Raw genomic sequence first — 56,327 nt, forward strand, 5'->3', positions numbered from 1 at the left:
CATCGCCGGTTTCGCAGCGGCTGTCTTCGGCTTCCTTCGGGCTGACGGCGGCGTGATCGGGCGGCTTACTTGGCGCTCACCACCATCGCTGCACAATTCATCTTCCACTTCGCGGGCATCGCCAATCTGCCCTCGTCCTGGCTTGGGGGATCGAACGGGGTGACCGTGCCGCCGGCCACGCTGGATTGCGGATCGAGCGAAGGCGCGCAGCATTACCTATGCTGTTCGTTGCCGCGATCATGGTGGCCGGCGCCTTCGAATCGTCCGCCTGCGCTTCGGGCGTGCCTTCGTGGCGGTCCGCGACGACGACGTGGCCGCCGGCATCGCCGGGCATCAATGTCGCCGCCACCAAGGCCAACGCCTTCCTGATCGGCGCGCATTCTACGCCGGGGTGGGCGGCGGGCTTCGGGCCTACCTGATCCGCTTCGTCGGCGTGGATCAGTTCACCCTGTTCAACTCGGTGTTCTTCATAGCGATGATTATTGTTGGCGGCATGGGCTCTGTCGTCGGTGCGCTCATCGGGGTCTTCGTGATCCGCGTGATCCAGGGAGATCATCGCAACCGTTGGGCCGAACATTGCCGACAGCGTCACCTTCCTCGGCGGCGACATCGTCTTCGCGGGAATGAACGTGATCCTGGGCGGGGTCATTGCCCTCTTCATGATCCTCGAGCCCAAGGGACTGATGCATCGCTGGACCATCCTGAAGTCGTCTTACCGCATCTGGCCGTTCCCCTATTGACCAGGGCCGGCCCTCAACTGGGAGAAAGAAAATGACAACGTCGTTGAAATCGAGGTGCCGCACTCTTCTTGCGGCCCGGGCGCAATGGCACTGGCCGGCACTGCCGCTGAAGGCGCAGGAGGAAACCCGCTACAACGTGGCGCTCCTGTCGGACTTCTCGGGGCCTTATGCCGACATCATGCCGATCCCCCTCGCGGCGGGGCGCGAGAAGGTGATCGACTGGTGGAACGCCACCCGCGGCGCGCAACTGGGTGTGACGCTGAACTACAAGAACTACGAGACCCGCTATGACGCCGCCCAGGTGGCAAGCCTGGTGGCCCGGCATCAAGTCCGAACTCGAGGCCATCGCGGCCATCGGCCTCGGCGGCCCCGACGTCGCCGCACTGTCCGAGCGCCTGCCCGAGGACAAGATCCCGATGTTCATGGCCACCGCCGCGTACGGCTATGCGTGGAAACCGGACTCCTGGATTTTCAATCCCCGTCCCACCTACTCACACGAGAGTGCGGCTTCCTGAACTGGCTGCGCCGGGAAGCGGGGCGGTGATGGCCCCATCAAGGCGGCGATCATGGCCTCGGAGGCCTCGCCGGCCTACGTGGACATGGCCAGGGCCTGGAGAAATACGCCGAAGAGCACCCCGACGAGATCGAACTGGTTGAGGTGATCTATACGGAAGTGCAGCCGACCGATCTGACGGCGCAGATGCGCCTGGCACGCTCGGGCGCCGACGCCCTGATCATCCAGACCAACACTTCGATCGTAGTTGCCGCAAAGCGCGGCCTGCAGGCCAATGGCGCCGATGTGCCGATCATGATGAGTTCGCACAATGGCCTTCCCGCCTCGGGCAAAGCCCTGGGCGGCCTCGAACAGCTTGAAGGCGACTACGAAGCCTACGGCATGGCCATCGCGGCCGACGAGGATACGCCGCCCCGCCAGTTCTACCAGACCCTGTCCGACAGTTACGGCCTGAAGGCGCCTTGGAACGTAGTGACTGCCATGGGCATCTCCCAAGGGCTTTTGCCGTTACGGTGATCGAACATGCGATAGAAGCCAACGGTCCGGAGGGCCTGACCGGCGAGAAGGTGCGCGAGGCGCTTTTCGCAGAACCGATCACTACAGAAGAAACCCACGGTTTCCTTCCCACGCTGTCCTTCACGCCTGAGGCACCCTTCCCCCTGAAGGGACTTCAGGTCAACGTCGGCAGCGTGCGCGACGGCAAGATCGTGGTCGACGCCACCGGTGCCGCCATCCCCAACGTCGAGAAGTGGTGAGACCTGCCGGGCACCGCCCGCTCGTGGTGCCCGGCCCTATCCTAAGAACGGGGCAAGCGGCCGATGCTGGAACTTCACAATGTAGAGGTTACCTATTCCGATGTCATCCTTGCGCTGAAGGGCGTTTCCCTGAGCCTTCGGGAAGGGCAGTGCGTCGCGCTCCTTGGCGGCAACGGCGCCGGCAAGAGCACGACCCTCAAGGCAATCTCGGGCACGCTGAAATCCGAAGACGGAAAGGTGTCGGCCGGAGCAATCACCCTCGAGGGCACTCCGATCCATAACCTGGAAGCTTCGGAGGTTGTGCGGCGCGGCCTCATCCACGTGATGGAAGGCCGCCGCGTGCTGCGCCACATGACAGCGGAGCAGAACCTGATTGTCGGGGGACACATGGTGCCTGACCGGGCCGAGCTGAAGCGACGGCTCGATCACGTCTACATGCTGATGCCGCGCCTCGCTGACCTGAAGTCCCGCACGGCGGGCTTCATGTCGGGCGGCGAACAGCAGCTCCTTCTGATCGGCCGCGCGATGATGGCCCGGCCTAAGATCATCGCCATCGATGAGCCTTCGCTCGGCCTCGCTCCGCTGATGATCCGCGACGTCTACGAGGTGCTGAGCCGGCTGAAGGAGGAGGGCACGACCTTCTTTTTGGTTGAGCAGAACAGCGCCGCGGGGCTGGGATTGGCCGATTACGCCTATGTGCTGGAGAACGGCCGGGTGGTTCTCGACGGGCGCGCCGATAAGCTGGCCCAGAACGAGGACGTGAAGGAATTCTACCTCGGCGTGACCGCCTCAGGCGAACGCAAGAGTTATCGCGAGGTCAAGCACTACCGCCGGCGCAAGCGCTGGCTCGGATGATGAACAGGGGGAGGCATGAAACACATTCTCGACCTCAAGGGACGGACAGCGCTGGTGACCGGCGGTGGACAAGGCGTGGGGCGCCAGGTCGCCCTCTATCTGGCGCAGTTCGGCGCCGGCGCCGTTGTGATCAACGATTTCCACGCCGACCGCGCCGAAGCGGTGGCATCCGAGGTAGCGGCGCTCGGTGCGAAGGCGCTGCCCCTGGCCTTCGACGTCTCCGATTTCGAGGCCGTCGGCGGCGCGTTCGCCAGGGCGCGTGAGGCGCTGGGCGGGGTCGACATCCTGGTGAACAACGCCGGCAATGCAGGCCCGACCTCGCGCCTCGACGATTTGGTTCCTTTCTGGGAATCCGGTCCCGACGAGTGGCGACGCTGGTTGGCCACCAACTTAGACGGCGTGCTCAACTGCACCCGCCACGCCATGCCCGGCATGATCAAGGGCGGTTACGGTCGGATTGTCACCGTGATCTCGGACGCCGGCCGCGTCGGCGAACCGCACCTGGCTGTCTATTCCGGTGCCAAGGCCGGCGCTGCGGGCTTCATGCGCGCCATCGCCAAAGCCGGCGGCCGCTTCGGGATCACCGCCAACTGCGTTGCCCTCGGCGGCACACGGACCCCCGCGGTGACCGATCTGATCCCCGACGAAGCCGCTGAGAAAAAGGTCCTTTCGCAATACCTGATCCGTCGCCTCGGTGAACCGGAGGATCCGGCGGGCCTGATCCTCTTCCTCTGCTCGGACGCGGCGAGCTGGATCACCGGCCAGACCTATCCGGTCAACGGGGGATACTCGTTTGCGGTCTGACCTAGGGAAGGCGGGCCACTATCCGCGGCCCCGCCCCAGAACGCCGTCGGTATCGGCCCCAAGCTCCGGAGCCGGGCTACTTGGGCTGCTCTCGAACCCGTCGAACTTCAGAGGCTGAACCAGATGTGTCTCGCTCCCCCCGTCCGGCAGCGCCAGGGTCCGCAGCAGTCCGCGGGCGCGAACATGCGGATCGGCAAGGGTCTCGGTCAGGCTGTTGACCGGGCCCCAGGGCACGCCGGCCTTGTCGAACAGGAGGCCCCACGCGTCGCGCGCCCGGGTGACGATCACCGCGGCGATATCCTCGCGCAGCGCATCTTTTCGCGCTGCGCGGTCGCGGCCCTTCAGGCCGGCAAGCTTCGGCCTGCCGATCACCTCGCAGAAGGGGCGCCAGAACCAATCCTCATGCGCGATCGAAAGCGTTATGAGCTTGCCGTCGCCGCAGGTGAAGACGCCATAGGCCGGCTCGGCGATGAAGTTGCCCAGGGGAGTGCCGTTGGCCTCGGGTACCAGGAAGGCGGTGAGCATCGAAACCACGGCATCCGACATCGAAACGTCCACGTAGCGCCCCCGCCCCGTCCGCCGGGCCGAGATCGTGGCCGAGAGGACCGCGATGGCCGCGAACAGTGCCGCGCCTATATCGGCCAGGGGAACTCGCGGCACTTCGCCTGGCAGGCCCGCGTTGGCCTGCCCGGCCAGAAGCCCGCCCACGCCCTCGTAGCTCAGATCGTGGCCGGCCCGGTCGCGATAGGGCCCGTCCTGCCCGTATCCCGAGATCGACACGTAGACGAGGCGCGGATTGACCTTGCGCATCTCCTCGAACCCTGCCCCGAGAGCAGCGAGCTTGCCGGGGCGAAACCCCTCAACGATAACGTCCGTCTCCGCGGCCAATTCGCGGAACCGCGCCAGCTCTTGGGGCACCTTAAGGTCCAGGGCCACGCTCTTCTTGCCCCGGTTCAGCGCCTTGAACAGCGGCGCGAACTGCCGCGCCGGGTCGCCCATGCCCGGCCGCTCCACCATGATCACCTCGGCGCCCATGTCCGACAGCAGCATCGTGGCATAGGGGCCCGGAAACTGCTCGGCCAGACTCAGGATCCTCAGCCCTTCGAGCGGTGCGTTGCTCATCGCCGCCTCCCATCCTTGTTCCGCCCGCGTGCGGGCCCCTTATTCCACCGCGCGCGGCGCCGGAGATCAACCCCAAAAATCACCATTTTTTGCAATGTCTTCAGGAGGTTATGTTGACTGAAGATCGAAAGACCGTGTCGGTCGAACGCGTTGGGCAAACCCAGTGGATCACCTTTCGGCGCAGCGAGCAGATGAACGCGATGTCGATGCAGATGCTCGACGAGATGGCCGGGGCGCTTGTCCAGGCGATGACCGACGACGAGGTGCGCGCGGTGGCGCTCACCGGTTCGGGCCGCGCCTTCTGCGCCGGAGCCGATCTCAAGGAGGTGAGCGAGGCCGAGTTGAAGCCGGGCGAGCCGGATCTGCTCGATCGCGTTGATCACGCTTTCGGACTCATCCGCAGCGGCCCCAAGCCGGTGATCGCCGCGGTAAACGGCCTGACCCTGGCGGGCGGCCTGGAAATGGTGATGGCCTGCGATCTGGTGTTCGCAGCCGAAAGCGCAAAGCTCGGCGACGCCCATTCCAACTTCGGCGTCTTCCCCGGAGCCGGCGGCGCCGCCATTCTGCCGCGCCGGATCGGGCTCAACCGCGCAAAGTACCTCTTGTTCTCGGGCGAACACGTATCGGCCCGCGAGATGATGGACTGGGGGCTTGTGAACAAGGTCGTGCCCGATGACGAGCTACGCGACACGGTGCAGGCCTTCACCGATAAGCTTGCCGAGAAGAGCCCCGCCGTGCTGCGGCGGATGAAGGCCGTGGCGAACCGGGCGATGAACGTGGACGAGCCCGCCGCCCTGGCCGAGGAAATGCTGAACCTGCGTGCGCACATGCGCTCGTGGGACATCCGGGAAGGGCTCGCGGCCTTTGCCGAGAAACGCAAACCGCAATTCAGGGGCTACTGAGCCCGGAGGGAAGCTACGATGCAGGATATTTACGTAGTTGGCGTCGGAATGACGCCGTTCGGAAAGTTCCGCGACAAGTCGGTCAAGGACATGGCGCGCGAGGCCGTAAACGCCGCGCTCGAAGACGCCGGGCTTGCGGCCAACCGGATCGAGGGCGCCTTCTTCTCCAACGCCGTCCAAGGCCACATGGAAGGCCAGCACATGATCCGTGGCGAGATCGCGCTACGCGAGATGGGTATCCAGGGTATCCCGGTCGTTAACGTCGAGAATGCCTGTGCCAGCGCCTCGACCGCGTTCAAGCTGGCGATCGACTTCCTCAAGGCGGCCAATGGCGATTGCTGCCTTGCGGTCGGCGCCGAGAAGATGTATTCCGACGATCGGGCGCTGATGTTCTCGGCCTTCGACAGCGGCTGGGATGTTAGCAACGGCGAACAGGTCGCGCAGCGCCTGGCCGATCTGGGCGCTGGGGTCGAGGAACCCGAAGGCTCGAAATCGCCCAAGCCTTACAGCGTGTTCATGGATGTCTATGCCGGCTTCGCGCGGCTGCACATGAAGACCTTCGGCACAACGCAGGAACAATTCGCCGCCGTCGCCGCAAAGAACCATGCGCATTCCGCGCATAACCCGCTGGCCCAGTACCGTGATTCAATGAGCATTGAACAGGTTCTGGCCGCGCCGCCCATTTCCTACCCGCTGACCCTGCCGATGTGCGCCCCGATCTCCGATGGCGCGGCGGCAGCCCTGCTGTGCACCGGCGAGGGACTCAAGCGGCTGGGTCTCGATCCAGCGCGTGCGATCAAGGTCAAGGCGGCGATCCTGCGGTCCGGCACCGACCGTCCGCCCGAGGACTTCAAGAACCACCTGACCCGCCTTGCCGCGCTTCAGGCCTATGAACAGGCCGGACTTGGCCCCGAGGACATGTCCGTTGCCGAGGTGCATGACGCAACCGCCGTCGGCGAAGTTATCCAGATCGAGAACCTCGGGTTTGTCGAATTCGGAGAGGGTGGCCCGGCCAGCCTGCGCGGCGAGACGAAGATCGGCGGGCGCATCCCGGTGAACCCCTCGGGCGGGCTCGAATCCAAGGGCCACCCGGTCGGGGCCACCGGGATCGGGCAGATTTTCGAACTGGTCACGCAGCTGCGCGGGGAGGCCGGCGCGCGTCAGGTCGAGGGCGCGCAGAACGCAATCGCCGAGAACGGTGGCGGATTGCACGGAGTCGAGGAAGCCACCGCCTGCGTCACCATTTTGGGCCGCTAACACAGGTAGACAACAATGGAAAACGTGATCGCCGCCGCTCAGGCAATCTATACCGACGACCAGCGCATGTTGCTGGAGAACTTCCGCAAGATGGCCGAGGCCGAATTCGCCCCGCTGACGGAGAAATACGAAGCTCTGGGCCATCCGCCGGACGCGGACACGCTGAAAGGCTTGTTCGCCAAGGTCGAGGAGTTCGGACTGATCAGCGGCTTGATCCCCGAGGAAGATGGCGGCGCAGGCATGGACCGGATGAGCTACGGTATTCTGTATGAGGAACTGGCGCGCATCTGGCCCGACCTGGCGATCGCCGTTCTGATCCAGGGCCATGCCGCCTTCGCCCTCAGCCTTCTGGGCAGCCCCGAGCAGAAGGAGATTTATCTAAAGCCGCTTCTGCGCAGCGAGCGTATCGCCTGCACCTGCATCTCCGAGCCAGAGGTGGGCTCAAACGTACGCGAGGTGAAGTGTCGGGCCGCGCGCGAGGGCGAGAAAATCTTCATCAGTGGTCAAAAGTTGTGGATCTCGAACGGTGCACAGTCGGATTTCGCCATCGTGGTCTGCAATCTGGACGGCGGTATATCGATGGTGATCGTCGACCGCGACGCCGGCAAGTACGAAAGCCGCGAACTGCGCAAGCTGGGCCTGGTGGGCGCCTCGACTTGCGAACTCTTCTTCGACCGCGCCGAAACCACTTCGGACCGCGTGCTGGGCCAGCCCGGCGGTGGGCTCTTCCAAACACTGAAGTTGTTCGAGAGCGCGCGAGTCTTCGTTGGCCTCACCAGCATCGGGATCGGCCAGGCGGCTCTGGAATGCGCGGTGACCTATGCGAAGGAACGCCACCAGCACGGCAAGCCGATCGCCGGGCATCAGTTGATCCAGGGCTACCTGGCCGACATGGCCACCCAGCTCGACGCTGCTCGGCTTCTCTGCCAGCGCGGGTTGAAGCTTCTTGATCTTGGCGTCCGCTGCGACACTCAGACCTCGATGGCAAAGTGGTACGCCACAGAGATGGCTGTCGAGATCACCGGGAAGGCGGTGCAAATCCACGGCGGTAACGGGATCACCAAGGAATTCCCGGTAGAACGGCACTTCCGGAATGCCAAGGTGATGCCGATCCCCGATGGCACCACGGAAATCCAGAAGCTGGTGATCGGACGCAACCTCACCGGCGTCGGTGCGTTCTGATCCGGTGCCTGACACGGGGCTGCAGCTGCCCCTCAAACGTCATCCCAACGGCGGTCATGAGACCGGCAAATCTCTGGGGTCAGGCAGGCGCTCGGATTGATTATCGGAGCCGACGGTCGGTTCACGCTGCCGAAAAAATGCGGTGCCGTAGCGGATTGCGAAGTCCGCCATCGGTGTTCGCCTCTCGGAGAGACTGTTGGCGGCCCGGAGCCCAGCCGAATAGCGCTTTCGGGTATCGACTATCGCACTGCGGTTTGAGCGGACAAAGTCCAGGGGTTTCAATCCGAGGCTATGTAGCCGTAAGTCGAGAACTCGGCCACTCCAGGCGGGTCCTCATAAGAGCCTCTCGCCGTGGACGGCGAGAACGTCTATCCGGCCGAGATCGAGCGGGTGCTGCTGGCGCTGTAGCGCGACAATCTGGGTGAGAGGCGCATTGCTTCGCCAGAACTGTTCCTGAAGATCGAGCGGTTGCCGTATTAAAGATGTTCCCGGAGCGGTTCTGTTCGGGGACGGGAATGAGACGGATCAGCATGGGCACGCGAGACGAGCTACTGAAAGCCGTTGCAGGACGATATCGTGCCGCGTCGCGAGCCGAGAAGGGGTTGATCCTGACGGAGTTTGCCGAGATATCCGGGTATCATCGCAAGCATGTGGAACGGCTTCTTCGGTGTGACCCTGTCGTGGACCGATCGCAGCCCCGGCCCGGGCGGCGCATTTATGACGACGCCGTGCGAGAGGCTCTGGTCGTTGTCTGGGAAGCAGCTGACCGCATCTGCGGTGTCAATCGGCTCGGAATCGGGACCCTGGATAGGCGCCCAAAAGGGACCCCTTCGTAGGGCTCGACATTCAGCGCTCGCCGGGCGGAGTTGGTCCGGGTTGCGCAGCGCGGCGAGTGCGGATCGTTTGGACGGGATGATCAGGCGCGGTTCTTGAAGCGCCAGGATTCGTTGCCGGTCTCGATGATCTCGCAGTGGTGGGTGAGCCGGTCGAGCAGAGCGGTGGTCATCTTGGCGTCGCCGAAGACGGCGGGCCATTCCCCGAAGGCGAGGTTGGTGGTGACGATGATCGAGGTCCGTTCGTAGAGCCGGCTGATCAGGTGGAAGAGGAGCTGGCCGCCGGCCTGGGCGAAGGGGAGATAGCCCAGTTCGTCGAGCACGACGAAGTCGAGCCGGGTCAGGTAGTCGGTGATGCGCCCCTGCTTGCCGGAGCGGTGCTCGGTCTCGAGCCGGTTGACCAGATCGACGACGTTGAAGAAGCGGCCGCGGGCGCCACTGCGTATGAGGGCGCGGGCGATCGCGATGGCCAGATGCGACTTGCCCGTGCCGGTACCGCCGATGAGCACGGCGTTGCGCTGGTCGGCGACGAAGGCGCCGGTGGCGAGGTCGCGCACGAGCGTCTCGTTGACGGGCGTGCCGGCGAAGTCGAAGTCGTCGATGTCCTTGGCCAGCGGCAGCTTGGCGACGGTGAGCTGGTATTTGATGGAGCGCGCCTGCTTCTCGGCGATCTCGGCCGAGAGCAGGTCGCCGACGACCCTCGGCGGCTCGTGCTGACGCTTGATGGCGGTCGTCATGATCTCATCGTAGGCGCTGCGCATGCCGTAGAGCTTCAGCGTTCCCATCAGGTCCAGAACCTGGGTGCGTTCCATCAGCTTGCCCTCCTGAGGCTGTCGTAGCGGGCGCAGTCCGCCCGCGGCTCGATCGCCAAGCGCAGTGCGTCGGGTGTGAGGATGGTGACGGCCGGCGCCGGATCGCGGCGCCGGGCCAGGATGTTGAGAATGACGGCGCACGAGCAGACGTTCTCGGCAAGCGCCTGCTGGCAGGCGCTCTCGACGGCATCGAGCCCATCCGACAGCACCGCCGTCAGGATCGACACCATCTGACGGTCGCCGTCGTCGGCAGCCTTCAGCCGGCGCCTGACCCGCTCCATCGCCGACGGCAGTTCCCAGCCCTGGAATGGCGCACCGTTGCGCAGCGCGACGGGCTTGCGCGCCAGCACCGGGACGTAGTGCCACGGATCGTAGACGGTCTGGTTGCGGCCGAACGAGCGGGCATGCTCGCCCACGATCGTGCCGTCCTGGCGCACGACGATGCGATCGGCATAGGCCTGGATCTCGACTGGCCGACCGACCGCGGTCGAGAGCACCGAGTACTTGTTGTTGTCGAAGCGCACGGTGCAGGTCTTCGTGACGGAGGCGGGAACCGTGTGGAAGCCGTCGAAAGGGCCGCGATACTCGACCAGCTTGCCGCGCTCCTCCTCGAACACGTCCCAGATGGTGCGCTCCGGCTGGTCGACATGGCGGTGGGCCTTGGCGTAGGCCACGCACTTGTCGAGCAGCCAGGCGTTCAGCTCCTCGTAGCTCCTGAAGCGCAGCCGAGGCGTGAAGAAGCGCTCCCTCACCAGGCCAACCTGGTTCTCGACCTGCCCCTTCTCCCAGCCGGACGCCGGCGTGCAGGCGACGGGCTGGACCAGATAGTGGCTGCACATCTGCAGGAAGCGACGGTTGTATTGCCGCTCCTTGCCGACGAAGACCGTCTCCACCGCCGTCTTCATGTTGTCGTAGATACCGCGCGTGCAGGCGCCGCCGAAGAAGGCGAAGGCCCGGTCGTGAGCGTCGAACACCATCTCCTGCGTCTCGCGCGGATAGGCCCGCACGAACATCATGCGGCTGTGGCAAAGCCGGACGTGGGCGACCTTCACGGTCACCGTCACGCCAGCGAGCAGGACGATCTCGTGGCTCCAGTCGAACTGGTAGGCGTCGCCCGGGGGATAGAACAGCGGCACGTAGGCCTCAGCTGTCGCCCCCCGAACCTTCTCCCGGCTCTTGGCGTAGCGCCGGATCGCGTCGTAGCTGCCTTCGTAGCCCAGCGACCGCAGTTCCTCATAGATGCGGATCAGCGTCAGCCGCTCGCGCTTCTGCTTCGCGTCGTTGCCGTCCAGCAGAGCATCGAGCTGCACCTGCCATGGGCCGATCTTCGGCTTCGGCTGGTGCTGACGCTCATACCGGAACTCAGTTGCATCGGAACGAAGAACCTTGCGGACCACCTTCCGCGATATCCGCAACTCGCGGCAGATCTCCTTGATCGACTTCCCTTGAACCAGCGACAGCCGGCGTATCTTCGCAATCGTCTCCACGACCAACATCCAAAACAACTGCCTCCGATCAAACCGGAGGCAGTGTGAAACACCCGCCGCTACAGGGGGCCCTTTTGGATGCCGATCACCCCTGAAACGGGGTCCTTATTCCACGCCGAAACACATCTGCGGAAAGCGGTTGAAGCCCCTGGTCCCGCTGCTGGTTGCAGCGATGGAGCGGCATGGCCACCTTGCGCTGGACGAGATTGTCCGCACCCGGTTGCTTGCGATCAGCGCGTCCACGATTGACCGGGTTCTCGCCCCGGTCCGGGCCGGCGGGCCGGGCAGCAAACGTGGGTCGACCGCACATTCCTCGGCGGTACGTCGCAGCGTGCCCATCCGGACTTACGCGGACTGGAACGATCCCGCGCCCGGGCATGGAGGCGGATCTCGTTGCCCACAGCGGCCCGTCGGCGAGCGGGAACTTCGTGCAGACGCTGACCCTGACCGACGTGGCGACAGGATGGACGGAATGTGCGCCGCTGCTGTTTCGAGAGCAGCGCCTGCTCGGTGAGGTGATGACCGCATTGCGCCCTGCGCTGCCGTTTCCTCTGCTCGGGTTTGATACGGACAACGACAGCGTCTTCATGAACGAGACCATCAAGGGCTGGTGCGAGGCTGCGCAGGTCGCATTCACCCGCTCGCGGCCGTATCGCAAGAACGACCAGGCTTACGTCGAGCAGAAGAACGGCGCGATCGTGCGTCGGATGGTGGGTTACCGCAGATATGCCGGCATTGTCGCGGCCAGGGAACTGGCGCACCTCTACAGCCGGATGCGGCTCTACGTGAACTTCTTCCAGCCTTCGTTCAAGTTGATGGAGAAGACCCGCGACGGCGCCCGCGTGACGAAGCGGTATCACCCGCCGCTGACACCGTTCCAGCGCGTGCAGGCCCATCCCGCCATAGCGCAGGCGGCCAAGGACGCACTTGCGGCGCAGTTCAGGGGCCTCGATCCGGTGAAGCTGCTCCACGAGATCCGCCAGGCGCAGGCTCGGTTGACCGCGCTGGCCGATGCGACCCCCGCCGCGGATGGCGATGACGCCAAGGCGGACGTCGCAGCCTTCCTCCACGGTCTCCGCAATGCCTGGAAGGACGGCGAGATCAGGCCCACATCCCGGAAAAAGCCGCCAACTCCCCGAGGGCGCCGCCGCCCCGACCCGCTGGCCGAGGTTACCGAGGACCTCAAGGAATGGTTCGAAGAGGATCCCGCCCAGACCGGACGAGAGCTCCTGGGCAGGCTTCAGGCGGCTCATCCGGACACCTTCCCGGATGGCTTGATCCGCACGGTGCAGCGTCGCGTGAAGATATGGAGAAGAGACGTGGCCCGGGCACTGGTGTTCGGCGCGCACGGAAATATGTCGCGCCCCATTCCCCCTGACGCGCTCCGCAATTTGGAGGCTTCACGCGTCAGGGGGCATGGGGAACCGCAAGAAGCTGGCGACCACCACGGTGAGAACGTCCAGGAACAATTGACTGAGGCAACCATATGATCCCTTAGGAACATGGTTCGATGAGGCAATACGCGCTCTCACGTTGATTGCCGCGCCGCATGGCGCATCCGCAGGTGATCGATGCCGCCGTCATAAAGGCCGGGGACCTGCGCTGGGGCGAACGCCCGGTGGCCTTCGTGGCACGGCACGTCGACGGCCCCGATGCCGACGAGCTGATGCGGCTTTGCCGCGATCAACTGGCCGGCTAAACGGCCGCGCGAGATCCGCTTCATCGCTTGCGAAGACTTCCCGCGCTCGACCAGCGGCAAGATCCAGCGCCACGTCCTGGAGACCTGGATCGAGCGCGAGGCCAACTGAGGCCTGCCTCGACTGCGCCTATCCGCTGACACCCGTCCGTCCGAACAGCGCCATCAGCGTACCGGTCATCGTGGCGACCAGCTTCTCCGCCCCGCCCTTCAGCGCATGGGCGCGCGCCTCGCAGATGGTGAGGGTGCGACCCGGTTTGACCACCTCGGCCTGGAAGCGGAAGCACTCGCCGTCGGCTGGGTTGAGGAGGTTGATTTTGAACTCCACGGTCAGCACCGCCGCTTCGGCCGGCATCAGCGAGAAGGCGGCGTAGCCGCAAGCGCTGTCGAGCGCTGTCGAGACGATGCCGGCGTGAACGAAGCCGTGCTGCTGGGTCAGCGCGTCGTGGTGCGCCATCTCCAGAACGATGCGCCCGGGCGACAGGTCGGCAATGGTGATGCCCAGCGTGTGCATCACCTTCTGGCGTCCGAAACTGTCGCGCACGCGTGCGTCGAAATCGGGGTTCTTCGGTTCGAAACCGGGCATGGCCTGTCTGCTCCTCGTCAGGGATCGATGAGCAGTCTTAGGCGGGTTTCGAGTCCCTGATCTTGGAAGAAACGGCCAGAGGGCCGCGCGCAGGCAAGGCGGCGGAGCACGCCCGGTGGGGCGTCGGCGAAGGCGCGGCAGGCGGCCGACATGTGCGACTGGTCGTAGTACCCTGCATCGAGCGCCAGTTCGCTTAACGCCTGATCGCGCGCCGCAAGCCCGTCCAGCAGGGTCCGGAAACGCCGGGTGGCGGCGAGCCGCCGTCGCGACATGCCGGTGGTCGCGCGAACGCAACGCCGTTCACTTCGCGCGCTGGCGGGGGCGGAGTGGCTGCCGGAGAAGGTCAGGTCGCAGGCGAGCTGGTCGAGTGCCGCAACAAGCGGCGCCCAGGCCTCACCGTTCCCCGTCACTGCCAGAAGAGCAAGGGTCAGCGCGTCCAGATTACCTTCGGAGGGGAGAAGGTGGGGCGCGGCGTCGAGGCGCATTCCGGCGATCGCGCCCTCGAAGGGCGCGCGGCGCGGGCTGAAGGCGGGGCGGGGCGGTTCGAGGTCGAGGCGCGGGCGGGGGCCGCGATCGGCTCCGCCGCGCAGCGTCAGGGAAAGCGTAAAGAGATCGGTGGCGAAGTGGCCGGTGCCGGGACCCGACAAGAGGCCGCAATCGCAGTAGACGAAGAAATGGTCGATCTGGGCGGGGGCCCCGGCCGGCGGCGCGAGCTCGAGATAAAGCGGCGCGGGCGCCGCCTTATCCGACGTAGGCATGCCTGTTCCCGGCCACAAAGTCGCGGAAGCGGCGCGCCGGGCGGCCGAGCACCTCGCTGACCGTGGTCTCAATGCCGGCGAGATAGCCCTTGGCTGCGAGCGAGGCCAACTCCACCATGGCGGCGGCGACGTCGGGGTGCATGCCGTTCGCAATCATGCTCGCCTTGGCCTGATTCGGCGGCAAGGAGGCGCATGTCACCGCGCGGCCTGTCGCCTCGCTGAGGAGAGAGGCGATCTCCTCGCCGGTCAACGCCTCCGCGCCCGTCAGGCCATAGGCCTTGCCAGCATGGCCCGCGCCAAGCAGCGCCTCGACCGCCACATCGGCGATGTCACCGGCGTCGACCCACGCCACCGGCCCACCCAGATCGTCATAATAGACGCCATCGGAGACGATGTTTTCAGCCTGCCACAGAAGGTTTTGCATGAAATAGGTGGGCTGAACTAAGGTCCAGTCCATGCCGCTGTCCTTCAGCAGTTCCTGGCTTTCGGAATGCCACATCCCGAAGGTCAGCCGCGCCCTGGGCGAAGCACCGAGTCCGGTGGACATGACCACATGGCGCACGCCCGCCGCCTTGGCCGCGGCGATGGCATTGGCCTTCCAGCGGCGCATGTCCTGATGCGGCGGCGTCACGAGATAGGCCTTCTCCGCCCCTTGGCAGGCGCGTTCCAAAGCGTCGCGGTCGCCGAAATCCGCCACGGCGGCATCGCAACCCTTCGCCACCAACGCCGCAGCCTTCGCAGGCTGGCCGGTGACGGCACGCAGCCTCGCGCCCCTGGTGAGAAGCGCTTCCACCAGTGGCACGCCGGTGGTGCCCGTGGCTCCGAAAACCGTGATCATGGCTTGTCCTTTCTCAGGGCCGCGATGGCCTCCATCGTTTCGGGATTGCTGATCGAGGAGAGGTCGCCCGGATCCTCGTCCAGGAAGGCGGCGCGCACGATCCGGCGCATCGTCTTCATGCTGCGGGTCTTGGGCAGCGCCTCGACGAAATGGATCTCGCTCGGGCGGAAGGGCCTCGAAACCACCTCGCCGACGCGGTCCTTGAGCTGCTCGACGAGCCTGTCATCGGGCGTCACACCGGGCGCCGTGACGCAGATGCAAATCACCGTTGTACCCTTTATGGGGTCGGGGACGGGTATCGCCGCTGCATCCACAACTTTCCCCGTTTCGGTCAGCGCCGCCTCGATCTCCGGTGGCCCGATGCGCTTGCCGGCAATGTTCAGCGTGTCATCGGAACGGCCGAGGATAAACCAGGTGCCGTCCGGATCGCGCCGCGCCCAGTCGCCATGGCGCCAGATGCCGGGAAACGTGGACCAGTAGGTGTCGAGATAGCGCTTTTTGTTGCCCCAGATCGTCGGCGTCAGCCCCATCGGCGGCCGGGTGACGACCAATTCGCCGACCTCGCCCGGCGCAGCCTCGCTGCCGTCCACGCGCAGCACCTTGGCACCGACGCCCAGCGCCTGACCCGAAAAGCCACCCGGCTTCACCTCGTGAAGCTACGGTCGAGGTAAGAATTGCGCCGAAGAGCTCGGTTCCACCCGAAATGTTGAGCGGTACCGCGTGGTGCCGGCAGATATGCTCCAGGTGCCAAAGCCAGGCATCTTCGGTCCAGGGCTCTCCGGTCGAGGCGACGATACGCAGTGCGGAAAGATCGCCCCCCGCAGCGGCGCGGGATCCTGCGTCATGAATTGCCGCACCAGCGTTGGGGCAACGCCCATATGAGTAACTTTGTTCTCGGCGGCCAGCCGCAGTAGGCGGAAGGGATCGCCCGGCATCGAGGGCGCTCCTTCGGCGAGCACCAACGTGGCGCCCGCAAGCAGCACCGAAATCAGCGTGAGGGGCCCCATCACCCAACCCATGTCCGTCATCCAAAGATGCCGATCATCGGGCTTTAGATCGAGACACAGCAGAAAATCGGCCGTGGCCTTGGCCTGTACGCCCAAATTCGTGTGAACCACCCCCTTGGGCTTGCCGGTGGTGCCCGAGGTGTAGGCGATGAGCAGCGGTGCGTCGGTCTCCACCGGATGCGCCGGCCGCGTCGCGTCGGCCTTAGCGACGGTTTCCTGCCAGTCGAGATCGCGGGCCGGATCGGCCACTGGGCCGCCGAAGCGCCGCAGGCTGAACACGGTATGCACCGAGGGCACCTCCGCCAGTGCCTCGGCCAGGGTGGCTTCCATCCAGACCGGCTTGCCCCGCCGGGGCGTCGCATCCGCAGTCAGCACGGCAACGGCACGGGCGTCGTTCAGGCGGGTGACGATGGCATGCGGCGCAAACCCGGAAAATAGCGGGACCGCTACGGCGCCCAGCCGCGCGATGCCCAGAAGCGCGGCCTCGATTTCGGGGATCATCGGCATGTAGATGCCGACGCCCTGGCTGGGCCTCACTCCACGCGCCGAGAGGGCGGAGGCAACGCGCGCGGCTTCCTCGGCAAGCCGGGAATAGCTCCATTGCTGGCGGCTGCCGTCTTCGTCCACCCAGTCGATCGCTGTCTTATCGCCGAGCCCCTTCTCGATGTGCGCGTCGAGACAGGTTTCGGTGAGATTCAGTGCGCCGCCGATTCCCCAGCGGATGTTCTCCGGTCCGTCGCCGATCTCGCGCAGACGGTGCATGCGGGCGGGCGAATCGAATGCGGGTGAGGTCGAGAATCTGCGTCCAGAACCAATCCGGGTCACTGTCTGCGCGTTCGACCAATTCCTCGTAGTTCGCAACGCCACAACGGTCCATGAATGCCGCGAGCGCATTTGTTTCCTTGATGGTTTGGTCGGCCTCGAACATTACGGATCTTCTGACCTAAAAAAGGGGCCGCACTGAATGCGGCCAGGTGGGGAGGAAACCTTGACATCGTTTGGAACCGGAAAGCACCGCCGGGCTGTCAACCGTGCATTGACAGCCCGCCCGATACGGAAATGACCTGTCCGGTTATGAATCCGGCATCGTCCGAGGCGAGGAAACACACAATCCCGGGATAGTCCGTCGGCTGGGCGAGACGTCTCATGGGGATCGCCCGTTTAAGGCCTTCCGCAATCTTCTCTCCGGCTTCGCCCTTGGCGACTTCTGCGAATAGCGGGGTGTCTGTCGGACCGGGCGCGACCGCGTTGAGCTGAATGCCCTTGCGGGCCAGTTCCCGCGCGACGGTCTTGGTAAAGGAAATGATGCCGCCTTTGCAGGCCGAATAGACCGCCTCGCCCGAGGAGCCGACGCGGCCCGCATCCGAACTGATGTTCACGACGCGGCCGGACCCATTCCTTACCATTCCCGGAAGAACAGCATGATGCATGTGAAGAGGGCCGTAGAGGTTGATGTCTATGATCTTCTTCCACAGATCAAGATCGGTCTCGAGGAACGGCTTGATCTCATCCCATCCGGCGTTGTTGACCAGAACGTCGATCGGCCCGCCGGCCTCGAACTCGGCCACTGCGGCGTCCACTGCCTTGCGGTCGGTGATGTCGACGGTGTAAGCACGCGCCTTGCCGCCTGCATCTTCGATCGTTCCGACGGTTTGCCGGGCACCTTCTTCATTGAGGTCGAAAACCGCAACCTCGGCTCCTTCCTCGGCGAAGCGGGTGCAGATCGCCCGCCCGATTCCGCTTCCGCCACCCGTGACGATTACTCTCTTGCCTTTCAGTCCGCGCATTCCCGTTTCTCCTTTTGCCGGTGTCGCAGGCACCGTGGAATGACCGCGCATTCTAACGCTTGTTCGAATTACCTCAACTGATAAACTGATGTCCAGCGTCGAAAGAGAGATCCATGGAAGAAATCCTCCCCCATAGCCCCCGCGACGAGCCATACGGGAAATCGGTGCAGACGCGTCGCGCGATCCTCCTGGCGGCGGCGAAGCTGTTTAGCAAAGAGGGATACAACGCGACCACCATGCGGCGGATCGCCGAGGCGGCGAACCTGGAAGCCGGTAGCATCTACTATCATTTCGGCTCGAAGGATCAGATCCTGGACGAGGTCCTCGATATTGGGGTTAGACAACTCTACGAGCAAATTCGGGGGATCGTCGAACGGTCGGCGGCGGAAGGTGACCCATTCCGGAAAACGTTCGCGCAGCTTGTCGACACTCACCTTTGTTTCCTTTTGAAAGAAAGTGATTTCACTTCAGCGAATATCAGGAACTTCCCTATGCTGTCGGACAAGCGCCGCAGAGCGCATCGTCCCTTGCGAGAGGCCTATGCGCAGCTCTGGCGATCATTCTTGCAGCACCATCAGGACGATCTGCGTGGTGACATCTCGGTCACCCTGGTCAGCCAGTTCATCCTCGGAGCTATGAACTGGACAGCGGAATGGGCATGACAGCGAACGTTATCCGGTCAGTCTGCTGTCGGAACGCTTGTCGAAACTGCTGCTCGACGGCATGTGCACCAAACGTGGCGGAACGGTCAGAAAATCGGTCGAATCTCTTGACCTGACAGATGGACTCGAACCAGCGGGGAAGGCCGAACGAACCCGCCATCAAATCCTTCGCACGGCCGCCCAAATCTTGCGAGAGAGCGGCTACAAGGCCGCTACAATACGACGTGTCGCATCGGAAGCGGGCCTTGAGGCAGGCAGCGTCTACTACCATTTCGGCTCGAAGGAGGAAATTCTCGATGAGGTGCTCGACCTGGGCCTGCATGATCTCTTGAACGGCGTCAGCCATGCGGCCGCCATATGGCCGAACAAGGAAGATCATAGAAACCGGATCGCGACCGCGATCGCGACGCACATGGCATATTTGTTCCGTGCCAGCGAGTTTACCTCCGCCAACATCCGCATCTATGGGATGCTGCCGGAAGGGATCCGCTCGCGCCATCGGCCTGTTCGACACCAATACGCGAAGGTCTGGGATCGGCTGTTGCGCGAGGCGCAGACGGCCGGAGCCTTGCGCTCCGACATAAAGGTGGTTCCGCTACGGCAGGCCATGCTGGGCGCGCTGAATTGGACGGTCGAATGGTTCGATCCCGGCAAGGGCGACCAACGCGGATACTATACGCTTTCAGCTTTCACGGATCTGCTCATCAAAATGCTGCTGGACGGTATTTCGGCCAACGGCTCAGCCCCGAAGATCACATAATCGGGGCGCGAAGAATAGCCTCAGACCAATAGAAAATGATACAACCCTTCGGCCACCGGCCGGGAGTCGTCATCCTGCCAACAGGCCGTCCGCACGCTTGCCATGCGCTTGCCCTTCCGCGTCACTGTGGCTTCGGCCATCAGGGCCCCTTTGACCGCCGGGCGCAAGTAGTCAACCGTCAGATTGATCGGCTTGGGTGGCTGCAGATCGGGACCATGGCTTACGCTGATCGCGGCGACCGCCTCCATGAAGCTCGCGATGATTCCGCCATGGTAGTATTCCATGATCGGATTTCCGATCAGTCGTTCGGCGAAGGGCATCGTCGCGGCCGCATGCGTTTCAGCAAGCTCGGTGATCATGAAGTCGAGAAACTGGAAGAACGGGTACTTTCCTGAGCTGCTGAGTTGCCAGATCCGGCGTCATTTGGAGGACCTGCTTTGCGTCATCGCATCGAAAATGCTGACCTCGCCCCGTGTGAGCGCAAAACTAGCGGCGCCACGGGCCACTTCGGCCTGATCCGGCTCATCGAACCAGATCCTGCCCGAATTGAACGCGATATGCCGGGTCTGCCGAATGCATTCTGCGCGCACCATGACGTCGGCCCGCGATTTCGCCGGGCGCAGATAGTCGACGCGGAGGTCGAGTGTCGCCATGCTGCTGATCCCGTCGATCGCCACGAAATTCGCTAGTCCGAACACGCTGTCCAGAAGGGCCGTCAACACCCCCCCATGCAGCAGGGTTTTGACCTCGTCGGCGCAGAAAGCGGGGTTGAACGGCATCCTGACCAGAACGCCATCAATCGCCACCTTTTCAATCTTCAGGTTCATCTCGGTAATCAGACCACGTCCGCGATGGTTCCACATCCTGGCGATCTGATCTAGTTTCTTCTGGTCCGGATGGGTCAACTGTAAGGCCGATCTGTCAGTCGCCAAAGAATGCAGGTTTTCGTTTCTCGAGGAACGCGGCAAGAGCTTCGTGGTGGTCCTTGGTCTGGTGCATCAGTGCCTGGTAGGCGGCGGCGGTATTCAGGAAATCCGGCAGGTCCATGCGTTCGGCATTGCGCATCAGCCGCTTGGCGACGCGCAGTGCGCGGGGCGGCTTGGCCGCAATTACGGCCGCACGCTCCCGCGCCCGCGCCATGAGATCGCCATGCGGCACCACCTCAAGCACCATTCCTAGCTCCAGCGCCTCCTCGGCCCCGACCATCCGGCCGGTGAATGTCAGTTCGGCCGCTTTCTGGTGCCCGAGCCGCCGCAGGAGGAACCAGCTGCCTGCGTCGCCGGGAATGATTCCGAGGTTCAAAAATACCTCGCCGAATTTCGCCTTCTCCGACGCGATGCGCATGTCGCACATCATCGTCAGGTCGCAGCCCGCGCCCACGGCCGGGCCGTTGACAGCTGCGATCGTAGGTATGTCGAGATTGTAGAGCGCGAGCGGTATCCGCTGAATGCCGGTGATGTAGCTGTCCGCCGCGGCCAGCGGATCTTTGCGGAACACGCTTTCGGGGTCTGACATTTCCTTGACGTCGCCGCCGGCGCAGAAGGCCGGGTCCGCGCCGGTCAGGATCATGACGCTCACCTCGGGATCGCGCTGCGCCTGGTCGAACGCGTCGAGCAGCCCCGCGATCATCTCGTTGCCGGTGACGGGGTTGCGCCTGTCGGGGTCGTTGAGCGTCACCGTTGCGATGCGATCGGCAATCTCGAGCAGGACGACGGATTCACTCATTCTTTCCGTCCCCCCGCTGACGCTCCTGGAACATGTCCGGATGGATCATGTCGCGGGCGTCGTGGCCCATGTGCAGGGTTTCTCCCCCGTCCACATACACATCCTCGCCGGTAATGAAGGAACCGAGCCTGGAGGCGAGAAAAATGATCGTCCCTGCGACGTCTTCCGCCGCCCCCATGCGGTTAAGAACTGACCGGTTTAGCTCGTGCCACTTTTTCGGCGGTATCGGGTAGCGGCCGAGCGCCTCTGTCTTGATCGTACCGGGAGCTACGCAGTTCAGGCGGATGCCGTATTCACCCCATTCGGCGGCGAGCGTCTTCATCAAGCCTGTGACGCCTGCGCGCGCGGCAACGGTATGGGCGAAGCCCGTAAGTGCGGTGCGGGTCGAGATCGCGGTTACGAATACGATCGAGCCGCCGTTCTCGAACATGAAGTGGTCGGCGGCGGCGCGCGTCATCTGCCACGAGCCGATCAGATTGTTGCGGATAACCGCCTCGAACCCTTTGTTGGTGATGTCGCGGGCGGCGGCGATATACTGGCCGCCGGCATTGTTCACAAGCACGTCGAGCCGACCGTAGTGATCTTTGATCTTCAGCATTGCCGACTCGACGCTCTTCTCGTCGCGAGTGTCGCCCGGGACGACGAAGGCTTCGCCCCCCGTCGCGCGGATCATCTCGGCGGTTTCCTGAAGCGGCTCCTCGCGACGGGCGAATAGCGCCAGTCTGGCCCCGCAGGAAGCCATTTCGAGTGCTGTGGCGCGGCCCATGCCGGAGCCCGAGCCAGTCACGAGAGCCACCTGGCCTGCCATGAGGTCGGGGGCGAAACGGCTCTGCACTTGTTTTTGTGCCATGTGCCGGGCCTCAGTTCTTCAGCAGTTCGCCGGAGATGATGAGCTTGCGCACCTCCTGCGTGCCCGCGCCCACCTCGAGAACCCGGCCCGTCCGATAGAGGCGGTTGACCTCGGTGTCGCGCATGTAGCCCGATCCGCCGTGAATCTGCACCGCGCGATCCAGCACGAAGGAGGTCGCTGCCGCAGCCTTGAAGATAGCCGCGGCCGTCAGCTTGTGGATCTCGCCACGCCCCCCTTCGCCTTCTTCCAGCCCCTCGCACATGGCGGCGGTGCGCAGCGACAGGCTGCGAGCGGCCTCGATCTCGGTATACATCTCGGCCAGCATGGCCTGCACCATCTGGAAACTGGCGATCGGCTTGCCGAACTGTTCGCGGATCCTGGCGTAATCGAGCGCCAGCTCCAGAGCCCTTTCGGCCATCCCCACGCAAACCGAAGCGACCATCGCCCGCTCCAGGTCGAGCCCGCTCATCACCACCGAAACGCCGCTGTTCTCGGCCCCGATCATGGCCGAGGCGGGCACGCGGCAATCCTCGAACACCAGCTCGCCCGTGGGCGAGCCACGAAAGCCCATCTTGTCGAGCTTCTGCGCCACCTTGAAGCCGGGATTGTCGGTCTCCACGATGAAAGCCGAGATGCCCTTGGCGCCCTTCGCCTTATCGGTTTTTGCGTAAACCAGGATGACATCCGCGATCGGGCCGTTGGTGATGTAGATCTTCGAGCCGTTGATCACATAATCATTGCCATCGCGCACGGCGCCGGTGGCCATCGAGCCCAGCGCGTCCGAGCCCGCGCCGGGCTCGGTCAGCCCAAGTGCGCCGACCAGCTCGCCCGAGCACAGGCCGGGAACGTATTTCCGCACCTGCTCATCCGAGCCGTTCCTGAGGATGTTGTTGAGGCACAGATTGTCGTGCGCGCCGTGCGAAAGGCCGACTGCCGGGTTCCATTTCGAGATGGTCTCTGAGACCAGGGCCTGGGTAAATTCGTTCTGGCCGCTGCCGCCCAGCTCCTCGGGCGCGGTAATGCCCAGCAGCCCGAGCTCGCCCATCTGCCGAAACAAATCCTCGGGCCACCATTCTTCCGCATCCATCTTCTCTTGCAATGGATGAAGAATCTCGCGCGCAACCCGATCCACGTGATCCACGATCTGCCGTTGTTCGGGCGTCAGCGAATAGTTGGCCTTTATGGCCGCGAGCGCGGCCATGCCTGGCTCGGCCTGGACGTTCATCTTTGATCCTCCCGATGGCTGCGCAACTTGCCTATTGATCAAAATCAAACATATGTTAGAAAACGTTTCAAGTGGTGTCGAGCTGCGTGTGTCTTTTTTTGGGCATGCGCTTGGGAGGAAAGACGGAAGCTTGCCATCGGCGTCCACCCGAATGGACCGGGCGACAGGGAGGTTGCGATGACTGGGCGAACTGTGCGCATCGGCTGCGCCTCGGGGTTCTGGGGCGACACGCCCGAGGCGGTTGGCCAACTGGTGACGAAGGGCGACATCGATTATCTGGTCTTCGACTATCTTGCCGAGATCACGATGTCGCTGCTTGCGCGGGCGCTTAGGCACGCTATAGCGCGACAATCTGGGAGAGACGCCGTATGATGATGCCCCACCACGTTCTCTAATCGCCTTTGTCAACGAGTTCCTTTCTTTCCGCTGATGCAGCGTCTGCCGGGCTCAGGGTTCTCTCCGGGGTCGATCGGAAGGATCGCCCTAGTCTGGCACATGCTCACCAAGGAGAAGGAGTATATGTGGGCTCGGCCAAGCCTGGTCGCTCACAAGGTGCGCGGAATGGAACTGCAGGCGGGGAAGATGCAGAGGAAGGGCAATGCATGTAGGCCAACCTATGCCTACCACGTGAAGGAACTGCGGCATCAGGAGATGAACATCGCCCGAAAGCCGAGGAGAATTACGAGCACTTCGCGGGCGCCTCAATCCGGCAAGGCTTGAATAGGCTGCTCGGCGGCGCTTGCAGCCGATGCACCGCGCTTCTCCACGAGGTCGCCCGCGCATAAAGCGCTTGTCGATCTCATCCGTCGTGTACAAGAATCGGCGTACGTCAAAATGAAAGGCGTAGAAGGGCACGACCTCGCTCCAGGCGCGACGCCAACTCTGGGCGATGGCCGGATAGCGGCGCCCCCAGATACCTTCCTCGAAGGCGCCGAGTGCCGCTTCTCCGGCGACGGCGTCGAACACGATAGATGTTCTTCAGCGCGCCGGCGACCGGCTTGCGATCCTTGCGGGAGACAAAGTCGAGGCTGTGTCGCATCAGATCTGACATAACCTTTTCCCCGGAATCAGTGTCAGCCATTCCTCGCGCGTCCTGCGTCGGATACCTATTCGAACGGCGGATCGGCCAAATCCCGGCGCGACACCAGTCTTACCATAAGCGTAGGCCGTAGCATCCGTGATGCGCCAGTCCGTGCTGGGAACCCGACCATCCTCGCAGGAACCTCCAGCCACCGATGCAAAGACTGGCCGGAAATGGTGCAGCGGGAAACCGCTGCATCCTTCTTGTCGATCACACACCTCGTGGATAAAGATTTGCCGCCCAGTCCAAGGGTGCCAAGGATAGAGAAGCTCGCGCTCAAAACCGGTCCCGTGGGCGTTCCGTCGTCGACTTGTATAACGAGGTGCGCCCGCATGGGGCGATCGGGCGCAATCCGATCTCTTGCTCAATCCCGACGGCGCCACCAGCCCGCCGTTGTGAAATGGCCGGGAAAACTCTCGCTTCCGGCGGTCCAGAGAACGGGACCGGAGCAAAACTTGGGGCGGACTCCAATCTACGGTTGAGGAGAAATCCCTCGGCAGATCACGACCTGTGCCTTACATTCTGTAGACGCCATAATGCGGCGCGCCTGGGCTGACGCCCGCCGCACAGGTCAGCGCGATGCCCAGCATGTTTCGGGTGTCCAGCGGGTCGATGATCCCATCGTCGTAGAGCCGCGATGTAAACCAATAGGCCGAGGTTTCGTTTTCCGCCTTGGCGCGCACGCGGTCGCGCAATTCCTGCACCACCTCGTCGCTGAGATCGGGGTCGGCGCGGCGCATCTGTGCCAGCTTGACATCGCCAAGGGTGCGCGCGGCCTGTTCCGGCCCCATCACTCCCATCTGAGCATTGGGCCATGTCATGAGAAGCCGTGGATCCCATGCCCGCCCGCACATTCCATAATACCCGGCCCCGAACGCGCCAGAGGTCAGCACCGTCAGTTTTGGCACTTCGGAGCCGGCCTGTGCCATCAGCATCTTGGCCCCGTCCTTAGTGATACCGCGTTCCTCGTATTCGCGGCCAATCATGTAGCCGGTGGTGTTCTGCAGGAAAATCAGCGGCGTGCCGGTCTGATTGCAAAGCTGAATGAAATGCGCGGCCTTCAGCGAGCTGTCGTTGAACAGCACGCCGTTGTTGCCGAGAATGCCGACCTTGCAGCCCCAGATGCGGGCATATCCCGTCACCAGCGTGATGCCGCACTTTGGCTGGTATTCGTGAAACCGCGAACCATCGACGATGCGGGCAATGACTTCGCGCATGTCAAACCGCACGCGGTAGTCGGTCGGCACGATGCCATAGATTTCCTTTGGATCGTAGTAGGGCTCTTCGGGGGCCGCCCAGTCGAAGGCGCGGGGTTTGCGCGGAAAGGTGGCGACGATTTCCCGCGCCAGCAGGATTCCGGCCTGTTCGGTATCCACCGGATAATCACCGGTGCCCGAGATCGACGTGTGCATGTCGGCCCCGCCCAGATCGTTAACCGAAACCTCTTCACCGGTGGCGGCCTTGACCAGGGGCGGACCGCCCAGGAAGATCGCGCCGGTGTCGCGCACGATGATGGTATATTCACACAGCCCGGGCACATAGGCCCCGCCGGCGGTGCAATGGCCACAGACGATGGCGACCTGCGGTATGCCTTTCTTCGACAGGATGCACTGGTTGCGGAACACTCGCCCGCCCGGCGCGAAGACGCCTGACATTTCCTCAAGATAGCCGCCCGCGCTGTCGCAGATATGCACGACCGGCAGGTTGTTTTCCAAGGCGAATTCCAGCGCACGCACGATCTTCGGCACCGACATGGGATACCAGGCCCCGCCCTTGTTGGAGCTATCGTCGGCATGGATCACGACTTCGCGTCCGGAAATCACGCCGACACCGGTGATGACGTTGGCCCCCGGTGCCTGACCGTCATAGAGATCATAGGCCGCCAACGTCGAGAATTCCAGAAACGGCGTGCCGGGGTCCAGCAGAAGCTCCAACCGCTGGCGCGCGAGCATCTTGTTCTGACGCTTCAGCCGGTCAAGATCGCGCTGGGGGCGGTCATAGCGGACCTTGTCCTGCAAGTCGTGGAACCGTTTCACCACGTCTTGCATTTTCTCAGAGGCTGCCTTGAACTCGGCTGAGTCCGAGCGGATCTGGGATTGCATTCGGCGCATCAGCTGGCGTCCTTCAGCGGTTCGAAACCAATCAACACCACTTTACCGTCGAAACTATCGCCGGGGGCAAAATGCACCTCGGAAACGACACCATCACGCGGTGCGGTGATGGTGGTTTCCAATTTCATGCTTTCGATCACCATAAGGGTCTGGCCCTCGGTTACGGCATCGCCCGCGGCCACCGAGACGGAGATCACGGCACCCGGCATCGGTGCAATCATCCGGTCCTGCGGGGCACCGCCGTCGGCCTGGCCCAGGGGTTGCGACGGATCGGTGCGCCCGATCTCATAGGCGCGGCCGTCGAGGTGCACGAATGTGGCCTCTTCCCCCACGGCGATCCGCAGCGCGATACTGGTGCCATTCAGATCCAGCGTAAAGGCGCCCTTGCCGGGCGCAGTCGTGAGGGCGCAGGGGATTTCACGATCGCCCAGGTGCAACACATGGAATTGCCCGACCGAGGCCAGCCAGACCGGGATTTCCTCTCCGTGGACTTCAAGAATACGGCGCATCAGTTTCTCCACCCCCCCATCATTCGATAAATCGCGGGCACGCTCTCGACGGCCTGCACAAGGCGCGCGTCGGACAGTGCGGTGGCGGCTAGCAGGATGTCGGTAGAGGAGGCGTCGGGGGCACGTTTCAGCGCGTCTGCTTCCTCGTCCAGAAACCCGGTCGACAGGTCGCCGAACCCGAACCTTGGATGCTCAAGGATCGCATAGAGGTAGCCCAGGTTGGTCGTGACGCCCAGAATGATATAATCTAGCGCCGCGCGGCGGGCGCGCGCGATGGCCTCGGCCCGGTCGCGGCCGTGCACGATCAGCTTGGACAGCATCGGGTCGAAATCGGTGGTGACCTTGCCGCCCTCCAGAATGCCGCTGTCGACCCGCACGCCGGGTCCGGCGGGCTCGTCCATCAACAGGATGTTGCCGATCGCGGGGCGGAAATCGGCATCCGCATCCTCGGCGCAGACGCGCAGTTCGATCGAATGGCCGGTCTGGTGGATGTCGTCCTGCTGCAGTCCCAGCGGCTCGCCGGCTGCAATGCGCAACTGTTCGGCAACCAGATCGAAACCCGTGACCATTTCGGTGACGGGATGTTCGACCTGAAGCCTCGTGTTCATCTCGAGGAAATAGAACCGGCCATCGTTGGCATAGATGAACTCGACCGTGCCGGCGCCGCGATAGTTCACCGCCCGCGCGATGCCCGCTGCGGCCTCGCAGATTTCCTCGCGCTGGCCGGGTCTCAGGGCGGGGGAGGGGGTTTCCTCGATGATCTTCTGGAACCGGCGCTGGATCGAGCATTCGCGCTCCCAGAGATGGACCACGTTTCCCTGACCGTCGCCCATCACTTGCACTTCGATATGGCGCGGGTTTTCGATATAGGTTTCGACAAACAGCCGGCCGTCGCCGAAATAGCGTTCGCCTTCGCGGCGGGCGGTTTCGATCTCTGCCCGCAGACGGGCATCCTCGCGCACGATGCGCATTCCCTTGCCGCCGCCGCCGGCAGAGGGCTTGATCAGCAGCGGATAGCCCACAGCGCGGGCGCGCTCGACGAAATCGCCCGGATTGTCATCCTCGATGGCGGAAGGCGCCACCGGAAAGCCGCGTTCCGCGACGAAATTGCGGGCGCGCACCTTGTCGCCCATCAGGTCGATGACCTCCGCAGTCGGTCCGACAAAGATGATCCCTGCTTCGTCCAGCGCTTTGACGAAGGCCGCGTTCTCGGCCAGAAACCCGTAGCCGGGATGCACGGAGTCGGCGCCGATATGCCGTGCGGCCTGGACGATCTGGCCGATATCCAGATAGGCCGAGACCGGGGTTGGTCCGTCGATGGTCACGACCTGGTCGGCAATTGCGTGTGCCGGTGCGTCCACCTCGGCGGGATGACGCAGCACGGCGGTCTTGATGCCGATGGCGCGGGCGGTGCGCACCACGCGCGCGGCAATCTCTCCTCGGTTCGCCACGAGAAGCCTGGTGATGCTCATATCCGCGGGTCTTTCTGCTTGGCCTTCCCGCCCCCAATGCCGTGTCGGCACGGGGGGGGGGGCGTTGTCATGTTAGCGGATCATTCGATTTCCATACGCTCGGACACGATGGTGAAGTCCTTCTTGTCCGCGTTGGACTGCAGAACGATCGCCGCCGTGGGCGCGTGACGGTTACCTTTACCATAGGTGACGGGCCCCAGCAGGCCATCGGTTTCGAACCCGTCCAGACCTTCCAGTTTTTCAATCACGCAGGCCCGGGTCAGGTCAGCGCCGCATTCGGCCATCGCGTGCTCGAAAATCAGCGCCCCGGCATAGCCCGCCAGCGAGTACCGGTTCAGCGAATTTCGTTCGTCCTCGCTGAGGTATGTGTTGGCCAGTTCCATGAACTTCGCCACACCTGGAACCTCAAGCGAGGTCAGCGCGGGCACATAGTCCGCCGCATAATAGCCGTCACCTGCACTGCCAGCCAACGCCTGAACCGGGGTCAGATGCGCGGAATGGGCGCCGAGGAACGTGATATCCATCCGGTTCTTGGCGGCTTCCTTCAGCATAATCGAGTGTTCGGCAACGACGCCGCCGGATACCAGCACGGTCACGCCTGCGGCCCGTGCCCGTAGCATTTCGGCCGAGAAATCCTTCTGGCCGCGCTTGAATTCCAGCTCCAGAACATTGTTGAGCCCGTATTTCTTGACCCCTTCGAGATAGCCGCAGCGCACGTCGTCGCCAAATTCATCATCCTGAAAGGCGATCGCGTATTTGCCATCTTTCAGACCCAGTTCTTCGACGAGGTAAGTCATGCCGGCGGCAATTTCCTGGCAATAGGTTGGTCCGACCACGAACAACGGGTTCAACGGCGGGTTGAAATGGTGCGAGTTCACCGCCATGTTGTTGAGTGTCGGGATGCCGAGCTCGTTGATCATGGGCATCATAGCCGCCAGCTGCGCGCTGCCGGAGGTGCCGATCAGCCCGAAGATGTCATCGACCTCAACCATCTTCTTCAGCGCCTGAAGCGAGCGTGCCGGGACGTATCCGTCATCCTCGAACACGATTTCGACCTTGCGGCCGTTGATGCCGCCACGGGCATTCACGTCATCCTGCCAGACTTGCAGCGCCAGCCTGTGCGCCTTGCCCAGCAGGCTGGGCGGGCCTGTCAGCGGGTCCACGGCACCCAATACGACCTTGTCGTCGGTGACGCCGGGTTCCGCCATTGCACCGACGGCTCCGGCCACCAGGAGGGTGACTGAAAGCGCCCCTTTCAAAATCCAGTTCATTCTCATTCTCACTTCTCCCCTTTTAGTGGCCCGTCCTCCCGGGCCGTTCGCATCAGTATCTGAATGGCCAGTTGACCCAACGGTTCTTGTATTCGCGGTAGATCCCCATCAGCCCGTCCGGCTCGAATCGCAGGAAGAGCACGATGGTCAGACCGTAAAGGAACCCTTTCAGTTCCAGCGCCGACAGCGACCCGAGCGTCCCGCCTAGCGAGCTGAACGCATAGTTCAGGAGTTCGGCCAGCCCCACGACGAACACTACGCCGATCACCGCCCCGGCGGTGGACCCGAGGCCGCCAACGATGATCATGGACACAGCTTCGATCGAGATGACGAGGCTAAAGCTGTCCACGTTCACGAAACGAATATGATAGACCATCAGCGCCCCGGCCACGCCCGCGTAAGAAGAACTGACGACAAAGGCATAAAGCTTGTATCGCGCCACCGGGACGCCCATCGCGCGCGCTGCGATATCCTGTTCCCGTATCGCCAGAAAGGCACGGCCGATGCGGCTGCGCTTGATGTTGGCCGACCCCAGGACGGCCAGCGTCAGAACCGCCAGGATCAGGTAGTAAAACGACTTATCGGTATCCAGCACCATGCCGAAGATCGCCGGCTTGGGTGTCGAGATGCCAGACGACCCATGCGTGATGCTTTCGGCGCTGAGGATGACATGGGTAATGATGATGGTAAATGCGAGCGTAGTGATCGCCAGATACAGCCCCTTCAGGCGCAGCGATGGTATCCCGACCAACAGCCCGAAAGCCCCCGCCGCCAGAGCGCCCGCCGGAAGGCACAACCACAGCGGCATGTTGTAATCTGCCGAGAGGATGGCCGCAGTATAGCCGCCCACCGCAAGAAACCCGGCCTGACCGAAGGAAATCAGGCCCGTCGTACCGGTCAGAAGGTTCAGGCCAATTACCCCGATCGCGGTAATTAACATACCGTTGACCAGCGACGTCACGTGATTGCTCAACACGAACGGCGCCGCCAGCGACATGATGACCAACGCCCAAGTCCAATAGGCCTGCGTCGGGTTGCGGATCAGCGAGATCAGCTCGCCATAGCTCTCTTGAAAGACACCTGTCCGCATAGCTCACACCCTCTCGATCTCGGGCGTGCCGAACAGCCCGTAGGGGCGGATCATCAGAACTACCAGAATGACGAGGAAGCCGGAAATCTCCTTCAGCCCGCGCCCGATATAGCCTTCGGACATGTTCTCCAGCAGACCGATGAAAACGCCGGAGATCGCCGCACCGAACACCGAGTCCAGGCCGCCGAGAATAACCGCCGGAAAGGCGCGCAGCCCTTGCGTCCACATGTCCGGCCCCAGGCCATAGATCGTTCCCAGCAGCACGCCGGCAATCCCGGCAATGACGGCCGCAATGGCCCAGGCCAGGGCGTAAACATAAGTCACGTTGATCCCCATCAGCAGCGCGGTGGTTTCGCGCGCGGCCGTGGCCCGCATGGCGACGCCCGTGCGCGAAAACCGCAGGAAGACCCACATGCCGATCACGCAAAGCGCAAGCAGACCGATAGCATAGAGCTGCGACGTATACAGGAAAACAAGGCCGATCTCGACGCCACTGTCACCGATGTCGGTGGGCAGAACCAGCGGGTCGGCCCCCCAGATCATCACCACTAGGGCGCGTATCATCACCGCCAGCCCGATGGTGACCATCACGGTTGAAAAGACGTCTTGCCCCAGCATCGGGCGGATGAAAATCCGCTCGATCAACAGGCCGACAACCGCCGAAAGCACGACGCAAACCGCCAGCAACCCCCAGAACGGCAGGGTCCAGGAACGTGCTATCGCGAAAGCCATGTATGATATCAGCATCATGACTTCGCCCTGGGCAAAATTGACGACGCTGGTCGCCTTGAAGATCAGAGCATAGCCCATTCCGATCAGGCCATAGATCACGCCGATGGCAATCCCCGAAACGCAGAGCAAAATGAAATAGTCCATGCTGTTCCCCCTAGGCGTAGATTTCCGCCATCTCGGCTTCGAACCTTGTCTCGATGACGTTGCGCCGCACCTTCTGGGTGGCCGTCAGTTCGCCGTCGTCATGGTCGAGCTGCTTTTTCAGAAGCACGAATTTTCGAATGTTTTCCACGCGTGCGAAGGCGTCATTCACCCGTGCCACCTCCTTGGCGATGAGTTCCCTGACCTCATCCAGGCTGGAAAGGTGGCTGAACGTGGTATAAGCGAGGCCTTGCGCCTGAGCCCACTTGCCGACGGTATCGTAGTCAATCTGGAGCAATGCCCCGAGGAAGTTACGCCCCTCGCCGACCACGATCGCCTCAGAGATGTAGATCGAATCCTTCAGGGCGTTTTCAATTTCAGACGGTGTGATGTTCTTGCCGCCCGACGTGATGATGATGGATTTCTTCCGGTCGACGATGACAATTTCGCCGTTATCCAGCTGTTCAACCACATCGCCGGTCTGCAACCAGCCATCAATGATGGTTTCGGCCGTGGCCTTTTCATTGTCGAGATAGCCCAGAAAGACGCTGGGGTGCTTGATCTCCAGCTCGCCATCTTCGGCTATCCTGTATTGCAGGCCCGGCGCAGGAACACCCGCTGCCCCGACCGTTGCCTTGTCGGCATTCTGGAAGAACGCCAGACCCCCCGATTCGGTCATGCCATAGACCTGATAGAGCGGCACGCCGATCACCCGGAAAAACCGGACGACCTCGGGCGAGATGGATGCGCCGCCGACGAAGCTGCAATGCACCTTGTCGATCCCCATGAAACGCTTGAGCGGGTTGAAAACCAGGATCTTGGCTACAAAATGCTTGACGCGCTCGACCGGGTTCAGTTGTTGGCCGGCCTCGATCTTGCGGAAATGCGCCTGTCCCAGGTCCAGCCCCCAGTTGTAAATCCGCCGGGCCATGGGCCGCGCATCCTGAATTCGGATCGACGCGCGGTACTGGAGCTTTTCCCAGATGCGCGGGACGCCCAGAAACACCTGTGGTGCAATTTCGCGTAGGTTGACCTGTACCGTGTCGATGGATTCGGCAAAATTCACGGCGCCGCCGATCATCAGGCTGAGAATGGTGGAGAATACACGTTCGGCCACATGGCAAAGCGGCAGGTAGCAGACCACCGAATACCGATTGCGTGTCAGATTGAACTGATCTATCAGCGGATAAGACGCCACAAGCAGGTTGCGGTGCGACAACACCGCGCCTTTCGGCGGGCCAGTGGTGCCTGACGTATAGACCACAACCGCCGGATCGTCGGGCTTGCCCGCATTGACGCAATCGAGGAAGAAATCGGCGTCCTCGATGTGGCCCGAGGCATGATCCAGCCCTTCCTGCACCACTTCGTCAAACGATTTGAGCCGCGTGCGGTCATAACTGCGCATCCCCTTCATGTCGACGCACACGATCAGCTTGAGGTTGGGAAAGGCACCTTCGTTCGCTTCGGCATCCAGCACCTTGTCGACCTGTTCCTGATCCCCGCAAACGATGATGCTGCTCTTGGAATGCCTCAGGATATAGTTGAGTTCGCGCCAGGGATTGGTCGGATAGACCCCGACGGTCATGCCACCCAGCGCCTGCGCAGCGATGTCGGAATACAGCCATTCCGGCGTGTCTTCGCTGGCGATGGCCAGACGATCGCCGCGCCCGAACCCCCTGATGTGGAGGCCCAGGGCGAAGCCCCGCACTTTGGCAAAATATTCGGCCCAGGTGACCCGGTTCCAGATCCCGAGGTCCTTTTCCCGGATCGCCAGTTCATCAGGAATAGTAACGGCCCAGTGCAGCAACAGTTGCGGAAGGGTGATATTGCCGTCCCCAAAGCGCTGGTTCAGATCGTCCATCAACCCGCCCCCAATGCTTCTTCCAGTTTGTGCCCGAGATAGGCTTCGATCACACGCGGATCGGCCCGGATTTCATCCGGCGTGCCATAGGCGATGCGCTCGCCGAAATTCATCACGCCGATATGGTCGGAAATATCCGTGACAATACCAATGTCGTGCTCGATCATCATCACCGTGATATCCAGCTCCTCCCGGAGATCGAGGATAAAGCGGGCGATGTCCTCGGTCTCCTCGGCGTTCATGCCCGAAACCATCTCATCGAGTAGCAAGAGTTTGGGTTCGGTAGCCAGGGCACGGCCCAGTTCGACCCTTTTCTGCAACCCGTAGGCCAGAGCGCCAACCGGCATGTCGCGGACATGCTGGATTTCGAGAAAGTCTATGATCTCCTCGACCCGTTTGCGGTGCGCCCGCTCCTGCGCCCGCGTGGTTGGCCCGAAGATCAACCCTCCCAGAACGCTTGTATTAATGTGGCTGTGGCGCCCCACAAGAATGTTATCAACAACGCTGGCATGCTTGAACACCGCCAGGTTCTGGAAGGTGCGCCCCATTCCAAGGGAGGCAATCTTGTGCGGCGCTGTACGTGTGATGTCCTTGCCATCCAACGTGATCGTGCCCGACGTGACCGGAAGAACCCGGCTGATCATGTTGAACATGGTGGTCTTGCCGGCGCCGTTCGGACCGATCAGGCTGAAGATCTCGCCCTTGAGGACCGGAAAGCTGACATCGTTGACTGCCGTCACACCGCCAAATTTCTTGACCAGATTGTCGACCTGCAAAAGCACGCTCATGACAGCCACCTCTTGCGTCTCTTGTAGTGTTTCACGTCCCGCATGTTGCGCCGATGGCCAGATTCGGAGAAGCCCAGGTAGAATTCCTTGACGTCCTCGTTGCTCATCAGTTTCTGCGGCGTGCCATCCATCACCACTCGGCCGTTTTCGATGATATATCCGTAGCTTGCAATCGACAGCGCCAATTCGGCGTTCTGTTCCACCAGCAAGATCGAGACGTTGCTTTCCTTAACCAGACTGGTCACCGCGGCGAAGATTTCGGTGATGATCTGCGGGGCCAGGCCCAGGCTGGGCTCGTCTAGCATCAGCAGGCGCGGTCGCGACATCAGGGCGCGGCTGATCGCCACCATCTGCTGTTCCCCGCCCGACAGATAGCCGGCAATCGTGCCACGCTTCTCCTTGACGCGCGGGAAGATCGAGAAGACATAGTCCAGCGCCTCGGCCGCGGCCGCCCGGCTTCGGGTGATGCCGCCCATCATCAGGTTTTCCTCGACGGTCAGCGGCTCGAACAACTGGCGCCCCTCGGGCACCATGACGATGCCGTCGCGCACGATTTCGTCGGGCTTGCGGCCAATCAGGTTTTTGCCGTCAAAGCTGATCGTGCCGCCGATGATGTCGCCTTCTTCCGGGGCATAAAGCGCCGGCTATTCCCTTGAGGATTGTCGACTTGCCCGCCCCGTTCGACCCAAGAAGCGTGACGATCTGTCCCTGATCCACACTCAGCGATGCATCGCGCACGGCCTCGATCACGTTGTCGTAGACGATCTGGACGTTGTTAAGCGTCAGCATCTGCCATCTCCGCAAGCCCGTCGCGCGCGGCCAGATCGGCCGGCACAGGTATTTGGATATCGAGGAGCATCTGTGCGAAGCCCTTGCCCTGCGGGTCGATCCTGACCGATGCGATGCCGCCGCCGCCGAGCGAGTCGTGCAGCAGGAAGTTCAGCGCATGAATGCCGGGCAGTTCGAACCGCTCGACCGGGCCATTGCAGAGATGCTCAAAGTAGTCCTTCACGGTCTCTTCGGTCAGCGCCGAGCGGATATAGGGCAAATACTCGGGCTTGCGGGCGAGAATACCGATATTGGCGATGTCCCCCTTGTCGCCCGAGCGGCCCCAGGCCAGTTCGACCAGGCGCACCATCACCGCGCCGGGACCGGCCTCGCGGCCTTCCACCGCTGCCGCGGAGGAAGCATCAAGTCGCACCGCCTCGGTCGCAACGGTGACGGGCAAGTCTTTGCCGTCGACCTCGACCGCGATCGGGGTATCGGCCTTGTCCTGCAGGAAGGAGAAGAGACGGACCACCGGCTGCACCTTTGGCCGACCGGCGAAGAAACCCGTCAGCCCCTGCGCGGAGGAGACCGCCATCGGCGCGATCTCTCCGGCGAAGATGTTCAGCGCATCGCGGTCATCATGGGTCACGCCGATCTTCAGTACCACCTCGCGGGTCTGGGCGCGGGCGTTGGCGCCATAGGCGGCCTCGGCGCCCAGCACCTCCACGCTGACCTGCCGGAAATCACCGAGGTTGCGCCCGCGGAAAATGCGGCGGCAGCGGGTCAGAATGGCCTCGGCCACACGTTCGGCCTTGGCAGGCGCGTCGATCGCGGCCAGCGTCAGCGTGGTGATCGCCCGCCAGCCGTCGGCATGGGTGGCCGACACCTTGTAGCTGTCGGTGCGTCCCAGCCCCCGCGCGCCCTTCACCATCACCCGGTCGGGCCCCACCTGCTCCAGTGTCACCTGCGACCAGTCGCAGATCACATCGGGCAGGACGTAGCGCTGCGGATCGCCGATTTCGTAGAGCATCTGCTCGCCGACCGAGGCCGGCACCACCAGCCCGCCCGTGCCGAGCGTCTTGGTCATGACAAAGCTGCCGTCTTCCGACACTTCGACGATCGGCATCCCCATATCGTCCCAGCCCGGCACATCCTGCCAATCGGTGAAGTTGCCGCCCGTGCCCTGCGGGCCGCATTCGATCAGGTGGCCGGCCAGCGAGCCCTGGCTGAGCTTGTCCCAATCGTCGTCTTTCCAGCCGAACTCATGCATCAGCGGCCCAAGCGCCACAGCACTGTCAGCGCAGCGGCCGGTCACCACGATCTCGGCACCCGCATCGAGGGCGGCCGCAATCGGCCGCGCGCCGAGATAGGCGTTCATGCTCATCGGCTTGGCCGGGAAAGGCGCGCCCGAAAACAACTCGGTCGCGCCGCGGGAGCGGATCTCGTCCGCGCGGCCCAGCAGATCATCACCCAGCACGACGCCGATCGAAATGTCGATGCCCGCCGCCTCAGCCGCCTTGGCCAGCGCCTCGCGGCAGCCGCGCGGATTGACCCCGCCGGCATTCGCGACAACCTTGATCCCCTTGCGCTTGAGCTCTGGCAAAAAAGGCGCAACTGCCTGGACAAAGTCCGGCGCATAACCCGCTTCCGGCGACTTCGTCCGCGCCCGCGCAAGCAGCGACATCGTGATCTCGGCAAGATAGTCGAAGACCAGATAATCGATGTCGCCCTTCGTCACCAGTTGGCCAACCGCCTCGGGCGTGTCGCCCCAGAACCCCGAGGCGCAGCCGATGCGCACAGTTCGCCCAGTCATCGCAACCTCCCTGTCGCCCGGTCCATTCGGGTGGACGCCGATGGCAAGCTTCCGTCTTTCCTCCCAAGCGCATGCCCCAAAAAAAGACACACGCAGCTCGACACCACTTGAAACGTTTTCTAACATATGTTTGATTTTGATCAATAGGCAAGTTGCGCAGCCATCGGGAGGATCAAAGATGAACGTCCAGGCCGAGCCAGGCATGGCCGCGCTCGCGGCCATAAAGGCCAACTATTCGCTGACGCCCGAACAACGGCAGATCGTGGATCACGTGGATCGGGTTGCGCGCGAGATTCTTCATCCATTGCAAGAGAAGATGGATGCGGAAGAATGGTGGCCCGAGGATTTGTTTCGGCAGATGGGCGAGCTCGGGCTGCTGGGCATTACCGCGCCCGAGGAGCTGGGCGGCAGCGGCCAGAACGAATTTACCCAGGCCCTGGTCTCAGAGACCATCTCGAAATGGAACCCGGCAGTCGGCCTTTCGCACGGCGCGCACGACAATCTGTGCCTCAACAACATCCTCAGGAACGGCTCGGATGAGCAGGTGCGGAAATACGTTCCCGGCCTGTGCTCGGGCGAGCTGGTCGGCGCACTTGGGCTGACCGAGCCCGGCGCGGGCTCGGACGCGCTGGGCTCGATGGCCACCGGCGCCGTGCGCGATGGCAATGATTATGTGATCAACGGCTCGAAGATCTACATCACCAACGGCCCGATCGCGGATGTCATCCTGGTTTACGCAAAAACCGATAAGGCGAAGGGCGCCAAGGGCATCTCGGCTTTCATCGTGGAGACCGACAATCCCGGCTTCAAGGTGGCGCAGAAGCTCGACAAGATGGGCTTTCGTGGCTCGCCCACGGGCGAGCTGGTGTTCGAGGATTGCCGCGTGCCCGCCTCGGCCATGATCGGGGCCGAGAACAGCGGCGTTTCGGTGGTGATGAGCGGGCTCGACCTGGAGCGGGCGATGGTCGCTTCGGTTTGCGTGGGGATGGCCGAAAGGGCTCTGGAGCTGGCGCTCGATTACGCCAGGATCCGCGAACAGTTCGGCAAGCCGATCGCCAGTTTCCAGATGGTGCAGTCGAAGCTCGCGGAAATCTATATCGAGGTCGAAACCGCCCGCGCCTTCGGCTATCGCGCGCTCGCGGCTTGCGTCGGCCTGCCCAAGGGCGCCGGCGGACGCGGCGAGATCCACAAGCTCACCGCTGCCGCCTGCCTTTACGCTGGCGAAGCTTTCAACAAGGCCGTGACCGAAGCGTGCCATATCCATGGCGGCTCGGGCTACATGCAGGATACCGAGATCAACCGGCTCTACCGCGCCAACAAGCTGCTGGAAATCGGTGCAGGCACCAGCGAGGTGCGAAAAATTATCATTGCCGAAGAACTTCTGCGCGCCTAAGCGAGGACACCAGCTATGAACGAGCGATTGCGCAACGTCCCCGACCTGCCGACCCATTACCTGACAGAAGAGCAGCAGGCGCTGGCCGATCAGGCCAGCAAGTTCTTCTTTTCCGAGTTTCATCACCTGAACGCCGAAATGGACGACACCGACGACCTGTCGCCCTCCATCTTTCCCAAGCTGGGCGAGATGGGCTATTTGGGCCTCAACGTAGCGCCTGAATTCGGCGGTGCGGGGCTCGATTTCACCTCGGCCTGCATCATCACCGAGGAATTGTCCCGCGCCTCGGCGGCGATCGGTCTGAGCCACGTGGCCCATGACAATCTTTGCGTCAACAACATCTACCGCAACGCCAATGACGATCTGCGGCGGAAGCTTACCTGCCAGGCCTCTGCGACGGCTCGCTGATCGGCGCCCTGGGCCTGACGGAACCGGGCGCGGGATCGGATGCGCTCGGTTCGATGCGGACGACCGCCCGGAAGGACGGCGACCACTACGTGCTCAACGGCTCCAAGATCTTCATCACCAACGGCCCGATCGCCGATATCGTGCTGGTCTATGCCAAGACCTCGCCCGAGAAGGGCGCCAAGGGAATTTCCGCCTTCATCGTCGAGACCGACACACCGGGCTTCAAGGTGGCGCAGAAGCTCAACAAGATGGGGTTCCGCGGCTCGCCCACGGGCGAGTTGGTGTTCGAGGATTGCAGGGTGCCCGCGAAGAACATGGTAGGTAAGCCTGACGGCGGCGTCGCGGTTACCATGTCGGGGCTGGACCTTGAACGCGCCATCGTCTGCTTCAACGCGATGGGCATCGCGCGCCGGGCATTGGAGATATCCATCGACTATGCCAAGACGCGCCAGCAGTTCGGCAAGCCGATCGCCAGTTTCCAGATGGTGCAGGCCATGCTGGCCGAGATGTATACCGAGATCGAGGCCGCTCGCAGCCTGTCGCTGCGCACCGCCGCCATGTGCGAGGGGCTTGAAGAAGGCGAAGGCGGGCGCGGCGAGATCCACAAGCTGACGGCCGCGGCAATCTTCAAGGCTGCGGCAGCGACCTCCTTCGTGCTGGATCGCGCTGTGCAGATTCACGGCGGATCGGGCTACATGCGCGACACCGAGGTCAACCGCCTCTATCGGACGGGGCGGGTGCTCGAGGTGGGTGCGGGCACGCAGGAGGTGCGCAAGCTCATCATCTCCGGCGAACTTCTGAAGAACATATAGGGAGTGGTCGTGGTGCAGGCAGCGAAAAAGCTGTGCGGAGGCTGACCGACGACGAAGGAAATGCGAGAGCGGGGTGACGGAAATGGTGAATTTCTACCGTCAACCGGGTCGGCGACAGCGGTTTCTTCTTCCGGTGGACATGTCGGAGTGGGTTTCCGAAACGGACATGGTTCACCTCCTGCTGGATGTGATCGAGTTGATGGACCTGGCGGCGCTCGAGGGACGGTCGTGAACCGCCCAAACCGTTAGCAGGCGACTTGAACCGAAGGCTGGGGGCCATTCGGCAACGGGCTCAAGAAGGAGAAATAACCGATGTCAGATTCACTTGTGCTGCTGGATACCAAGGACCGGGTTGCGACGATCACCATCAACAACGCGGAAAAGCGCAATCCGTTGAATTTGCCGACCGTCGAGGCGCTGATTGACGCCTTAGAGGCGGCGGACGCCGATGACGAGGTGCTTGTCATCGTTCTGACCGGGGCTGGCGACCGCGCCTTCTGCGCAGGGGGCGATCTGAAGGCGGGCGCTGATGGCGGTCCGTTCACCGGCGACATCTCGCAGCCCGGACATTTCGTCATCGGCCTGTTTTCCCTGATGGAAAAATGCAACAAGCCGATCATCGGACGCATCAACGGGCATGCGATGGGCGGCGGATCGGGGCTGGTCTGCGCCTGCGATATTGCCGTCATGGCCAGCACCGCCAAGATCGCCACGCCCGAGGTCAAGATTGGGCTGTTTCCGATGATGATCATGCCGCAGATGATGAGGGTGATCCCGCGTCGTCGGCTCTTGGAAATGTATATCACCGGCGAACCCTGGACCGCCGAACAGGCGCTGGAATACGGTATCGTCAACTATGTGACCGAACCGGACGCGCTGGACGCCAAGGTGAACGAACTGACCAGCCTCATCACGACGCGCTCGCCCTCGGCCGTCCGGCTGGGGAAGTATTCCTATCACGCGATGCAGGACATGACGATCGAGCAGCAGTTCCGCTTTGCCGAAACGATGCTGCCGCGCATCGCAATGACCCAAGATGCGCGCGAGGGCTTTTCCGCTTTCATCGAGAAGCGCGTGCCAGACTGGACCGGGAGGTAGGGGGGATGATGACTGGGCGAACTGTGCGCATCGGCTGCGCCTCGGGGTTCTGGGGCGACACGCCCGAGGCGGTTGGCCAACTGGTGACGAAGGGCGACATCGATTATCTGGTCTTCGACTATCTTGCCGAGATCACGATGTCGCTGCTTGCGCGGGCGCGGACGAAGTCGCCGGAAGCGGGTTATGCGCCGGACTTTGTCCAGGCAGTTGCGCCTTTTTTGCCAGAGCTCAAGCGCAAGGGGATAAAGGTTGTCGCGAATGCCGGCGGGGTCAATCCGCGCGGCTGCCGCGAGGCGCTGGCCAAGGCGGCTGAGGCGGCGGGCATCGACATTTCGATCGGCGTCGTGCTGGGTGATGATCTGCTGGGCCGCGCGGACGAGATCCGCTCCCGCGGCGCGACCGAGTTGTTTTCGGGCGCGCCTTTCCCGGCCAAGCCGATGAGCATGAACGCCTATCTCGGCGCGCGGCCGATTGCGGCCGCCCTCGATGCGGGTGCCGAGATCGTGGTGACCGGCCGCTGCGCTGACAGTGCTGTGGCGCTTGGGCCGCTGATGCATGAGTTCGGCTGGAAAGACGACGATTGGGACAAGCTCAGCCAGGGCTCGCTGGCCGGCCACCTGATCGAATGCGGCCCGCAGGGCACGGGCGGCAACTTCACCGATTGGCAGGATGTGCCGGGCTGGGACGATATGGGGATGCCGATCGTCGAAGTGTCGGAAGACGGCAGCTTTGTCATGACCAAGACGCTCGGCACGGGCGGGCTGGTGGTGCCGGCCTCGGTCGGCGAGCAGATGCTCTACGAAATCGGCGATCCGCAGCGCTACGTCCTGCCCGATGTGATCTGCGACTGGTCGCAGGTGACACTGGAGCAGGTGGGGCCCGACCGGGTGATGGTGAAGGGCGCGCGGGGGCTGGGACGCACCGACAGCTACAAGGTGTCGGCCACCCATGCCGACGGCTGGCGGGCGATCACCACGCTGACGCTGGCCGCGATCGACGCGCCTGCCAAGGCCGAACGTGTGGCCGAGGCCATTCTGACCCGCTGCCGCCGCATTTTCCGCGGGCGCAACCTCGGTGATTTCCGGCAGGTCAGCGTGGAGGTGCTGGGCGCCGAGGCCGCCTATGGCGCCAACGCCCGCGCCCAGACCCGCGAGGTGGTACTGAAGATCGGCGTGACCCATGATGACCGCGATGCGCTGAACATCTTCGCCGGAGAGATCGCGCCGATGGCGGTCTCCTCCGCGCAGGGGCTGACGGGTTTCTTCGCCGGTCGGCCAAAGGTGCAGCCGGTGGTCCGTCTCTTCTCCTTCCTGCAGGACAAGGCCGATACCCCGATCGCGGTCGAGGTCGACGGCAAAGACTTGCCCGTCACCGTTGCGACCGAGGCGGTGCGACTTGATGCTTCCTCCGCGGCAGCGGTGGAAGGCCGCGAGGCCGGTCCCGGCGCGGTGATGGTGCGCCTGGTCGAACTGGCCTGGGGCCGCTCGGGCGACAAGGGGGACATCGCCAATATCGGTATTCTCGCCCGCAAGCCCGAGTATTTGCCCTATATCCGCTCGGCGCTGACCGAAGAGACCGTGAAGGACTACTTTGAGCATCTCTGCAATGGCCCGGTCGAGCGGTTCGAACTGCCCGGCATTCATGCGCTGAACTTCCTGCTGCACGACTCGCTCGGCGGCGGCGGCATCGCATCGGTCAGGATCGACCCGCAGGGCAAGGGCTTCGCACAGATGCTCCTCGATATCCAAATACCTGTGCCGGCCGATCTGGCCGCGCGCGACGGGCTGAACGCCTCGACCCCAGCTGAGATGACAAGCCCATGACCATTTCAAAACTTCTGGTCGCCAATCGCGGCGAGATCGCGGCGCGCGTCCTGCGCACCGCCAAGGAACGCGGCCTCGCGACCGCCGTGCTGCGCCATGCATCCGAGCAGGAGGGGCCAGCCCATGCCATCGCGGATGAGGTTGTGACCATCGATGGGCCCACGCCCGTGGCCGCCTATCTCGACATCCCGCAGATTGTCGAGGTTGCAAAACGGATCGGCGCGGATGCGGTGCATCCCGGCTACGGTTTTCTGTCGGAAAACGCGGGCTTCGTGGCCGCGCTGGAAAAAACGGGAGTGACCTTCGTCGGCCCGACCTCCGATGTCATCGACCTGATGGGCGACAAGGTACGCGCACGGGCCTTTGTCGAAGAGCGCGGATTTCCCGTCGCCCCGTCGGCCATCGAGGATGACGGCCCCGCGACCTTTATCGAACGCGCCCGTGCCGTGGGCTATCCACTGCTGATCAAGCCTTCGGCAGGCGGCGGCGGCAAAGGAATGCGCGTGGTGCGCGAGGATGCCGCGCTGGAGGCGGAGATCGAGGCCGCACGGCGCGAGGGCAAGCGCTATTTCGGAGATGGCCGGCTGTTTGTCGAACGGTATATCGAACGCCCGCGCCATATCGAGGTGCAGGTGATGGGGGACGGGAAGGGCAATGTGGTCCACTTCTGGGAGCGCGAATGCTCGATCCAGCGCCGATTCCAGAAGATCATAGAGGAAACGCCGTCTCCGGCGCTTTCGCCCGAACAACGCCTGGACATCTGCGAAACCGCCGCCGGGATTGCCCGCGCCGTCAACTACCGCGGTGCCGGGACGGTCGAGTTCATCTATGCTCAGGACGGTGCCTTCTATTTCCTGGAAATGAACACCCGCCTTCAGGTCGAACATCCCGTGACCGAGATGGTGACGGGCTTCGACCTGGTCGCCGAGCAGCTACGCATTGCGGCGGGAGAGGGGCTGAGCGCCGCCCAAGCCGACATTCCGCAGACGGGCCACTCGATCGAGCTGCGCATCTGCGCCGAGGATGCAACGGCCGATTTCCGCCCCTCGATCGGGAATATCCTGCTGCTGGACGAACCACGGGGCGAGGGGGTTCGCGTCGACAGCGGCATCCTGGACGGCGGTAAGGTGACGACCGATTTCGACCCGATGCTGTCCAAGCTGATCGTGCATGGATCGGATCGTGCGCAGGCCATCGCCCGTGCGCGTCACGCGGTGCAAAACTACGTGATCCTCGGTGTAACGACCAACACCGGCTATCTGGATGCGATCCTGGCCCATCCCGATTTCGCGTCGGGCGACGTCTCGACCGGTTTCCTGGCCGAGCAGGCGGATGCATTGACCGCGCCGGGCGAGAATGTGGACGACCTGCTGATGGTGGTTGCCGCCCTGTCGGACGAAAGGCTGGTGGCCGAAGTGATGCAGATATCGGATATGCACCGCAAGATGGGTGGTTGGAGAAACTGATGCGGAGGATATTTCAGATCGGCGGCGAAGAGACCGAATGCTGGCTCGCCCATGACGGCAGCCGGTTTATGCTGAATACCCCTGAGGGCGTGTTGCCCTGCCGATTGGACCCGACGACTTCGCCGGGCGGTTTTGTCTTGCGGGCGAGGGGCCTTGTCCGCGACGTCCGTCTAGCCGCTGGCCCCGAGGCGACATTTGTGCACATGGACGGTCGGTACCTACGAAGTCGGGCGGGTCGATCCCGCCGAGCGTCTTGCCGGAAGCGATGGCGGCGCGAGCGACGATCGGCTTGTGGCGCCGATGCCGGGGGTCGTCGTCTCGGTGGCGGTCAAACCGGGAGACATCGTTGCCGCGGGCCAGCCGCTTCTGGTCATCGAAAGCATGAAGCTTGAAACCACCCTTGCCGCGCCGCGCGACGGTGTGGTTGCCGAAATCCCGTTTGCCGCGGGCGACAGTTTCGGGCTGAAGGACGTCCTTGCCCAGCTGGCTCCGGAGGAGGACTGACCATGCGCCGGATCGAAAGCCAGATCGACACGAACGCCCCCGACTACAAGGCAAACTTCGCCGCCATGTCCGCACGGCTGAAGGAGTTTCACGCCCGCCAGCACGCGGCGCGTTTCGAGCGGCCCCAACGGGACAACGACCGCCTGGCACGCCAGAACAAACTGGGCGTGCGCGAGCGGCTGAAGCTGTTGCTGGACCCCGGCACGCCGTTCCTGGAGTTTTCCACCCTCGCCGCATGTCGCGAATATGACGGGGCGGTGCCCGGTGCCGCCGTGGTGACGGGCATCGGTATCGTACAAGGGCGCGAAGTCGCCATTCATGCCAACGATGCCAGCGTCAAGGGCGGGGCCTGGTATCCGCTGACCGTGAAGAAGATCGTGCGGCTTCTGGATGTCGCGCTGGAGAACCGCCTGCCGGTCATCCACATCTGCGACAGCGCCGGCGGCTTCCTGCCGCTCCAACACGGCGTGTTCCCGGACAGGTATCTGGGCGGCCGGGTGTTTCGCAACCAGGTCAAGCTGAGCCAGGCCAACATCCCCCAGATCGCAGTGGTCGGGGGGCATTGCACCGCAGGCGGCGCCTATGTGCCAACGCTGAGCGATTACAACATCATCATCGAGGGCACAGGCGCCATCTTTCTGGGCGGTCCGCCGCTGGTCAAGGCGGCCACCGGCGAAGAAGTCGGCGTTCAGGAACTTGGCGGGGCAGTCATGCACACCTCGGTCTCGGGCACGGGCGATTATCGCGCTGCAACCGAACAGCACGCCTTTTCTCTGGCACGCGAGATTGTCAGCCAGTGGAAGCGGATGCCCAAGACGATCATCGAGACTGCGGCTTGCGAAGAGCCGTACTACGATCCGAAGGAGCTCTATGGGATCATCCCCAAGGATCGGAAAACCCAGTTCGACATGCGTGAGGTGCTGGCGCGGATCGTGGACGGCTCACGCTTTCACGAATACCAGCCCGATTACGGCACCACGCTTGTCTGCGGCTTTGCCTATATCTGGGGCTACAAGGTGGGAATCCTGGCCAACAACGGGGTGTTGTTCAACGACAGCTCGCTTAAGGCTGCGCATTTCATGCAACTTTGCAACCAGAACCGCACGCCGCTGGTCTTCTTCCAGAACATCACCGGCTACATGGTGGGCCGCGAGTATGAAGAGCGCGGTATCGCCAAGGACGGCGCCAAGATGCTCATGGCGCAGGGCGGCTCGGTCGTGCCGAAATTCACAGTGATCGCCAATGCCTCGTATGGGGCGGGTAATTACGGCATGTGCGGGCGGGCCTGGGATGCGCGCACGCTGTTCATGTGGCCGCAGGCCGAGATCGGCGTGATGGGTGCCGACCAGGCCGCCAACACCTTGGCCGACGTCAAGATCCGGCAGCTTCAACGCGAAGGCAAAGAACTGACCGACGAGGAGGTCGCCGCGATCCGAGAACCGGTGCTGGAGCGCTACAAGCGCGACGTGGAGGCCTATACCTCGACCTCTGAGATTTGGGATGACGGCATCCTCGATCCCGTCAACACCAGAAATGCTTTGGCGATGTCGATCTCTGCCGCACTTAATGCTCCGATTGACGATCCGCACTACGGGATATTCCGCCTGTGACACGATAGCCGGTGCGATGAAAACCCATCTCGCTCAAATATGCACGCCTGTGGGATGGAACAGCCACCTTCATAAGCGGCCACGCACGAAAATAATCCGATCGGACAGCTGGTTTGTTCCGCCGCTTCAGGATCTGCCAGTACCGCTGCACATTGATTGGTGTCGGGTTGGGAACATCAGCGTAAGATTGATACATCCTCGGGTTCGACGAGCATCTCGATCCTGCGCGCGACGCCGGCGTCCGCCGAATGAGCCGCATCAAAGGATGCCAGCTCGACCCTTAGGGGCCAACCAACTGCGCCTCTCGCTTGCCTCCTTTACCCATGTCCTGATCTGTGCCCTACGCCGCCTCGGCCTTGCCCAGACGCCGCTGGCCCGGGCCACCGAACCATCCTCCTGGAACTCCTAAAGACCGGCGCACAGGTTCGCGTCTCGGAGCCCGCATCAAGGTGGCGATGGCGTCAGCTTGCCCCCTATGCCGACGTATTTGCCCTGGCGCATGCCCGAATACGCACCGCGCCCCCACTGACGTCTCCGGACTCCGGACCTGAACCTTTCCCGTAACCAGAACAGGAGACGTCGCCGAACAGACACCGCCGCTCAACGCGGCGCCGATGGCGCTTGTGCCCGAATGAGGCCAACCCTCCCTCGTCGTCCTGATAAAAACTATAAGGTGCCTGAACTCTCGACGCAGTGAGAGGATCGCGCTAGTGGGTCGAACTCAGCCAAGGCGAGCGCAGCATGCGAACACACAGCCTTCCTCAGCGGCGGCAAGCATTCGGTCCGTCCGCACAAGCGGCGCAGATCCTACTGGCTACCAACACTGGCGCCGGCGACAAGGAGATCGAAAGGACCGTCGGCGCAAGCGGATCGACGATCTATCTTAGCAAGCGCCGCTCGGTTCTTTCCGTCAAAGAACGACGCTGTCGACCCGCCCGAGCTTGCCACAGGCAAAGTCATAAGACAGGCGCAGGAGTTCGAGAACCGTTTCGATCTCCACCTCGTTTCGGGGGCCGTAGACCATAACTGCGGTTGACGGATCATGCCGGCCGCCGCCATCGGATGCGGCTCCGCCCAGCCCAGATCGACGATCTGCGGCACGGCCTCCTCCGGCAGCATCATGTGCAGGCTGCCGTCCTCCGGCGGATGGACATGGGCGAACTCATTGCCGATCATGAACGCCTTGCGGCAACCGCGGCCGTGCCCGTGTTTGAGGCACAGCGCCTCGGCGCCCGGGACAGAGATCATCGAAGGCTGGCGCGTGACAAAAGGAAAATCGAAAGCCCTGTCCTTGAACGCCCGATGGAACCGTGCATCCGGGTTCTGGCTGATCTGCGTATGCGGGGCGCAAGGCGTGGTCTTGGGCCTTGGCCCCTCGCGTGGGGGTATCTTCAGCACGACAGAGCCTCCGTAAGTGTCGTTTATCCCTGACCGATCAGAACGGCCTTCTTGGCAAGCAGAAAATCCCGCACCGACTGCCCGCCTTGGCCGGTCAGGTCTTGCACGTCGTTCGAGGTGACGTCCAGGTATCCTTCGGCGATGGCGACGTCGAAGGACGAGAAGACATCCGCTACGGAGTCTGGCATGCCCTTCTCTGTCATGGCGGCGACCAAGGCGTCCCGCGTGATCGGGACATAGGGGATCTCTTTCCCGGTGGCCTCGGACAAGATCACCGCAATTTCGGCCTGGCTGACGGCCGCGGGCCCGGTGATATCGCGGACCGAGGAACCGGTCTCGGTCAATAGGGCCGCGGCAGCCGCGCGGGCGCAATCGGCACGGGTGACATAACCCGCCTTGCCGTCACCCGCCGCAGAATAAAGGGCGCCCGCGCCGACAGCTTGTTGGCCGTTCATCAGCAAGAGATCGGCGTAAAGGCAGTTCCGCAGGATCGTATGGGAGATTCCGGTATCCTTGATTGACGCCTCGGTCTCGCGGTGGTACCTCGCAAATCCGATCGGGTTGCCCTCGTCCGGATTGGTGAGCGAGGTGTAGACGATGTGCGAAACACCTGCCTCTTTGGCGGCGGCTACGGCATTGCTGTGCGCGGCGAAGCGTTTGCCCGGGGCAAGGTCGTCCGTCGAAATGATCAGCAGCCGTCCGCCGCCGGCGAAAGCCGGCCCAAGCGTGGCCGGGTCATTGAAGTCTCCCGCCCGGATCTCGACGCCGCGCGCCCCAAGCGCCTCGAGCTTCTCCGGCGAGCGCGTGACCGCGACAAGGGGTTCGGCCCCTTCCTCAAGAAGGGCTTCGATGACCTGGCTGCCGAGATGACCGGATGCGCCGGTCACGATGAAGGGGCCCTTGATGGTGTTGGACATTTCGTGGTGTTCCTTTCCTTTTCCTGTCAACCGAACCGAAAGGCGCTTTCGACGGCACCAAGAACGTGATCATCCAGGGTTTTCCGGCCGATATCGGCGCCCGCCGCGCCGGCGATGACATGCAGCGGGATTAGGTGCTCTTCTCTGGGATGTGCATCGCGGCCGCCCGGGGCTTTGGACCAGTACGTCAGCCTGCGGTTTCGTTCCCCGGCATCCGGGCAGGTCACCGCCTCGGTCAGCCAGGCGTCGAACGTGCCGCCGACAGTGTCCCCCCGTGGTCCGCCGCGCAGGCTGCGCATCATCACACCCATGTTGTGATAGGTGTTGCCGCTGCCGATGATCAGCACGCCCTCGTCGCGCAGGGGCGCCAAGGCTTGACCCAGCGCGATGTGGCGTCCGGGATCGAGATCGCTGGCAAGCGACAGTTGAACACAGGGGAAATCGGCATCGGGAAAGGCGACCTTGAGCGGCACGAACGCGCCGTGGTCAAAGCCGCGCGCGGCGTCTTTCGCCGCCGGTAGACCGGCGGCACGGATCAGATGATGAACACGGTCGGCCAGCACAGGATCACCGGGGGCGGGCCAACTCAGTTCATAGGTGTGAGGCGGGAAACCGCCATAGTCGAACAGAAGCGGCGGGGCGGGGTTGGTCTGAACGGTGAACGCACGCTCCTCCCAATGACCCGAGATCACCAAGAGCGCCTTCGGACGATCGGGCAACGTGCCGGGCAGGCTCTGCAGGAACTGGCGGTGCCGGTCCCATTCATCCGGCGGGTTCCAATCCATGAAAAAGCAGGGACCGCCTCCATGAGGGATGAACACCGTTGGCATGCGAGTCATATCTGATTGTCCCTCCCGGCCTGACGGAAATGCTGAAGTTCGAGGCGCAAGACTGTGCAGCCGGAGCGCCTGTCAGACCTGTTGTCCTCTCATCACATTGCCATGAGGCGATTTGACCGCGCGGACGCGGTTTTGTGTCAGGAAGGAAACCACAAGCGCGACCAGAGCCAAGAGAGCGGGGGGCCAGCCGGGATCGCCCGCGCTCACATGCGCCGATACCGCCAGAAGAAGGTGCCAGAACATCGCGGCATAAGCGAAGTCAGTCAGAAAAGCCGAGGGACGCCAGAGTATCACGATCGCGGCCACGATCTTCACAGCGGCAAGCGGCCAGATCAGGTAGGTCGGGTAGCCAAGCATGCTCTCTACATCCCCGTCACCATGTCATTGGCCGTGACGTAGAAGATCGCCCCTCCCAGATAGACCAGGGCGACGAACCCTGTTGCAATCCAATAAGTGATACGCACCGTCCTGTCGCTCATGCCATCTTCCCTTTGCTTGCGTTGAATGTTGCCCGCTTGGTCGAGAATAGTTGAGTTACGGCGGAAATCAAAGTAGGAACGGAAAAGTAACTGCAGCAACAGGGAGTGGACACCGATGCCCAAGACGCCGCCACAGTGCCCGATGGACTCGATCCTGCGTCTGCTCATGGGGCCGTGGACGACCTACATCATCTGGGTTCTGATTGACAAAGGGCCGCAACGATTCGGAGCGCTGAGACGCTCCGTGCCGGGGATATCGACGCGAATGCTGACCGAACGCCTGCGGATGCTCCAAGGCGCCGGGGTCATATGGCGGGAACAGGCGGAGACGATCCCGCCTGCGGTGACCTATGGCTTGACGCAGCGTGGTGACGACCTGCGAAGCGTTCTGGACTCGCTCGGAGAAATCGCGGATCGGTGGAAGGCTGAAGGGGTCTTTGAAGGGGCAATGGACCGGATGCCGCTTAAAATGGGCAAACCCGGCAAGCGAGCCTTGTCTGCAAGCCCCGACGGGTGAGGGGAAGCCAGGCAAGAGATCGTTCGTAAGTTGGCAATACCTCCGCTCGCTTGCCGCGATTGATCTCGGATGGGTGCCGGGGATGTCTCCCTCACTAGTCACTGCCAAGTGTCTATGTTTGCACGGGGCATGGCGGTTTGCCACTTTCACTCGGCTGGGGCGGAGGCTCGCGTCGGTAAGGTTTCGGTGCGGGCTCAGGTCGGTTTCTCCCGTGCCTCCTGCAACGGTACGATATCCGATGGCTCTACGTCCGGGCGGTCGGCTTCGACCGCTTTCAACGGCTCGACAGGTGTCAATCCGGCAAGGCAGGCGCGCGCGAGTTCCTGATACTCGGCCGTTCCCCGTGTTTTCCACGCGACTTCATTCTCGGTGACTGCACGGATCACCTTGGCCGGTGATCCAACCACCATTGAGCGCGGCGGGATCACCATTTCACCCCGGACAAACGCCTGCGCACCGACAATCGATTCCGCGCCGAGCTCCACACCGTCCATGATGACCGCGTTCATTCCGACAAGGGCGTTTCGACCGACGATGCAGCCATGCAGGATCGCACCGTGGCCGATATGCCCGTCGGTTTCGACGACCGCTGCTCGGCCGGGAAAGGAATGAATGATGCAATTATCCTGTATATTGGCCCCGTCACCAATCTCGATCTTGCCAAAATCGCCTCGCAGGCTTGCTCCGGGTCCGATATAACAGCCATGACCGAGAACGACATTTCCTATGAGCACTGCCTGGGGATGAACGAACGTATCCTCGGGAACGACCGGCACAAATCCTTTGAAACTATAGCAATTCGCCATCCAGCTCTCCATTTCTCGTCGCGGGCGTCCGTAGTTGCGGGAACCAAACGCGCATCTTCCCAAAATCCCCCGAGCAACGATTTTCCCGGAAACTTGCACGCTCAACTGTTTAAGACGCCCTGCTGAACGATTCAAACACATGTTAGAAAACCGGGCAAGTAAACATCACCCACGCAGGGGCGATGTTGACAGGCGTCCGTTCCAGGGTGTTAAAATCTAACAACTGGTAGAAAATGGTCCGGCATCGGCGTTGGAACGTGGCGGATGGAAAGCGGGAGAGAGACATGAACGGCAAAGCCTATGTCACAGGCGTTGGAATGGTGGCCTTTCAGAAACCGGGCAAGTCTGAAAGCTACGACGTGATGGCTGCGAAGGCGGCGCGCACGGCGCTGGAGGACGCCGGACTCGACTACGACAAGGTTCAGCAGGCCTATGCCGGCTATGTCTATGGCGACAGCACCTGCGGCCAGCGCGCGCTCTACCGGGTTGGGATGACCGGAATACCCGTCATCAACGTCAACAACAACTGCTCGACCGGCTCGACCGCGCTGTTCCTGGCGCGCCAGGCGGTCGAAAGCGGCGCGGTGGACTGTGCTCTGGCGCTGGGTTTCGAACAGATGCAACCCGGCGCCATCGGCGCGATGTTCAGCGATCGGGTCAGCCCTTTTGCGGCCTTTGACGAAGAAACCGACAACCTGGTGGGCAATGCCGAGGTCCCGCTTGCGCTGCGGTATTTCGGTGGTGCGGGCAAAGCGCATATGGAAGAGTTCGGCACCACGCTGGAGACCTTCGCCAAGATCCGCGCCAAGGCCAGTCGGCATGCGGCCAAGAACCCGGTTGCCCTGTTCCGGCAGGAAGTGACGCCGGAAGACGTCATGGCGGCTCAGGTCGTCTGGCCCGGCGTGATGACCAAGCTGATGGCCTGCCCGCCGACCTGTGGCGCGGCCGCGGTAATCATCTGTTCCAAGGAATTTGCAGATAAGCACGGTCTCGACAGTTCGGTCCGCATTGCAGCGCAGGCCATGACAACGGACGGCCGGGAAACCTTCAACGCCCATGACATGCGTGAGGTCGTCGGGGTACTCGATGGCCAGGCGCGCTGCCGATCAAGTCTACGAGGCCGCCGGCATCGGCCCCGACGATGTGGACGTCGTCGAACTGCACGACTGCTTTGCCCATAACGAGCTGATCACCTACGAAGCGCTTGGCCTCTGCGGGCGCGGTGAGGCTGCGAAGTTTGTCGATGATGGCGACAACACCTATGGCGGCAAATACGTGACCAACCCGTCGGGCGGTCTGTTGTCCAAGGGCCATCCGCTTGGGGCGACCGGCCTTGCCCAATGCACCGAGCTTGTCCAGCAGTTGCGTGGTCAGGCCGAGGCGCGCCAGGTCGACGGCGCGCGCCTGGCGCTTCAGCACAATCTGGGCCTCGGCGGTGCCTGTGTGACCACACTTTATGAAAAAGCCTGACGAACTGAACCGGGAGGAGAGATGATGACTGGTAAACTCGACGGCCGCGTTGTCCTGGTTTCCGGTTCGGGCCGGGGCATCGGACGCGAAATCGCGCTGAAGCTGGCATCAGAAGGCGCGCGCGTTGTGGTGAACGATCTCGACGTCGACCCGGCCAACGAAACCGCCGAGGCGGTCCGCGCCGCCGGGGGCGAGGCCGTGGTCTGCGCCGGAAGCGTGACAGAGGACGGCTTTGCAGAGCGTTTCATCAAGACGGGCATGGACAGCTTTGGCGGGCTGGACATCATCGTGAACAACGCAGGCTACACCTGGGACAGCGTCGTTCAGAAGATGACGGATGAACAGTGGCAGGCGATCATCGACGTTCACCTGACCGCGCCCTTCAGGATCCTGCGCGCCGCCCAGCCGGTGATCAGCGCCAAGGCCAAGGAAGAGGCGGCCGCCGGGCAGGAGGTGTTCCGCAAGGTGGTGAACATCTCCTCGATCGCCGGCACTGGAGGCAATGCCGGCCAGATCAACTATTCCGCCGCCAAGGCCGGAATCCTGGGCATGACCCGGACAATGGCGAAGGAATGGGGGCGCTACAAAGTGAACGTCAACGCAGTGGCCTTTGGACCGATCCGCACCCGTCTGACCGAGGGCAGCGCCGACGGCGGCAACACGATCACGGTCGGGAACAGGGACATCAAGGTCGGCGTCAACCCGGACCTGCTCAGCCAAATGGAGCGGATGATCCCGCTGGGCCGGGTCGGCACGCCCGAAGAAGCGGCTGGTGCCGTCTATCTTTTCTGCTCGCCCGAATCGAACTTCATCTCGGGCCAGTATGTGATCTGCGGGGGCGGCTTCACCATCTGACCTATGCGGTCGCAAGCCCGCATGGCGGGGTCTGAACACCGCCGACATTGTGGCCGGGCGGTGCGCATATCGGCTATTTCCTTGAAAGGCTGATGCAAAATAAGCCCTTGAAGCACGGTTGACACTTCCTTGGAAATAACCTAACAAGTGTTAGTTATGCAGGGGGCTTGAGCTGGATCCTTCCGTGGCCGAACGCGCTTCAAGAACAGTTTCAGTTGCTTCCATTCGCAGCCCAGTCGGGCGCGACGGCATACTGGATGTCGCGGCGCGGCTTTTTCGCGAACAGGGCTATGGCCCGGTTTCGCTCAGAAAGATCGCCGAGGCGGCGGGCATCAAGGCGGGCAGCATCTATTATCATTTCGGCTCTAAGGACGAGATTGTCGTGGCCATTCTGGATGCGGGTATCAGGGCCGTCCACGAAAAGATGCGCCAAGCTGTTTTGGGGCATCCCGATGACTCCGTTGCCGCCGCCATTCTGCGGGCCGCGATCAGGGCACATCTGCGCGCGTTGCTGGATGTCAGTGACTACTCTTCGGCCAATGTGCGGATTTTCGGGCAGGTGCCGCAATCCGTTCGGGATGCCAATCTGCCTACGCGCCGGGCCTATGAGGCCGAGTGGGACAATTTGCTCACCCGGCTTCAGAACAACGGAGCCTTGCGGCGCAACGTCGATATCCGCCGGCTGCGCCTGATGCTTATCGGCGCGCTGAATGCAACGCTGGAGTGGTTCGACCCCCAACGCGGCAGCGTCGAGGCACTGGCCTCGGCATATGCCGACGTCTTTCTCAATGGAATACTGGAACAGCGGGAAGTCTGATTATGGCTGAACTCACGTCGGCCGTATTGGCCGGCTCGGAAACCTTCAGAGGCAATCACGCTGCACAGACAGCCCGCGTCGAGACATTGCGTGCGCGGATCGCCGCAGCAACCGCAGGCGGGCGCCCCGACATGGTCGAACGCCACCGCAGTCGCGGCAAGCTTCTGGTCCGCGAACGAATCGACCTGCTGGTGGATCCAGGCACCGCCTTCATGGAGCTTTCTTCGCTGGCGGCCTACGGACAATACGGCGGAGACGTGCCCGGCGCTGGGATTGTCACGGGCATTGGCATCGTACACGGCCTGCCTTGCATGGTGATCGCCAACGACGCCACGGTAAAAGGCGGCTCCTTCTATCACGAAACCGTCAAGAAACACATCCGCGCGCAGGAGATCGCGGCAGAAAACCGCCTGCCCTGTCTTTACCTCGTCGATTGCGGCGGCGCCTATCTGCCCGAGCAGGACAGGGTCTTCCCCGATGCCCGTCATTTCGGCAATTCCTTTTACCGCCAGACCAATATGTCGGCCTCCGGCCTGCCGCAGATCTCGGCCGTCTTCGGCGGCTGCACGGCGGGAGGTGCCTACATTCCGGCGCTCTCGGACGAGGTCATCATGGTCCGCGGCAATGCGCGCATCCATCTTGGCGGCCCTTCCATCGTCAAGGTGGCGATCAATGAAGAGGTGGACGGCGAAACGCTGGGCGGGGCCGAGATGCATACCCGCATCTCGGGCGTCAACGACCATCTGGCCGAAGACGAATATCATGCGCTGGCGCTGATGCGCGACATCGTCGGCAATCTGGGCCTCACGCGACCGATGGCCCCGGATGCACCCGCCGCCGCGCCCCTGCACGATCCCGAAGAGCTGTTGGGGGTTATCAGCGCCGACCGCAAGCAGCCCTATGATGTACGAGAGCTTCTGCTGCGCATCATCGATGCGGGCGAGCTCCGCGAATTCAAGCCGAACTGGGGCGAGACGCTTGTCTGCGGCACCGCCCGCGTCCACGGCTACCGCGTCGGAATCCTCGGCAACAACGGCGCGCTGCTCTCCGACAGCTCGCTCAAGGGCGCGCAGTTCGTGTCGATGTGCGACCAGCGCAACATTCCGCTTCTGTTCCTGCACAACATTTCCGGCTTCATGGTCGGCACCGAGGCCGAGCGCGGCGGCATCGCCAAGGATAGCGCCAAGCTGGTCTACGCCATGTCGGTGGCCAAGGTGCCCCGGCTGTCGGTAATTGTGGGCGGATCCTACGGGGCCGGCAACTACGGTATGTGCGGCCGGGGGTTTGCGCCGCGCTTTCTCTTCGCCTGGCCCACAGCGGAGTTGGCCACCATGTCGGCCGACATCGCCTCGAATGTGATGCAGGAACTGCGCCGCGGGAAGGGCGGAGACCCGGCGAAGGTGCAGGCCGATCTGGAACGCATCGTGGCCGAGGTGCGCGCGCAATATGCCAAACAGTCCGACCCCTATTACGCCACATCGCGGCTCTGGGACGATGGCCTGATCGAGCCTGGCCAGACTCGCGACATCCTGGGCCTGTGCCTGGCCATAGTGACCTCGGTTCCGGACACGGGGCGTCACACGCCCGTCTTCAGAATGTAAGGATAGGCAATGGTTTACGATCGCTATGAAACGCTGCGGATCGAACTGGACGCGCGCGGCGTCGCCACCGTGATCCTCAATCGCCCCGACAAGCACAATGCGCTCAACGCGGCGCTGATCTCGGAACTCGCCGATGCGGCGGCGGCGCTTGCCGAGGACGGGGCGGTGCGCATCGTGGTGCTGACCGGGGAGGGCAGGAGCTTCTGCGCGGGGGGCGACTTCAACTGGTTCGCCTCGAACGTGCAAAAGAGCCGCGCGGAACGGGTGGAACAGAGCGCCACGCTCGCTCGGCTCTTGCGCCGGCTCGACACACTGCCAAAGCCGCTGATCGGGCGAATCAACGGGGCGGCCTATGGCGGGGGCGTCGGCCTGATATCGGTGTGCGACTACGCCATCGGCGCCGAGGGCGCGACGTTCGGCCTGACCGAGGTGCGGCTCGGCCTCCTGCCCGCCAACATCTCACCCTATGTGGTGGCGCGCATCGGCGAGGCGGCGTCGCGCGAGACGATGCTGTCCGGTGCCCTGTTCGACACGGCGCGGGCCGAACGGATCGGACTGCTGACCGAGGTGGTCGCGCCCGATGCGCTGGACGAGGCGGTGGAGCGCGTCGTCCAGGCCCATCTGCAGGCCGCGCCCGGGGCAGTGGCCGACACCAAGCGGCTGATCGCCTATGTCGCGAGCCACGGGCTCGAAGACAGCATGATCTATACCGCCGACCGC

55 protein-coding genes and 6 pseudogenes (1 of these 61 running past the window's edge) are annotated in these 56,327 nt (G+C 63.1%); 30 read left to right on the top strand and 31 right to left on the bottom strand.

Annotated elements, in window-relative coordinates:
* Window positions 1–310: 310 nt before the first annotated feature.
* From LRS09_RS30475 to LRS09_RS27445, 6 genes are all read left to right on the top strand, one after another.
* Window positions 311–775: a hypothetical protein gene (locus LRS09_RS30475; protein WP_374684950.1), complete on the top strand. Its 465-nt coding sequence runs from the start codon at window positions 311–313 to the stop codon at window positions 773–775.
* Window positions 776–1,027: 252 nt separating this feature from the next.
* Window positions 1,028–1,255 (top strand): hypothetical protein, encoded by a 228-nt coding sequence (locus tag LRS09_RS27425; protein WP_257810402.1) that lies wholly within the window; start codon window positions 1,028–1,030, stop codon window positions 1,253–1,255.
* Between the two features lie 158 nt (window positions 1,256–1,413).
* Window positions 1,414–1,770, top strand: a complete 357-nt coding sequence (locus LRS09_RS27430; RefSeq protein WP_374684944.1) for a hypothetical protein — start codon at window positions 1,414–1,416, stop codon at window positions 1,768–1,770.
* Window positions 1,767–2,009 (top strand): hypothetical protein, encoded by a 243-nt coding sequence (locus tag LRS09_RS27435; protein WP_257810403.1) that lies wholly within the window; start codon window positions 1,767–1,769, stop codon window positions 2,007–2,009. Before LRS09_RS27430 ends, LRS09_RS27435 begins: the two co-directional genes overlap by 4 nt.
* Window positions 2,010–2,072: 63 nt before the next feature.
* A complete protein-coding gene (locus LRS09_RS27440; RefSeq protein WP_257810404.1) occupies window positions 2,073–2,864 on the top strand; it encodes an ABC transporter ATP-binding protein in 792 nt (263 codons plus the stop codon).
* 15 nt (window positions 2,865–2,879) lie between these two features.
* Window positions 2,880–3,668: an SDR family NAD(P)-dependent oxidoreductase gene (locus tag LRS09_RS27445; RefSeq protein ID WP_257810405.1), complete on the top strand. Its 789-nt coding sequence runs from the start codon at window positions 2,880–2,882 to the stop codon at window positions 3,666–3,668.
* Between the two features lie 18 nt (window positions 3,669–3,686).
* On the opposite strand, the gene LRS09_RS27450 is transcribed toward LRS09_RS27445, so the two are convergent.
* Entirely contained in the window at window positions 3,687–4,790 is a 1,104-nt protein-coding gene (locus LRS09_RS27450) for a CaiB/BaiF CoA-transferase family protein (RefSeq protein WP_257810406.1), read from the bottom strand.
* Between the two features lie 110 nt (window positions 4,791–4,900).
* Between LRS09_RS27450 and LRS09_RS27455 the strand changes: the two genes are divergently transcribed.
* The 3 genes from LRS09_RS27455 to LRS09_RS27465 are packed head-to-tail and all read left to right on the top strand — an operon-like array spanning window position 4,901 to window position 8,131.
* Window positions 4,901–5,692, top strand: coding sequence for an enoyl-CoA hydratase/isomerase family protein (locus LRS09_RS27455; RefSeq protein ID WP_257810631.1), 792 nt, complete (start codon window positions 4,901–4,903; stop codon window positions 5,690–5,692).
* Window positions 5,693–5,710: 18 nt separating this feature from the next.
* Entirely contained in the window at window positions 5,711–6,949 is a 1,239-nt protein-coding gene (locus LRS09_RS27460) for a thiolase family protein (protein WP_257810407.1), read from the top strand.
* 15 nt (window positions 6,950–6,964) lie between these two features.
* Window positions 6,965–8,131, top strand: a complete 1,167-nt coding sequence (locus tag LRS09_RS27465; RefSeq protein WP_257810410.1) for an acyl-CoA dehydrogenase family protein — start codon at window positions 6,965–6,967, stop codon at window positions 8,129–8,131.
* 916 nt (window positions 8,132–9,047) lie between these two features.
* Here the strand turns inward: LRS09_RS27465 and istB are convergent.
* Complete coding sequence (istB, locus tag LRS09_RS27470) at window positions 9,048–9,776, bottom strand: IS21-like element helper ATPase IstB (protein WP_257810411.1); 729 nt, start codon at window positions 9,774–9,776, stop codon at window positions 9,048–9,050.
* Window positions 9,706–11,272 (bottom strand): annotated as a pseudogene (gene istA, locus LRS09_RS27475) (IS21 family transposase). The gene istB and the pseudogene istA overlap by 71 nt, the downstream one beginning before the upstream one ends.
* A 115-nt stretch (window positions 11,273–11,387) precedes the next feature.
* On the opposite strand from istA, the pseudogene LRS09_RS27480 reads away from it, so the two are divergent.
* Window positions 11,388–12,639: pseudogene (locus tag LRS09_RS27480) on the top strand (hypothetical protein); the annotation flags it as partial.
* Window positions 12,640–12,812: 173 nt separating this feature from the next.
* A complete protein-coding gene (locus tag LRS09_RS30480; RefSeq protein ID WP_374684945.1) occupies window positions 12,813–12,962 on the top strand; it encodes a hypothetical protein in 150 nt (49 codons plus the stop codon).
* A 127-nt stretch (window positions 12,963–13,089) separates the two neighbouring features.
* Here the strand turns inward: LRS09_RS30480 and LRS09_RS27490 are convergent, their stop codons facing one another.
* The 6 genes from LRS09_RS27490 to LRS09_RS27515 form a co-directional block, all read right to left on the bottom strand.
* The gene (locus LRS09_RS27490; protein WP_257810413.1) at window positions 13,090–13,545 is read right to left on the bottom strand and encodes a PaaI family thioesterase; all 456 of its coding nucleotides are present in this window, start codon (window positions 13,543–13,545) and stop codon (window positions 13,090–13,092) included.
* A 17-nt stretch (window positions 13,546–13,562) separates the two neighbouring features.
* Window positions 13,563–14,303 carry a helix-turn-helix domain-containing protein gene (locus tag LRS09_RS27495; protein ID WP_257810415.1) on the bottom strand — a complete coding sequence of 247 codons (741 nt, stop codon included), beginning with the start codon at window positions 14,301–14,303 and terminating at the stop codon, window positions 13,563–13,565.
* On the bottom strand, window positions 14,287–15,141 hold the full coding sequence (locus LRS09_RS27500) for an NAD(P)H-binding protein (protein WP_257810417.1): 855 nt from the start codon (window positions 15,139–15,141) through the stop codon (window positions 14,287–14,289). The genes LRS09_RS27495 and LRS09_RS27500 overlap by 17 nt, the downstream gene beginning before the upstream one ends.
* Entirely contained in the window at window positions 15,138–15,788 is a 651-nt protein-coding gene (locus LRS09_RS27505) for an AMP-binding protein (RefSeq protein WP_257810418.1), read from the bottom strand. The genes LRS09_RS27500 and LRS09_RS27505 overlap by 4 nt, the downstream gene beginning before the upstream one ends.
* A 9-nt stretch (window positions 15,789–15,797) precedes the next feature.
* Window positions 15,798–16,910: an acyl-CoA synthetase gene (locus tag LRS09_RS27510; RefSeq protein ID WP_257810420.1), complete on the bottom strand. Its 1,113-nt coding sequence runs from the start codon at window positions 16,908–16,910 to the stop codon at window positions 15,798–15,800.
* 263 nt (window positions 16,911–17,173) lie between these two features.
* Window positions 17,174–17,935 (bottom strand): glucose 1-dehydrogenase, encoded by a 762-nt coding sequence (locus LRS09_RS27515; RefSeq protein WP_173194957.1) that lies wholly within the window; start codon window positions 17,933–17,935, stop codon window positions 17,174–17,176.
* A 113-nt stretch (window positions 17,936–18,048) separates the two neighbouring features.
* On the opposite strand from LRS09_RS27515, the gene LRS09_RS27520 reads away from it, so the two are divergent.
* Window positions 18,049–18,597: a TetR/AcrR family transcriptional regulator gene (locus LRS09_RS27520; RefSeq protein WP_257810422.1), complete on the top strand. Its 549-nt coding sequence runs from the start codon at window positions 18,049–18,051 to the stop codon at window positions 18,595–18,597.
* A 37-nt stretch (window positions 18,598–18,634) separates the two neighbouring features.
* Window positions 18,635–19,357, top strand: a complete 723-nt coding sequence (locus tag LRS09_RS27525) for a TetR/AcrR family transcriptional regulator (protein ID WP_257810427.1) — start codon at window positions 18,635–18,637, stop codon at window positions 19,355–19,357.
* 20 nt (window positions 19,358–19,377) lie between these two features.
* Here the strand turns inward: LRS09_RS27525 and LRS09_RS27530 are convergent, their stop codons facing one another.
* From LRS09_RS27530 to LRS09_RS27550, 5 genes are read right to left on the bottom strand one after another with little or no spacing between them, the layout of a single operon-like run.
* Window positions 19,378–19,770 (bottom strand): PaaI family thioesterase, encoded by a 393-nt coding sequence (locus tag LRS09_RS27530; RefSeq protein WP_257810632.1) that lies wholly within the window; start codon window positions 19,768–19,770, stop codon window positions 19,378–19,380.
* A 6-nt stretch (window positions 19,771–19,776) separates the two neighbouring features.
* Window positions 19,777–20,262, bottom strand: coding sequence for a PaaI family thioesterase (locus LRS09_RS27535; protein WP_257810428.1), 486 nt, complete (start codon window positions 20,260–20,262; stop codon window positions 19,777–19,779).
* A gap of 16 nt (window positions 20,263–20,278) precedes the next feature.
* Window positions 20,279–21,082, bottom strand: a complete 804-nt coding sequence (locus LRS09_RS27540; protein WP_257810430.1) for an enoyl-CoA hydratase-related protein — start codon at window positions 21,080–21,082, stop codon at window positions 20,279–20,281.
* The gene (locus LRS09_RS27545) at window positions 21,075–21,917 is read right to left on the bottom strand and encodes an SDR family NAD(P)-dependent oxidoreductase (protein ID WP_257810432.1); all 843 of its coding nucleotides are present in this window, start codon (window positions 21,915–21,917) and stop codon (window positions 21,075–21,077) included. The genes LRS09_RS27540 and LRS09_RS27545 overlap by 8 nt, the downstream gene beginning before the upstream one ends.
* Window positions 21,918–21,942: 25 nt before the next feature.
* A complete protein-coding gene (locus tag LRS09_RS27550) occupies window positions 21,943–23,304 on the bottom strand; it encodes an acyl-CoA dehydrogenase family protein (RefSeq protein ID WP_257810433.1) in 1,362 nt (453 codons plus the stop codon).
* Window positions 23,305–23,334: 30 nt separating this feature from the next.
* Here LRS09_RS27550 and LRS09_RS27555 point away from each other — a divergent pair, with 30 nt between their 5' ends.
* On the top strand, window positions 23,335–23,529 hold the full coding sequence (locus tag LRS09_RS27555) for a DUF1446 domain-containing protein (protein ID WP_257810438.1): 195 nt from the start codon (window positions 23,335–23,337) through the stop codon (window positions 23,527–23,529).
* Between the two features lie 420 nt (window positions 23,530–23,949).
* Here the strand turns inward: LRS09_RS27555 and LRS09_RS27560 are convergent.
* The 11 genes and pseudogenes from LRS09_RS27560 to LRS09_RS27610 all read right to left on the bottom strand — a co-directional run.
* A pseudogene (locus LRS09_RS27560) lies at window positions 23,950–24,199 on the bottom strand (transposase); the annotation flags it as partial.
* Window positions 24,200–24,753: 554 nt separating this feature from the next.
* Entirely contained in the window at window positions 24,754–26,340 is a 1,587-nt protein-coding gene (locus tag LRS09_RS27565) for an acyl-CoA carboxylase subunit beta (RefSeq protein WP_257810439.1), read from the bottom strand.
* 8 nt (window positions 26,341–26,348) lie between these two features.
* Window positions 26,349–26,858 carry a biotin/lipoyl-containing protein gene (locus tag LRS09_RS27570; RefSeq protein ID WP_257810440.1) on the bottom strand — a complete coding sequence of 170 codons (510 nt, stop codon included), beginning with the start codon at window positions 26,856–26,858 and terminating at the stop codon, window positions 26,349–26,351.
* Entirely contained in the window at window positions 26,858–28,330 is a 1,473-nt protein-coding gene (locus LRS09_RS27575) for an acetyl/propionyl/methylcrotonyl-CoA carboxylase subunit alpha (protein ID WP_257810441.1), read from the bottom strand. The genes LRS09_RS27570 and LRS09_RS27575 overlap by 1 nt, the downstream gene beginning before the upstream one ends.
* A gap of 80 nt (window positions 28,331–28,410) precedes the next feature.
* The gene (locus LRS09_RS27580) at window positions 28,411–29,601 is read right to left on the bottom strand and encodes an ABC transporter substrate-binding protein (RefSeq protein WP_257810443.1); all 1,191 of its coding nucleotides are present in this window, start codon (window positions 29,599–29,601) and stop codon (window positions 28,411–28,413) included.
* 52 nt (window positions 29,602–29,653) lie between these two features.
* Entirely contained in the window at window positions 29,654–30,691 is a 1,038-nt protein-coding gene (locus tag LRS09_RS27585) for a branched-chain amino acid ABC transporter permease (RefSeq protein WP_257810444.1), read from the bottom strand.
* A 3-nt stretch (window positions 30,692–30,694) separates the two neighbouring features.
* On the bottom strand, window positions 30,695–31,567 hold the full coding sequence (locus LRS09_RS27590) for a branched-chain amino acid ABC transporter permease (RefSeq protein WP_257810445.1): 873 nt from the start codon (window positions 31,565–31,567) through the stop codon (window positions 30,695–30,697).
* A gap of 10 nt (window positions 31,568–31,577) precedes the next feature.
* Window positions 31,578–33,425 carry a long-chain fatty acid--CoA ligase gene (locus LRS09_RS27595; protein WP_257810446.1) on the bottom strand — a complete coding sequence of 616 codons (1,848 nt, stop codon included), beginning with the start codon at window positions 33,423–33,425 and terminating at the stop codon, window positions 31,578–31,580.
* The gene (locus LRS09_RS27600; protein ID WP_257810447.1) at window positions 33,425–34,213 is read right to left on the bottom strand and encodes an ABC transporter ATP-binding protein; all 789 of its coding nucleotides are present in this window, start codon (window positions 34,211–34,213) and stop codon (window positions 33,425–33,427) included. Before LRS09_RS27600 ends, LRS09_RS27595 begins: the two co-directional genes overlap by 1 nt.
* Window positions 34,210–35,002, bottom strand: a pseudogene (locus tag LRS09_RS27605) (ABC transporter ATP-binding protein). The gene LRS09_RS27600 and the pseudogene LRS09_RS27605 overlap by 4 nt, the downstream one beginning before the upstream one ends.
* A complete protein-coding gene (locus tag LRS09_RS27610) occupies window positions 34,989–36,794 on the bottom strand; it encodes an acyclic terpene utilization AtuA family protein (protein WP_257810448.1) in 1,806 nt (601 codons plus the stop codon). The pseudogene LRS09_RS27605 and the gene LRS09_RS27610 overlap by 14 nt, the downstream one beginning before the upstream one ends.
* Window positions 36,795–36,834: 40 nt before the next feature.
* On the opposite strand from LRS09_RS27610, the gene LRS09_RS27615 reads away from it, so the two are divergent.
* The 10 genes and pseudogenes from LRS09_RS27615 to LRS09_RS27665 form a co-directional block, all read left to right on the top strand.
* Window positions 36,835–38,187 (top strand): acyl-CoA dehydrogenase family protein, encoded by a 1,353-nt coding sequence (locus LRS09_RS27615; protein ID WP_257810449.1) that lies wholly within the window; start codon window positions 36,835–36,837, stop codon window positions 38,185–38,187.
* A 27-nt stretch (window positions 38,188–38,214) separates the two neighbouring features.
* Window positions 38,215–38,595, top strand: a complete 381-nt coding sequence (locus LRS09_RS27620) for an acyl-CoA dehydrogenase family protein (RefSeq protein ID WP_257810450.1) — start codon at window positions 38,215–38,217, stop codon at window positions 38,593–38,595.
* 14 nt (window positions 38,596–38,609) lie between these two features.
* Window positions 38,610–39,407, top strand: a complete 798-nt coding sequence (locus LRS09_RS27625; RefSeq protein ID WP_257810633.1) for an acyl-CoA dehydrogenase family protein — start codon at window positions 38,610–38,612, stop codon at window positions 39,405–39,407.
* Between the two features lie 82 nt (window positions 39,408–39,489).
* The gene (locus LRS09_RS27630; protein ID WP_257810451.1) at window positions 39,490–39,639 is read left to right on the top strand and encodes a hypothetical protein; all 150 of its coding nucleotides are present in this window, start codon (window positions 39,490–39,492) and stop codon (window positions 39,637–39,639) included.
* A gap of 80 nt (window positions 39,640–39,719) precedes the next feature.
* A complete protein-coding gene (locus tag LRS09_RS27635; protein WP_257810452.1) occupies window positions 39,720–40,505 on the top strand; it encodes an enoyl-CoA hydratase-related protein in 786 nt (261 codons plus the stop codon).
* Window positions 40,506–40,513: 8 nt separating this feature from the next.
* Entirely contained in the window at window positions 40,514–42,328 is a 1,815-nt protein-coding gene (locus LRS09_RS27640) for an acyclic terpene utilization AtuA family protein (protein ID WP_257810453.1), read from the top strand.
* A complete protein-coding gene (locus LRS09_RS27650; RefSeq protein ID WP_374684946.1) occupies window positions 42,325–43,794 on the top strand; it encodes an acetyl/propionyl/methylcrotonyl-CoA carboxylase subunit alpha in 1,470 nt (489 codons plus the stop codon). The genes LRS09_RS27640 and LRS09_RS27650 overlap by 4 nt, the downstream gene beginning before the upstream one ends.
* A gap of 300 nt (window positions 43,795–44,094) precedes the next feature.
* The gene (locus LRS09_RS27655) at window positions 44,095–44,298 is read left to right on the top strand and encodes a biotin/lipoyl-containing protein (protein WP_257810457.1); all 204 of its coding nucleotides are present in this window, start codon (window positions 44,095–44,097) and stop codon (window positions 44,296–44,298) included.
* Between the two features lie 2 nt (window positions 44,299–44,300).
* Window positions 44,301–45,908, top strand: coding sequence for an acyl-CoA carboxylase subunit beta (locus LRS09_RS27660; RefSeq protein WP_257810459.1), 1,608 nt, complete (start codon window positions 44,301–44,303; stop codon window positions 45,906–45,908).
* 280 nt (window positions 45,909–46,188) lie between these two features.
* Window positions 46,189–46,472, top strand: a pseudogene (locus LRS09_RS27665) (transposase); the annotation flags it as partial.
* A 243-nt stretch (window positions 46,473–46,715) separates the two neighbouring features.
* Here LRS09_RS27665 and LRS09_RS27670 read toward each other — a convergent pair.
* From LRS09_RS27670 to LRS09_RS27690, 5 genes are all read right to left on the bottom strand, one after another.
* A complete protein-coding gene (locus LRS09_RS27670) occupies window positions 46,716–47,306 on the bottom strand; it encodes a luciferase family protein (protein WP_257810460.1) in 591 nt (196 codons plus the stop codon).
* 23 nt (window positions 47,307–47,329) lie between these two features.
* A complete protein-coding gene (locus LRS09_RS27675) occupies window positions 47,330–48,223 on the bottom strand; it encodes an SDR family oxidoreductase (RefSeq protein ID WP_173194951.1) in 894 nt (297 codons plus the stop codon).
* A gap of 26 nt (window positions 48,224–48,249) precedes the next feature.
* On the bottom strand, window positions 48,250–49,062 hold the full coding sequence (locus LRS09_RS27680; RefSeq protein ID WP_257810462.1) for a class III extradiol ring-cleavage dioxygenase: 813 nt from the start codon (window positions 49,060–49,062) through the stop codon (window positions 48,250–48,252).
* 72 nt (window positions 49,063–49,134) lie between these two features.
* Entirely contained in the window at window positions 49,135–49,419 is a 285-nt protein-coding gene (locus tag LRS09_RS27685) for a hypothetical protein (protein ID WP_257810463.1), read from the bottom strand.
* A 5-nt stretch (window positions 49,420–49,424) separates the two neighbouring features.
* The gene (locus LRS09_RS27690; RefSeq protein WP_257810464.1) at window positions 49,425–49,664 is read right to left on the bottom strand and encodes a hypothetical protein; all 240 of its coding nucleotides are present in this window, start codon (window positions 49,662–49,664) and stop codon (window positions 49,425–49,427) included.
* On the opposite strand from LRS09_RS27690, the gene LRS09_RS27695 reads away from it, so the two are divergent.
* Window positions 49,657–50,058, top strand: a complete 402-nt coding sequence (locus LRS09_RS27695) for a helix-turn-helix domain-containing protein (protein ID WP_257810465.1) — start codon at window positions 49,657–49,659, stop codon at window positions 50,056–50,058. The two genes, LRS09_RS27690 and LRS09_RS27695, sit on opposite strands and share 8 nt — an antisense overlap.
* A 194-nt stretch (window positions 50,059–50,252) precedes the next feature.
* Here the strand turns inward: LRS09_RS27695 and LRS09_RS27700 are convergent, their stop codons facing one another.
* On the bottom strand, window positions 50,253–50,864 hold the full coding sequence (locus LRS09_RS27700; protein WP_257810466.1) for a transferase hexapeptide repeat family protein: 612 nt from the start codon (window positions 50,862–50,864) through the stop codon (window positions 50,253–50,255).
* Window positions 50,865–51,148: 284 nt separating this feature from the next.
* Between LRS09_RS27700 and LRS09_RS27705 the strand changes: the two are divergent.
* The 5 genes and pseudogenes from LRS09_RS27705 to LRS09_RS27725 all read left to right on the top strand — a co-directional run.
* Window positions 51,149–52,334 (top strand): annotated as a pseudogene (locus tag LRS09_RS27705) (lipid-transfer protein).
* Window positions 52,335–52,355: 21 nt separating this feature from the next.
* Window positions 52,356–53,189, top strand: coding sequence for an SDR family NAD(P)-dependent oxidoreductase (locus LRS09_RS27710; RefSeq protein WP_257810467.1), 834 nt, complete (start codon window positions 52,356–52,358; stop codon window positions 53,187–53,189).
* A gap of 184 nt (window positions 53,190–53,373) precedes the next feature.
* On the top strand, window positions 53,374–54,006 hold the full coding sequence (locus LRS09_RS27715; protein WP_257810468.1) for a TetR/AcrR family transcriptional regulator: 633 nt from the start codon (window positions 53,374–53,376) through the stop codon (window positions 54,004–54,006).
* A 2-nt stretch (window positions 54,007–54,008) separates the two neighbouring features.
* The gene (locus tag LRS09_RS27720; RefSeq protein WP_257810470.1) at window positions 54,009–55,607 is read left to right on the top strand and encodes an acyl-CoA carboxylase subunit beta; all 1,599 of its coding nucleotides are present in this window, start codon (window positions 54,009–54,011) and stop codon (window positions 55,605–55,607) included.
* A 9-nt stretch (window positions 55,608–55,616) separates the two neighbouring features.
* Window positions 55,617–56,327 carry the 5' portion of a crotonase/enoyl-CoA hydratase family protein gene (locus tag LRS09_RS27725; protein ID WP_252913172.1) on the top strand. 87 nt of this gene lie beyond the right edge of the window, so only the first 711 of its 798 coding nucleotides appear in the window; it begins with the start codon at window positions 55,617–55,619; the stop codon falls past the right edge of the window.

It is taken from the genome of Mesorhizobium sp. J428, from assembly GCF_024699925.1.
Lineage (GTDB): Bacteria > Pseudomonadota > Alphaproteobacteria > Rhizobiales > Rhizobiaceae > Mesorhizobium_A.

Excerpts from the sequence above, each read along its gene's own strand:
- LRS09_RS27590 (WP_257810445.1), bottom strand. The coding sequence starts at position 31,567 with ATGGACTATTTCATTTTGCTCTGCGTTTCGGGGATTGCCATCGGCGTG.
- LRS09_RS27440 (WP_257810404.1), top strand. The coding sequence starts at position 2,073 with ATGCTGGAACTTCACAATGTAGAGGTTACCTATTCCGATGTCATCCTT.
- LRS09_RS27695 (WP_257810465.1), top strand. The coding sequence starts at position 49,657 with ATGCCCAAGACGCCGCCACAGTGCCCGATGGACTCGATCCTGCGTCTG.
- LRS09_RS27555 (WP_257810438.1), top strand. The coding sequence starts at position 23,335 with ATGACTGGGCGAACTGTGCGCATCGGCTGCGCCTCGGGGTTCTGGGGC.
- LRS09_RS27460 (WP_257810407.1), top strand. The coding sequence starts at position 5,711 with ATGCAGGATATTTACGTAGTTGGCGTCGGAATGACGCCGTTCGGAAAG.
- LRS09_RS27510 (WP_257810420.1), bottom strand. The coding sequence starts at position 16,910 with ATGCACCGTCTGCGCGAGATCGGCGACGGACCGGAGAACATCCGCTGG.
- LRS09_RS27425 (WP_257810402.1), top strand. The coding sequence starts at position 1,028 with ATGACGCCGCCCAGGTGGCAAGCCTGGTGGCCCGGCATCAAGTCCGAA.
- LRS09_RS27500 (WP_257810417.1), bottom strand. The coding sequence starts at position 15,141 with ATGATCACGGTTTTCGGAGCCACGGGCACCACCGGCGTGCCACTGGTG.
- LRS09_RS27465 (WP_257810410.1), top strand. The coding sequence starts at position 6,965 with ATGGAAAACGTGATCGCCGCCGCTCAGGCAATCTATACCGACGACCAG.
- LRS09_RS27700 (WP_257810466.1), bottom strand. The coding sequence starts at position 50,864 with ATGGCGAATTGCTATAGTTTCAAAGGATTTGTGCCGGTCGTTCCCGAG.
- LRS09_RS27680 (WP_257810462.1), bottom strand. The coding sequence starts at position 49,062 with ATGACTCGCATGCCAACGGTGTTCATCCCTCATGGAGGCGGTCCCTGC.
- LRS09_RS27615 (WP_257810449.1), top strand. The coding sequence starts at position 36,835 with ATGGCAAGCTTCCGTCTTTCCTCCCAAGCGCATGCCCCAAAAAAAGAC.
- LRS09_RS27655 (WP_257810457.1), top strand. The coding sequence starts at position 44,095 with ATGCCGGGGGTCGTCGTCTCGGTGGCGGTCAAACCGGGAGACATCGTT.
- LRS09_RS27445 (WP_257810405.1), top strand. The coding sequence starts at position 2,880 with ATGAAACACATTCTCGACCTCAAGGGACGGACAGCGCTGGTGACCGGC.
- LRS09_RS27595 (WP_257810446.1), bottom strand. The coding sequence starts at position 33,425 with ATGGACGATCTGAACCAGCGCTTTGGGGACGGCAATATCACCCTTCCG.
- LRS09_RS27630 (WP_257810451.1), top strand. The coding sequence starts at position 39,490 with ATGGTGAATTTCTACCGTCAACCGGGTCGGCGACAGCGGTTTCTTCTT.
- LRS09_RS27565 (WP_257810439.1), bottom strand. The coding sequence starts at position 26,340 with ATGCAATCCCAGATCCGCTCGGACTCAGCCGAGTTCAAGGCAGCCTCT.
- LRS09_RS27660 (WP_257810459.1), top strand. The coding sequence starts at position 44,301 with ATGCGCCGGATCGAAAGCCAGATCGACACGAACGCCCCCGACTACAAG.
- LRS09_RS27685 (WP_257810463.1), bottom strand. The coding sequence starts at position 49,419 with ATGCTTGGCTACCCGACCTACCTGATCTGGCCGCTTGCCGCTGTGAAG.
- LRS09_RS27450 (WP_257810406.1), bottom strand. The coding sequence starts at position 4,790 with ATGAGCAACGCACCGCTCGAAGGGCTGAGGATCCTGAGTCTGGCCGAG.
- LRS09_RS27575 (WP_257810441.1), bottom strand. The coding sequence starts at position 28,330 with ATGAGCATCACCAGGCTTCTCGTGGCGAACCGAGGAGAGATTGCCGCG.
- LRS09_RS27585 (WP_257810444.1), bottom strand. The coding sequence starts at position 30,691 with ATGCGGACAGGTGTCTTTCAAGAGAGCTATGGCGAGCTGATCTCGCTG.
- LRS09_RS27640 (WP_257810453.1), top strand. The coding sequence starts at position 40,514 with ATGACTGGGCGAACTGTGCGCATCGGCTGCGCCTCGGGGTTCTGGGGC.
- LRS09_RS27490 (WP_257810413.1), bottom strand. The coding sequence starts at position 13,545 with ATGCCCGGTTTCGAACCGAAGAACCCCGATTTCGACGCACGCGTGCGC.
- LRS09_RS27600 (WP_257810447.1), bottom strand. The coding sequence starts at position 34,213 with ATGAGCGTGCTTTTGCAGGTCGACAATCTGGTCAAGAAATTTGGCGGT.
- LRS09_RS27495 (WP_257810415.1), bottom strand. The coding sequence starts at position 14,303 with ATGCCTACGTCGGATAAGGCGGCGCCCGCGCCGCTTTATCTCGAGCTC.
- LRS09_RS27515 (WP_173194957.1), bottom strand. The coding sequence starts at position 17,935 with ATGCGCGGACTGAAAGGCAAGAGAGTAATCGTCACGGGTGGCGGAAGC.
- LRS09_RS27650 (WP_374684946.1), top strand. The coding sequence starts at position 42,325 with ATGACCATTTCAAAACTTCTGGTCGCCAATCGCGGCGAGATCGCGGCG.
- LRS09_RS27455 (WP_257810631.1), top strand. The coding sequence starts at position 4,901 with ATGTTGACTGAAGATCGAAAGACCGTGTCGGTCGAACGCGTTGGGCAA.
- LRS09_RS27720 (WP_257810470.1), top strand. The coding sequence starts at position 54,009 with ATGGCTGAACTCACGTCGGCCGTATTGGCCGGCTCGGAAACCTTCAGA.
- LRS09_RS27710 (WP_257810467.1), top strand. The coding sequence starts at position 52,356 with ATGATGACTGGTAAACTCGACGGCCGCGTTGTCCTGGTTTCCGGTTCG.
- LRS09_RS27635 (WP_257810452.1), top strand. The coding sequence starts at position 39,720 with ATGTCAGATTCACTTGTGCTGCTGGATACCAAGGACCGGGTTGCGACG.
- LRS09_RS27580 (WP_257810443.1), bottom strand. The coding sequence starts at position 29,601 with ATGAACTGGATTTTGAAAGGGGCGCTTTCAGTCACCCTCCTGGTGGCC.
- LRS09_RS27610 (WP_257810448.1), bottom strand. The coding sequence starts at position 36,794 with ATGACTGGGCGAACTGTGCGCATCGGCTGCGCCTCGGGGTTCTGGGGC.
- LRS09_RS30480 (WP_374684945.1), top strand. The coding sequence starts at position 12,813 with ATGGCGCATCCGCAGGTGATCGATGCCGCCGTCATAAAGGCCGGGGAC.
- LRS09_RS27675 (WP_173194951.1), bottom strand. The coding sequence starts at position 48,223 with ATGTCCAACACCATCAAGGGCCCCTTCATCGTGACCGGCGCATCCGGT.
- istB (WP_257810411.1), bottom strand. The coding sequence starts at position 9,776 with ATGGAACGCACCCAGGTTCTGGACCTGATGGGAACGCTGAAGCTCTAC.
- LRS09_RS27540 (WP_257810430.1), bottom strand. The coding sequence starts at position 21,082 with ATGAGTGAATCCGTCGTCCTGCTCGAGATTGCCGATCGCATCGCAACG.
- LRS09_RS27570 (WP_257810440.1), bottom strand. The coding sequence starts at position 26,858 with ATGCGCCGTATTCTTGAAGTCCACGGAGAGGAAATCCCGGTCTGGCTG.
- LRS09_RS27520 (WP_257810422.1), top strand. The coding sequence starts at position 18,049 with ATGGAAGAAATCCTCCCCCATAGCCCCCGCGACGAGCCATACGGGAAA.